The sequence below is a fragment of the Aeromicrobium sp. genome (assembly GCF_047606445.1).
Lineage (GTDB): Bacteria > Actinomycetota > Actinomycetes > Propionibacteriales > Nocardioidaceae > Aeromicrobium.
Genome location: NZ_JASGEK010000064.1, coordinates 1 through 57,671, shown reverse-complemented (window position 1 = coordinate 57,671; position 57,671 = coordinate 1). Strand labels below are relative to the sequence as shown.

The 57,671-nt window shown below is 69.9% G+C and carries 48 protein-coding genes and 2 pseudogenes (1 of these 50 running past the window's edge); 32 read left to right on the top strand and 18 right to left on the bottom strand.

Going from position 1 to position 57,671, the window contains the following annotated elements; translation table 11 throughout:
• From QM621_RS12555 to QM621_RS12540, 4 genes are all read left to right on the top strand, one after another.
• On the top strand, positions 1-924 hold the 3' portion of the coding sequence (locus tag QM621_RS12555; protein WP_414990727.1) for a type I restriction-modification system subunit M. Its footprint begins 564 nt before the window's first position; the window shows 924 of its 1,488 coding nt (coding positions 565-1,488); the start codon falls outside the window, past its left edge; it ends in the stop codon at positions 922-924.
• Positions 925-984: 60 nt separating this feature from the next.
• A complete protein-coding gene (locus QM621_RS12550) occupies positions 985-2,157 on the top strand; it encodes a hypothetical protein (protein ID WP_414990726.1) in 1,173 nt (390 codons plus the stop codon).
• Entirely contained in the window at positions 2,154-5,414 is a 3,261-nt protein-coding gene (locus QM621_RS12545) for a type I restriction endonuclease subunit R (protein ID WP_414990725.1), read from the top strand. The genes QM621_RS12550 and QM621_RS12545 overlap by 4 nt, the downstream gene beginning before the upstream one ends.
• A gap of 69 nt (positions 5,415-5,483) precedes the next feature.
• Complete coding sequence (locus QM621_RS12540; RefSeq protein WP_414990724.1) at positions 5,484-7,667, top strand: 2OG-Fe(II) oxygenase; 2,184 nt, start codon at positions 5,484-5,486, stop codon at positions 7,665-7,667.
• Here the strand turns inward: QM621_RS12540 and QM621_RS12535 are convergent.
• On the bottom strand, positions 7,585-8,124 hold the full coding sequence (locus tag QM621_RS12535; RefSeq protein WP_414990723.1) for a hypothetical protein: 540 nt from the start codon (positions 8,122-8,124) through the stop codon (positions 7,585-7,587). The genes QM621_RS12540 and QM621_RS12535 overlap by 83 nt on opposite strands.
• A complete protein-coding gene (locus QM621_RS12530) occupies positions 8,124-8,624 on the bottom strand; it encodes a DUF4352 domain-containing protein (RefSeq protein ID WP_414990722.1) in 501 nt (166 codons plus the stop codon). The genes QM621_RS12535 and QM621_RS12530 overlap by 1 nt, the downstream gene beginning before the upstream one ends.
• Before the next feature lie 156 nt (positions 8,625-8,780).
• On the opposite strand from QM621_RS12530, the gene QM621_RS12525 reads away from it, so the two are divergent.
• Positions 8,781-8,957: a DUF255 domain-containing protein gene (locus QM621_RS12525; RefSeq protein WP_414990721.1), complete on the top strand. Its 177-nt coding sequence runs from the start codon at positions 8,781-8,783 to the stop codon at positions 8,955-8,957.
• A gap of 146 nt (positions 8,958-9,103) precedes the next feature.
• Here QM621_RS12525 and QM621_RS12520 read toward each other — a convergent pair whose 3' ends face one another.
• The 4 genes and pseudogenes from QM621_RS12520 to QM621_RS12505 all read right to left on the bottom strand — a co-directional run bounded on the left by QM621_RS12520 (position 9,104) and on the right by QM621_RS12505 (position 12,937).
• Positions 9,104-9,493, bottom strand: a complete 390-nt coding sequence (locus tag QM621_RS12520; protein WP_414990756.1) for a DEAD/DEAH box helicase — start codon at positions 9,491-9,493, stop codon at positions 9,104-9,106.
• A 313-nt stretch (positions 9,494-9,806) separates the two neighbouring features.
• Positions 9,807-11,309 (bottom strand): annotated as a pseudogene (locus tag QM621_RS12515) (TOTE conflict system archaeo-eukaryotic primase domain-containing protein); the annotation flags it as partial.
• Positions 11,306-11,446: a hypothetical protein gene (locus tag QM621_RS12510; protein WP_414990720.1), complete on the bottom strand. Its 141-nt coding sequence runs from the start codon at positions 11,444-11,446 to the stop codon at positions 11,306-11,308. The gene QM621_RS12510 and the pseudogene QM621_RS12515, both read right to left, overlap by 4 nt.
• 24 nt (positions 11,447-11,470) lie before the next feature.
• Positions 11,471-12,937, bottom strand: coding sequence for an AAA family ATPase (locus tag QM621_RS12505; RefSeq protein WP_414990719.1), 1,467 nt, complete (start codon positions 12,935-12,937; stop codon positions 11,471-11,473).
• Between the two features lie 487 nt (positions 12,938-13,424).
• Between QM621_RS12505 and QM621_RS12500 the strand changes: the two genes are divergently transcribed.
• Complete coding sequence (locus tag QM621_RS12500) at positions 13,425-15,404, top strand: thioredoxin domain-containing protein (protein ID WP_414990718.1); 1,980 nt, start codon at positions 13,425-13,427, stop codon at positions 15,402-15,404.
• Positions 15,405-15,496: 92 nt separating this feature from the next.
• On the opposite strand, the gene trhA is transcribed toward QM621_RS12500, so the two are convergent.
• Entirely contained in the window at positions 15,497-16,195 is a 699-nt protein-coding gene (trhA, locus tag QM621_RS12495; RefSeq protein ID WP_414990717.1) for a PAQR family membrane homeostasis protein TrhA, read from the bottom strand.
• 18 nt (positions 16,196-16,213) lie between these two features.
• Here trhA and uppS point away from each other — a divergent pair, with 18 nt between their 5' ends.
• From uppS to QM621_RS12455, 8 genes are all read left to right on the top strand, one after another.
• A complete protein-coding gene (uppS, locus tag QM621_RS12490; RefSeq protein WP_414990716.1) occupies positions 16,214-16,972 on the top strand; it encodes a polyprenyl diphosphate synthase in 759 nt (252 codons plus the stop codon).
• 204 nt (positions 16,973-17,176) lie between these two features.
• Positions 17,177-18,484 (top strand): PhoH family protein, encoded by a 1,308-nt coding sequence (locus tag QM621_RS12485; protein WP_414990715.1) that lies wholly within the window; start codon positions 17,177-17,179, stop codon positions 18,482-18,484.
• A 62-nt stretch (positions 18,485-18,546) separates the two neighbouring features.
• On the top strand, positions 18,547-19,776 hold the full coding sequence (locus QM621_RS12480) for an extracellular solute-binding protein (RefSeq protein WP_414990714.1): 1,230 nt from the start codon (positions 18,547-18,549) through the stop codon (positions 19,774-19,776).
• Entirely contained in the window at positions 19,773-20,657 is an 885-nt protein-coding gene (locus tag QM621_RS12475; protein WP_414990713.1) for a carbohydrate ABC transporter permease, read from the top strand. Before QM621_RS12480 ends, QM621_RS12475 begins: the two co-directional genes overlap by 4 nt.
• A complete protein-coding gene (locus QM621_RS12470) occupies positions 20,654-21,640 on the top strand; it encodes an ABC transporter permease (RefSeq protein WP_414990712.1) in 987 nt (328 codons plus the stop codon). The genes QM621_RS12475 and QM621_RS12470 overlap by 4 nt, the downstream gene beginning before the upstream one ends.
• Positions 21,637-22,788, top strand: coding sequence for an ABC transporter ATP-binding protein (locus tag QM621_RS12465; RefSeq protein WP_414990711.1), 1,152 nt, complete (start codon positions 21,637-21,639; stop codon positions 22,786-22,788). The genes QM621_RS12470 and QM621_RS12465 overlap by 4 nt, the downstream gene beginning before the upstream one ends.
• Positions 22,785-24,140 (top strand): DUF2079 domain-containing protein, encoded by a 1,356-nt coding sequence (locus QM621_RS12460; protein WP_414990710.1) that lies wholly within the window; start codon positions 22,785-22,787, stop codon positions 24,138-24,140. The genes QM621_RS12465 and QM621_RS12460 overlap by 4 nt, the downstream gene beginning before the upstream one ends.
• Positions 24,141-24,272: 132 nt before the next feature.
• Positions 24,273-25,193, top strand: coding sequence for a siderophore-interacting protein (locus QM621_RS12455; protein WP_414990709.1), 921 nt, complete (start codon positions 24,273-24,275; stop codon positions 25,191-25,193).
• Between the two features lies 1 nt (position 25,194).
• On the opposite strand, the gene QM621_RS12450 is transcribed toward QM621_RS12455, so the two are convergent.
• Positions 25,195-26,673 (bottom strand): helix-turn-helix domain-containing protein, encoded by a 1,479-nt coding sequence (locus QM621_RS12450; protein WP_414990708.1) that lies wholly within the window; start codon positions 26,671-26,673, stop codon positions 25,195-25,197.
• A gap of 124 nt (positions 26,674-26,797) precedes the next feature.
• On the opposite strand from QM621_RS12450, the gene QM621_RS12445 reads away from it, so the two are divergent.
• The 4 genes from QM621_RS12445 to QM621_RS12430 are packed head-to-tail and all read left to right on the top strand — an operon-like array spanning position 26,798 to position 30,677.
• Positions 26,798-27,805 carry an ABC transporter substrate-binding protein gene (locus tag QM621_RS12445; protein WP_414990707.1) on the top strand — a complete coding sequence of 336 codons (1,008 nt, stop codon included), beginning with the start codon at positions 26,798-26,800 and terminating at the stop codon, positions 27,803-27,805.
• Positions 27,795-28,811: an iron chelate uptake ABC transporter family permease subunit gene (locus QM621_RS12440; protein WP_414990706.1), complete on the top strand. Its 1,017-nt coding sequence runs from the start codon at positions 27,795-27,797 to the stop codon at positions 28,809-28,811. Before QM621_RS12445 ends, QM621_RS12440 begins: the two co-directional genes overlap by 11 nt.
• Positions 28,808-29,857 (top strand): FecCD family ABC transporter permease, encoded by a 1,050-nt coding sequence (locus QM621_RS12435; RefSeq protein WP_414990705.1) that lies wholly within the window; start codon positions 28,808-28,810, stop codon positions 29,855-29,857. Before QM621_RS12440 ends, QM621_RS12435 begins: the two co-directional genes overlap by 4 nt.
• Complete coding sequence (locus tag QM621_RS12430; RefSeq protein ID WP_414990704.1) at positions 29,850-30,677, top strand: ABC transporter ATP-binding protein; 828 nt, start codon at positions 29,850-29,852, stop codon at positions 30,675-30,677. The genes QM621_RS12435 and QM621_RS12430 overlap by 8 nt, the downstream gene beginning before the upstream one ends.
• 48 nt (positions 30,678-30,725) lie before the next feature.
• On the opposite strand, the gene QM621_RS12425 is transcribed toward QM621_RS12430, so the two are convergent.
• The gene (locus QM621_RS12425; RefSeq protein ID WP_414990703.1) at positions 30,726-32,123 is read right to left on the bottom strand and encodes a class II fumarate hydratase; all 1,398 of its coding nucleotides are present in this window, start codon (positions 32,121-32,123) and stop codon (positions 30,726-30,728) included.
• 120 nt (positions 32,124-32,243) lie between these two features.
• Between QM621_RS12425 and QM621_RS12420 the strand changes: the two genes are divergently transcribed.
• Positions 32,244-32,831 (top strand): hypothetical protein, encoded by a 588-nt coding sequence (locus tag QM621_RS12420; protein ID WP_414990702.1) that lies wholly within the window; start codon positions 32,244-32,246, stop codon positions 32,829-32,831.
• Here the strand turns inward: QM621_RS12420 and QM621_RS12415 are convergent.
• From QM621_RS12415 to glpX, 3 genes are all read right to left on the bottom strand, one after another.
• Entirely contained in the window at positions 32,806-33,426 is a 621-nt protein-coding gene (locus QM621_RS12415) for a hypothetical protein (RefSeq protein WP_414990701.1), read from the bottom strand. The two genes, QM621_RS12420 and QM621_RS12415, sit on opposite strands and share 26 nt — an antisense overlap.
• A gap of 94 nt (positions 33,427-33,520) precedes the next feature.
• Positions 33,521-34,462: an alpha/beta fold hydrolase gene (locus QM621_RS12410; protein WP_414990700.1), complete on the bottom strand. Its 942-nt coding sequence runs from the start codon at positions 34,460-34,462 to the stop codon at positions 33,521-33,523.
• A gap of 64 nt (positions 34,463-34,526) precedes the next feature.
• Positions 34,527-35,504, bottom strand: a complete 978-nt coding sequence (glpX, locus tag QM621_RS12405) for a class II fructose-bisphosphatase (RefSeq protein ID WP_414990755.1) — start codon at positions 35,502-35,504, stop codon at positions 34,527-34,529.
• 126 nt (positions 35,505-35,630) lie between these two features.
• Between glpX and ftsE the strand changes: the two genes are divergently transcribed.
• From ftsE to smpB, 4 genes are read left to right on the top strand one after another with little or no spacing between them, the layout of a single operon-like run.
• Entirely contained in the window at positions 35,631-36,320 is a 690-nt protein-coding gene (ftsE, locus tag QM621_RS12400; RefSeq protein ID WP_414990699.1) for a cell division ATP-binding protein FtsE, read from the top strand.
• A gap of 7 nt (positions 36,321-36,327) precedes the next feature.
• The gene (gene ftsX / locus QM621_RS12395; protein ID WP_414990698.1) at positions 36,328-37,242 is read left to right on the top strand and encodes a permease-like cell division protein FtsX; all 915 of its coding nucleotides are present in this window, start codon (positions 36,328-36,330) and stop codon (positions 37,240-37,242) included.
• Positions 37,243-37,260: 18 nt separating this feature from the next.
• On the top strand, positions 37,261-38,643 hold the full coding sequence (locus QM621_RS12390) for a peptidoglycan DD-metalloendopeptidase family protein (protein WP_414990697.1): 1,383 nt from the start codon (positions 37,261-37,263) through the stop codon (positions 38,641-38,643).
• Positions 38,644-38,678: 35 nt separating this feature from the next.
• Positions 38,679-39,152 (top strand): SsrA-binding protein SmpB, encoded by a 474-nt coding sequence (smpB, locus tag QM621_RS12385; RefSeq protein WP_414990696.1) that lies wholly within the window; start codon positions 38,679-38,681, stop codon positions 39,150-39,152.
• A 71-nt stretch (positions 39,153-39,223) separates the two neighbouring features.
• Here the strand turns inward: smpB and QM621_RS12380 are convergent, their stop codons facing one another.
• On the bottom strand, positions 39,224-39,748 hold the full coding sequence (locus QM621_RS12380; protein ID WP_414990695.1) for a hypothetical protein: 525 nt from the start codon (positions 39,746-39,748) through the stop codon (positions 39,224-39,226).
• Positions 39,749-39,832: 84 nt separating this feature from the next.
• Here QM621_RS12380 and QM621_RS12375 point away from each other — a divergent pair, with 84 nt between their 5' ends.
• Genes QM621_RS12375 through QM621_RS12365 form a run of 3 tightly spaced genes read left to right on the top strand, consistent with a single transcriptional unit; the run spans position 39,833 to position 42,292 of the window.
• Positions 39,833-40,867: a MaoC family dehydratase gene (locus QM621_RS12375; RefSeq protein ID WP_414990694.1), complete on the top strand. Its 1,035-nt coding sequence runs from the start codon at positions 39,833-39,835 to the stop codon at positions 40,865-40,867.
• 12 nt (positions 40,868-40,879) lie between these two features.
• A complete protein-coding gene (locus QM621_RS12370) occupies positions 40,880-41,452 on the top strand; it encodes a histidine phosphatase family protein (RefSeq protein ID WP_414990693.1) in 573 nt (190 codons plus the stop codon).
• A 9-nt stretch (positions 41,453-41,461) separates the two neighbouring features.
• The gene (locus tag QM621_RS12365) at positions 41,462-42,292 is read left to right on the top strand and encodes a PHP domain-containing protein (RefSeq protein WP_414990692.1); all 831 of its coding nucleotides are present in this window, start codon (positions 41,462-41,464) and stop codon (positions 42,290-42,292) included.
• Here QM621_RS12365 and QM621_RS12360 read toward each other — a convergent pair.
• Positions 42,282-43,109, bottom strand: coding sequence for an alpha/beta fold hydrolase (locus QM621_RS12360; protein WP_414990691.1), 828 nt, complete (start codon positions 43,107-43,109; stop codon positions 42,282-42,284). The genes QM621_RS12365 and QM621_RS12360 overlap by 11 nt on opposite strands.
• Complete coding sequence (locus tag QM621_RS12355) at positions 43,109-43,867, bottom strand: SDR family NAD(P)-dependent oxidoreductase (protein WP_414990690.1); 759 nt, start codon at positions 43,865-43,867, stop codon at positions 43,109-43,111. Before QM621_RS12355 ends, QM621_RS12360 begins: the two co-directional genes overlap by 1 nt.
• A gap of 59 nt (positions 43,868-43,926) precedes the next feature.
• On the opposite strand from QM621_RS12355, the gene QM621_RS12350 reads away from it, so the two are divergent.
• Positions 43,927-44,688: a ParA family protein gene (locus tag QM621_RS12350; RefSeq protein ID WP_414990689.1), complete on the top strand. Its 762-nt coding sequence runs from the start codon at positions 43,927-43,929 to the stop codon at positions 44,686-44,688.
• A 79-nt stretch (positions 44,689-44,767) separates the two neighbouring features.
• Here QM621_RS12350 and QM621_RS12345 read toward each other — a convergent pair whose 3' ends face one another.
• A complete protein-coding gene (locus tag QM621_RS12345; protein ID WP_414990754.1) occupies positions 44,768-46,204 on the bottom strand; it encodes a DEAD/DEAH box helicase in 1,437 nt (478 codons plus the stop codon).
• Between the two features lie 90 nt (positions 46,205-46,294).
• Between QM621_RS12345 and QM621_RS12340 the strand changes: the two genes are divergently transcribed.
• From QM621_RS12340 to QM621_RS12325, 4 genes are all read left to right on the top strand, one after another.
• Positions 46,295-46,987, top strand: a complete 693-nt coding sequence (locus QM621_RS12340) for a ferritin-like fold-containing protein (RefSeq protein WP_414990688.1) — start codon at positions 46,295-46,297, stop codon at positions 46,985-46,987.
• A 98-nt stretch (positions 46,988-47,085) separates the two neighbouring features.
• Positions 47,086-48,813 (top strand): Ig-like domain-containing protein, encoded by a 1,728-nt coding sequence (locus tag QM621_RS12335; protein ID WP_414990687.1) that lies wholly within the window; start codon positions 47,086-47,088, stop codon positions 48,811-48,813.
• A 76-nt stretch (positions 48,814-48,889) separates the two neighbouring features.
• Complete coding sequence (locus QM621_RS12330) at positions 48,890-50,647, top strand: Ig-like domain-containing protein (protein WP_414990686.1); 1,758 nt, start codon at positions 48,890-48,892, stop codon at positions 50,645-50,647.
• A 178-nt stretch (positions 50,648-50,825) separates the two neighbouring features.
• The gene (locus QM621_RS12325) at positions 50,826-54,467 is read left to right on the top strand and encodes a hypothetical protein (RefSeq protein WP_414990685.1); all 3,642 of its coding nucleotides are present in this window, start codon (positions 50,826-50,828) and stop codon (positions 54,465-54,467) included.
• 109 nt (positions 54,468-54,576) lie between these two features.
• Here QM621_RS12325 and QM621_RS12320 read toward each other — a convergent pair whose 3' ends face one another.
• Together QM621_RS12320 and QM621_RS12315 are read right to left on the bottom strand one after the other, a co-directional pair.
• Positions 54,577-55,161, bottom strand: coding sequence for a PIN domain-containing protein (locus tag QM621_RS12320; protein ID WP_414990684.1), 585 nt, complete (start codon positions 55,159-55,161; stop codon positions 54,577-54,579).
• The gene (locus tag QM621_RS12315) at positions 55,158-55,541 is read right to left on the bottom strand and encodes a helix-turn-helix domain-containing protein (protein ID WP_414990683.1); all 384 of its coding nucleotides are present in this window, start codon (positions 55,539-55,541) and stop codon (positions 55,158-55,160) included. Before QM621_RS12315 ends, QM621_RS12320 begins: the two co-directional genes overlap by 4 nt.
• Positions 55,542-55,654: 113 nt before the next feature.
• Between QM621_RS12315 and QM621_RS12310 the strand changes: the two are divergent.
• Positions 55,655-57,671 (top strand): annotated as a pseudogene (locus tag QM621_RS12310) (hypothetical protein); the annotation flags it as partial.

Sequence of the window (57,671 nt, the reverse complement as noted above, 5' to 3'; positions counted from 1 at the left end):
CAGGGGCGCGTGCTCGACCCGGCCTGTGGTTCGGGCGGCATGTTCGTGCAGTGCGCGAAATTCGTGGAACGGCACGCCGGATCGGCCACTCGGCAGTTGTCGGTGTTCGGCGCGGAGAAGACCGACGACACGGTGCCGCTGGCGAAGATGAACCTCGCTCTGCACGGGCTGAACGGCGACATCCGACAGGCCAACAGCTACTACGAGAACCCGCATGACGCGGTGGGCGCCTTCGACTATGTGATGGCGAACCCGCCGTTCAACGTCAACAACGTCAAGAAGGAGCAGTTGGCGGGCGACTTCCGTTTCCCGTTCGGTATGCCGAAGGCCGACAACGCGAACTACCTGTGGATTCAGCAGTTCTACGCCGCGTTGAGCCGCAAGGGCCGGGCGGGTTTCGTCATGGCCAACTCCGCCGGCGACGCGGGGCATTCGGAGAAGGAAATCCGGCAGCAGTTGGTGGAGTCGGGCGCGGTCGACGTGATGGTCGCCATCAGCTCCAACTTCTTCTACACCGTGACGCTGCCGGTGACGCTGTGGTTCTTCGACAAGGCGAAGATCGGCACGCCGCGTGAGGACACGGTGCTGTTCATCGACGCCCGTGAGATCTACCGCCAGATCGACCGCGCCCACCGTGATTTCACGCCGGAGCAGATCGAGTTCCTGGCCAATATCGTCCGGCTCTACCGAGGTGAGGACGTCGAGACGGCGGCTGGGAGCCAGGCGCTGCTGGAGGAGTATTTCCAGGCGGGGGGGGGTACGTCGATGTGCCGGGTCTGTGCAAGGTCGCCACGCGCGCCGAGATCGAGCAGCAGGGGTGGAGTCTCAACCCGGGGCGGTATGTCGGCGCGGCCGTGGTCGAGGAAGACGAGGGCGACTTCACCGAGCACCTGCGCTCACTCCATGAGGAGTTCACCCGCCTGAGCGACGACGCCGATGTCCTGCGCGCCAAGGTCGATGCGGCGGTCCGAGGAGTGCTCGGCGATGGGTGAGTGGCGGACAGTGCCGCTGAGGCAGGTGGCTGAGGTCTTTGATGGCCCGCACGCTACGCCAAAGAAGACGTCTGAGGGGCCGTGGTACCTCAGTATCTCGTCTCTGAAGAACGGTCGGTTCGATCTCGAGGAGTCGGCCCATCTCAGTGAAGAAGATTTGCCTCGATGGACCAGACGTGTGATGCCCCGACGAGGGGACACTCTATTCTCCTACGAGACGAGGTTGGGAGCCGCTGCGTATTGGCGGTACTCATTCGATGCGGCGTTGGGCCGGAGGATGGGACTTCTCCGCCCAGATTCTTCCGAGGTTGTTCCACGGTATCTCTCGTACGCCTACCTTGGGCCAGATTTCCAAGCGATGATCCGTGAGAACACCTTGTCTGGGGCGACGGTTGATCGAATCCCGATCGGAGAGATGCCTGACTGGCCGATCAGGCTGCCGGACTTGTACGCCCAACATGTCCTGGCAGGTGTTCTCGGTTCTATCGACGATCTCATCGAGAACAACCGGCGGCGAGTGGTGGTGTTGGAGGAGATGGCGCGGGCCGTCTACCGCGAGTGGTTCGTGAAGTTCCGCTACCCAGGCCACGAGAACGTCCCCCTCATCGACTCCGCGCTCGGTCCCATCCCGCAGGGGTGGGAGGCATCAACAGCCGGGGATGTTCTTGAACTTAAGTACGGCAAGGCGTTGAAGGCCGCAGCCCGACGTGGCGGAGATGTGGCCGTCGTCAGTTCCGCCGGTGTCGTCGGCTGGCACGACGAGGCCGTCGTGGATGGTCCGGCGATTGTCGTGGGCCGCAAGGGGAACGTGGGGAGTGTCCACTGGGTTGATGGCGCTTGCTGGCCCATCGACACTGCGTACTACGTCAAAACAGATATGCCACTGCGTTTCGTCGCGGAGCAGCTTCGGCAGCTTGAGTTCATCAATACGCATGCCGCTGTGCCCGGCTTGAGTCGAGAGAGCGCGTACGCCAAGCCGTTCTTGGCGCCACCCTCGAAGTTGGTCCGTCAGTTCCAGGAACTCTCTGGGATATTGGGCGAGCAGGCTTCCCATTTGAAGAACGAGAGCCAGACGCTGGCCTCCCTCCGCGACCTCCTCCTCCCCAGGCTCGTGACCGGGCAGATCGACGTCTCCGACCTCGACCTCGACGCGGTGGTGGCATGAACGGGCGGGGGCCGGAGGAGCGGTACGTCGAGGAGCCCAGCATGAAACTGCTCGAAGAACTCGGCTGGACGCCTGTCGACGCCTTCGGTGAGACCTTGGGTGCGAACGGCACTCTCGGGCGTGACTCCCAGCGCGACGTCATCTTGACCCACCGCCTCCGCGCCGCGCTGCGGCGACTCAACGCCCACGACGTCCCTGACGCGGTGATCGACGAGGCTATGCGTGAGGTCGCCAAAGACCGCTCGATCATGGACCCGGTACGCGCCAACCGGGAGGTCTACGACCTGCTGCGCGACGGCCACCAAGCGTCGTGGAAAGACGACGGCGAAGAACGCGTCGAGACACTGCGTTACATCGACTTCACCGATCCTGCGAGCAACGACCTGCTGGCCGTGCGGCAGATGTGGGTCAACGGCACGCTCCACCGACGACGGCTCGACGTCGCACTGTTCGTCAACGGCGTGCCGCTGGTGCTCATGGAGTTCAAAGCCCCCAACGAGTCGGTGCTGGCCGCCTACGAGAACAACCTCACCGACTACCGCGACACGATCGGCCAGCTGTTCACGCCCAACTGCTTCGTCCTGCTGTCCAACGGCGCCGAGGCGAAGATCGGCTCGACCTTCGCGCCGTACAAGTTCTTCGGCGATTGGAACGTCACCGACGCCGTCGGCGGGCGTGGCGACATCGCGTTGGAGACGGCGCTGCGCGGCGCCTGCGAGCCGGCGGTCCTGCTCGACCTGTTCGAGCATTTCGTCGCCTACCAAGAAGGCAAGCACGGTCTGGTCAAGAAACTGGCGCGCTCCCATCAGTACCACGGAGTGAACGCGGCCATCGAGAATCTGCGTCGCGCCCGCGCCGAGCACGACCGGCGACTCGGCGTCTTCTGGCACACCCAGGGATCCGGAAAATCACTGTCGATGCTGTGGTTCACCCAGAAAGTACTCCGCCAGGTTCGCGGCAACTGGACCTTCGTCATGGTCACCGACCGCACCGAACTCGACGTGCAACTCCACGGCGAGTTCGCCGCCGCCGGAGCGATTCCGGCCGAGGCCCGCGTGCACGCGGCGTCCATCGCGCACCTGCGTGAACTGCTCGCCGCCGACCACCGGTACGTGTTCACGCTCATCCAGAAGTTCCAGCCCTCCACGGCTCAGGGCGAACGTGAGATGCCGACGCTGTCGGACCGCTCCGACGTCATCGTCATCACCGACGAGGCCCACCGCAGCCAGTACGACACCCTCGCGCTCAATATGCGCCGGGCGCTGCCGAACGCCTCGATGATGGGATTCACCGGAACACCGCTCATCGCCGGAGCCGAACAGGCCACCCGCGAACAGTTCGGCGACTACGTCAGCGTCTACAACTTCCGCGACGCCATCGCCGACGGCGCCACCGTCCCGCTCTACTACGAGAACCGCATCCCGGAGCTGCAACTCGTCAACGAGAACTTCTCCGATGAGCTGACCGCCCTGCTGGAAGAGGCTGAACTCGACGAGGACGCCGAAGGACAGTTGGCACGCGAGTTCGGCACCCAGTACACGCTGCTCACCCGGCCCGAACGGTTGAAAGCCATCGCCGCCGACCTGGTGCGCCACTTCGTCGGACGCGGATTCAGCGGCAAGGCCATGTACGTCGGCCTCGACAAGGCGGCCGCCGTCCGCATGCACGACCTCGTGCGGCAGGCGTGGGCCGACCACCTGGCGGCGCTGCGCGCAGAACACGACGCGCTCCCGCCGCTGGAACGCCCTTGGCTCGCCTCACGGATCGAACTCATGGAGAGCACCGACATGGCGGTGGTCGTCTCGCAGAGTCAGAACGAGTTGAAGGCGCTCGACGACCTCGGCCTCGACATCCGGCCCCACCGTGAGCGGATGAACCGAGACGACCTCGCTGAGAAGTTCAAAGACCCCGCCGACCCGCTGCGGATCGTCTTCGTCTGCGCCATGTGGATGACCGGATTCGACGCTCCGAGCGTCTCGACGGTCTATCTCGACCGGCCGATGCGGGGGCACACGCTCATGCAGACCATCGCTCGCACCAACCGGGTGTTCGCGGACAAAGAGAACGGGCTGATCGTCGACTACATCGGCGTCTTCCGTAACTTGGAGAAGGCGCTCGCGATCTACGGCGCGGCGAACACTGGAGACGAGCCGATTGAGATCATCGACGAGCTCGCCGCCGAACTCGACCAGGCCGTCGCTGATCTGATCGACTTCTGCTCCCACGTCGGCGTCGACGTGCTGGCGTTCCGCGAAGCCGACGGCTTCGGCCACATCGTCGCCCGTGACGCGGCTGTCGAAGCATTACTGGCGGACGAGGAGACGCGCGACGACTTCCAGACGCGCGCCCGTCAGGTGCGCACCCTGTTCAAGGCGCTGCTGCCGAACCCGAAGGCGGCCGCGCAGCAGCGGACCGTCGCCGCGATTCGTGTGCTCGCTGAACGCGTCGCCGAGGTCACCCGTCCACCAGCGGCCGACGTGGCGGCGGTGGCTGACGCCGTGGACGCGCTGCTCGACCGTTCGGTGGGAGCTGAGGAGTATGTCATCCGGGCCGCAGCCGACAGCGCCCACGGCGACCCGCTGATCGACCTGTCCCAGATCGATTTCGACGGACTGTCCGCACGGCTCGCTGGACGCAGACGGGCCGAGAGCGACCGGCTGGCGCAGCTGTTGAAGCAGCGGGCGGTCGGCGCGGCCGGACGCAACCCGACACGGTATGAACTGGTCGAACGCATCGAGCAGTTGATCGCCGACTACAACGCCGGCAGCGTCAACGCCGATGAGTACCTGCGGCAGCTGGTCGAGCTATCGAAGACGCTGAGCGCCGAAGAAGAGCGGGCGGCCCGTGAGGGCATGACGGAGGAAGAACTGGCCATCTTCGACCTGCTCACGCAGCCCGACCCGACCCTCACGCCCGACGAGCGCGAGACGGTCAAGGCGAGTGCGAAGGCGTTGCTCGATCACCTGCGCGACACGATCGTGCAGGACTGGCGGCGCAAGGCTGATGTGATGAGCGATGTGAACAGCACCATCCGCCGTGTCCTCGACGCGAGCCTGCCGGACGCCTACACGAAGCCGGTTTTCGACGCGAAGGTTCAACGCCTCTACGAGCATGTGCTCACGGTCTATGACGACTCAGGCAAGAGCGCCTATCGACCCCCGTCGGACATCCGGCACCAGGGTCCGTTGACGGTCGAGTATGAGGGTTCTACCGATAGTGTGCCGACGCGCGGAGACGTCGGTCTGACGTCCAAGTGACACTTTCCTGGCCGCGTGCCGTCATGGGCTCTGACGATGAGCTTCCGGATCGCCGATAGGTTGACGGGCATGGCCACGCCAGCGCGGGAGAAGATCGCAGGGTTGTTGACCGACGAGGAACCGACGGGATCGTTCAGCGTCGAGACTCGGCTCCCGGCTGAGGGCGTGACATTGACGGTCGACGGCGTCGGTGCGGTGCGGCTGCCGGTCGGCGCCCCGCAAAAACGTGCGCTCACCTCGGTGGCGCGGCCGGCGATGTTCGGGCTCGGCGAGCAGACGCTCACCGACACCTCGGTGCGCGACACCTGGGAGCTCACCGCCGACCAGGTGAGCCTCGGCGGGACATGGGACCAGGTGCTCGACGCGGCGCTGGCGGACGTTCATGAAGGGCTCGGACTGCCACGGAACGCGCGTCTTCGAGCTGAACTCCACGCGCTGCTCGTCTACGGGCCGGATCAGTTCTTCGCGCCACACCGAGACTCTGAGAAAGACGACGAGATGGTGGCGACGCTCGTCGTGACGCTGCCGTCGATCCACACCGGCGGCGCGCTGGTGGTGAACCACGGTGATCAGACGCGCGTCTATCGGCATAGCGCCCGTGACCAGATCGGCTTCGCGGCCTTCTACGCCGACTGTCTCCACGAGGTCAAGCCCGTCCGCTCCGGACGGCGCGTGACGCTGACGTTCAACCTGCTGGTTACTCATGACTCGGAGGAGGCGGAGGTCGATCCCGACGACGAGCTCGCCGCTCTGATTGACGAGCATTTCTCGACGCCGGCGACCCGTCGATGGTCAGGCAGGGAACTGCCACCGCCGAACCGGCTGGTGGTGCTGCTCGACCATCAGTACAGCGAACGGGGCCTGGCCGCCGGTCGTCTCAAAGGGCGTGACGTCGAGATCGTCGGTCGGTTGCGGGCCGCGGCAAAGCGTGCCGACTGCCAGTCGGCGTTCGCGCTCGCCGAGATCAGGCAGACCTGGAGCGCCTACCTGGACAACCCCTGGGGCGGCGCCGACGAGGTGAACGAGCTCATCGACGACGAGACCGCGCTCGGCTGGTGGTATCGAGACGGCGCTGACGTCGGTGAGCCGATCAACCTCATCGTCGACGAGAGCCAGACCTGCGAGGTGACGTCGACGGCGTCGCTGACCCCCTATGACTCCGAGTACGAGGGGTACATGGGCAACTACGGCAACACGCTCGACCGTTGGTACCGCCGAGCGGCGTTGGTGCTCTGGCCGACCTCCCGCGACTTCATCGCCCGCGCTGAGGCCGATCTTCCGGGTGCGGTCGCCGAGCTTCAAGCGCGCCTGGCCAGCGGAGACGATCTCGACCGAGCCAGAGCCGACGCGCGTGAGCTGGTCGGTTTGATCGGCCGCGGCGACCTCTCCCTGTTGCCCGGGCTGCTGTCCGTCTCGGATGCGGTCGATGATGCGGACATCGCCACCTCGCTGTTGACCCGGTTAGGAGGCGAGGGGCTGACCAGCGAGAGCGCCGTCCTTCTCGCAGAGACCGCCGCGCGATATGGCGACGTATGGACGCGGCGACTGATCGAAGCGTGGTTCCCCGTCGGCCGTTACCGGAGCGGTCGATGGGCCTGGCCGAGCGATGTCCTCCCCGGTGTGGCTCTGAGGTTGAGGCAGGCTGGCGCGGGCGGTGTGGCCGACGATCTGTGCCGCCGTGTCTGGACCGACGCGTCGGTGTCCATCGTGCGGGCGTTGGCGTTGGGGCCGCGCGCTCGGGCTGCGAGCCTGACCGACCTGCTGCCGACGGTCGAGGCGATCCTCACGGCCGCTGATGATCCTGTGGCCGATGAGATCATCGACGCGCTCTCGACCTACGACGACGGCGTGCTCGATCTGGAACTCCCTCTGCTGCGCCGCCTGGGTGGTGACGCGCTGCGGCCCTTGGCAGAGGACGCCGCCCGCCGGCTGGAGGCATGGCTCGCCACACCGCCTCGTCGCGCTGACGATTGGTCGATCCGCTGGTCTGGCTGTGGGTGCGAGTTATGCGACACCCTGCAGGGCTTCCTCGGTGATGACGAAGCCACCGAACTCGACTGGCCTCTACGGGCCGACCGGCGTCAGCACATCCACCAGAGCATCGACAGCGCCGAGTTGCCGGTGGACCATCACACGATCCGCAAGGGCAGTCCCTACACGTTGCGTCTCGTCAAGCGTCGTGATCTTCATGACCGTGAGGCCGAGCGGCGGCGTGATGCGGAGGCGGGCCTGGCCTGGTTGCGGGAGATGTGACCGCCGCCGTCCACAAGTCGCCCCGATAGCGCCGGACCAGCCAGTAGGCGCCGATCAGGACGGGCAGGACCAGCACATCGGTCCCGTCGCGGACGACGACGATCGGCACGACCGGGCCGTCGGAGAAGGTCACGACCTTCCGCAGCAGACCCGCCATGTGCTCGTAGGCGTCGCCGACGACAGGGATCAGTTTGACCGCGGCGAAACCCGCTCCGACGACGGCGATCGCCGTCAGTGTGACAGTCCGTGACGCCGGCCAGCCGGTGCGGCGCAGGGCCACACCGGCGAGCTCGGCGGCGAGAAGGAACAGCAGCGGCAGGAAGAAAACACCGGCGACGTCTGACAGTTTCCCTGTGACCACATTGCCGAAGGTCTGCTTGAGCACGTGGTCGTTCAGCACCAGCAGGATGATGGACGCGAGTACGAGCGGGTGCAGCAGGTAGTCGCCAGGGCGCATCAGGAGAGGCTGATCACGGCGCTGCCGGAGCCGAACACGTCGCACTTGAAGTGCAGTTGCAGGCCGGTGGCCGCCTCGGGCACCTCGAACTCGAGATTGCCTCGCAGGCCTGAACCCGGAGCGACCTCGCCGTCGAGTGTCGAGCTGCTATCGCCGGTGATGGTGATGTCGTAGTTCTTGTTCTCCGCGTCACGCAGGTCGAAACAGGCGATCGACGACACAATCTCCGGCGCGTCGCCGTTGTTGGTCACCTCGGTGTCGACCACGACGAAACGGTTGCCAGGCTGCGGCGTCATGAACTCATTGGTCGCGACATACGGATCGGTGACGCCGTGCACCTGGACCGCCCAGTCGCCGAGGTTCACCAGCTCGCCCACGGCGGCTTCCTGAACTTCTTTGCCGTCCTCGTCGGTGGCGGTGTTGCTCTCACCTGAGGCGATGCTGGCTCCCAGCGCCATGAGGGCGACGACGGTGATACTGATTTTGCGGAGTTTGTTCATGGGTTCAGGCACTTTCTCGGAGTTGAGTTCTTGGGTTCGCGATAAGAGTAACCTCAGTCACAGGGCCGGGGGGGGGGTCTGTTTTCAAGGCCTAGGACACACAGCTGGCGTTTCTCGCGCGGTGCGCGGCGGTGCTGAGCGTGACACAGTGGAGACATGCCGAACCGTCTCGCCGCCGCGCAGTCGCCGTACCTTCAGCAGCACGCTGACAACCCCGTGGACTGGTGGGAGTGGGGGGCGGAGGCGTTCGCGGAGGCGAAGCGGTTGGACCGGCCGATCTTGCTGTCGGTCGGCTACGCGGCCTGCCACTGGTGCCACGAGGTCGCCGCGTAGGCGGTCGTCGACGGGTTTCGGTGAAACCGCAGTTCAGGGCGGGCATAGCGGTTCATCTCGGTTCACGCGGTATCGTCGCTAGACACCGTTTCCGGGGAAGTTTGTATCACTTCTTTGCATCACGCGGCGGCCGTGGTTCCCGCGCGTCACCCCTGTTTTCGAGGATCGGGGAATCCGAGGCTGGTGTATCCGGGTGCTCGTTTGGTGAGTGCTGCGGCGAGCACGGGGACCTCGACGTCGTGGTAGTCGTGGACCTCGGCGGTCTCCTTGCCGGGGTGGGCGCGCAGAACCCGGCCGGCGTACTGGACGAGTCGGCCCTTGAAAGAGACCGGCCCGGCGAGGAACAGGGTGTCGAGTGCTGGGCAGTCGAAGCCTTCGCCGACGAAGTGCCCGGTGGCAACGACCAGAAGCGGCGGTCCGTCGTCGGAGGGTACGAGCCGTTCGTTGGCAGCGGCGCGCTGCTTGGCTCCCATGCCGCCCTTGAGGACGACCGGATCGTGTCCTCGGTCCACGAGTGCTGCCGCGAGATGGTCCACGTGACCCGTGCGTTGCGCGAGGACGAGGCAGTGTCGGCCTCTCCCGAGCGCTTCGATGATGCCGGTGAGGATCTGCTCGTTGCGCGCTTCGTTTTCGGCCAAGGCGCGGTGAACGCCTGCGATCGCGCCCGGGGACGGAGAAGTCGACCGGATCGTCGAGTTGGAACGCGGTGGGATGGACGATGAGCACCGGGCGCGGCCGTTCGGCGGATGCCCCTTCGAGGGTGTCAGGGTCGGCGTGGGTCAAGGTGTGGCGGACCGGACCGAGTTGGAAGCCGATCAGGTCATCCAGCCCGTCACGTCGGTAGGGCGTCGCCGTGAGCCCGACCCAATAGCGGGCCGGGATGGCGCGGACGGCGATCTCGAACGCAGCAGCAGGGACGTGGTGGCACTCGTCGACGATCACCTGGCCGTAGGCGCTCAGCTTGTCGGCGAGATCGGTCCGGCGGGCAAGGGTCTGCAACGTGGCGATGTCGACCACGCCGGTGAGCTTGGAACGTCCGCCGCCGAGCTGGCCGGGTTTGTGGCCGAGGAGGTCGGCGATCTGGCGCCGCCACTGGTCGGCGAGCGTCTTGCGGTCCACCAGCACGAGCGTCGGCACTGATCGTTGTGCGACGACGGCGCACGCCATCACGGTCTTGCCTGAGCCCGGCGGCGCCACCAGTAGACCGAGGTCGTGGGGAAGCACAGTGTCGACCGCTGCCTGCTGTTGCGGCCTGAGCTCGAAGGAAGGCGATAGTTCCAGTCGGTCTCCGGTGACTCGCCGATCATCGACTTCGATCTTGCTGCCCGCCTTCTCGATGAGCCGAGTGACGGTGTCGTGAAGTCCGCGTGGGAGGACGAGGTGATCATCGAGCGTCTCGTCGTAGGAGGTGATGATGCGCGGGACGTTCCACGTCGACTGACGGCGTCGCTGGCGATCGTAGAACTCGGGGTTGTACGTCGACGCCGCGTGCTTCAACGTCGCGTACAGCGAGGGAGTCAGTTCGGAGCCCGGGATCGCCACGGTTCCATCGAGCCTGAGATGCACGATGGGCGCCGGGTTCGGCTGGGTCTTGGTCGACCGGGCGGGCTGGGCTCGGTCGACCCGGGCGCCGACGGTGGGTTCCCGAAGCGCCGAGGCGAGTTTCGCGACCTGTTTCGGAGTGAGGCGCTCCAGAGTGGAGAGATAGTCCCACTGGTCCTCGAACGGTTCCAGTGTCGACAGGTCGAGGAACACGGTGGTGCCGAGCTTGCGGGACTTGCCGTGCAGCGGCGCTGCGATCAGGTTGCCCAGGCCGCGATCAAGAACCGTGTCCTGGGAGGGAAAGAGGCGGTCGTAGCAGCGCAGGTCCATCCGGCCACGGATCGCGATCGCTTCGCGGACCAGTGCTGTCCCGAGTTGTCGGGCGGTGGCAGCTGGCACGGGGTCGGTGAAGAAGATCCACACATGCGCGCCGATCCCCGAGCGCGACACCTCCAACGCCGCCGGCGCTCCGACCGCTCGTGCGGCCTTGAGGTAGGCGAGTGCGTCGAGCATCGCGGCCTGCCCGTCGAAGTCAGCAGCGAGCCAGCAAGTCTGATCGCCTCGAAGAATCGGATACAGGCCGATATGAACGTCCTCGGTCAGGTGCGCCGCGAGCACTTCGGGCGTCAATGGCAAGTGGCGGACGTCGGAAGCAGGGCGGCCCTTGCGCCACCCGCCCTCGACAGCGGGCATCCACCCCGACTTGCTGGTGCGCGCGTTCTCCCAGCGAACGGCATAGACATCCCGACGAGCGCCGAACAACGCCGCGTAGAACTCAACCTTCGCTTGTGGCGCCGACTGCGCATTCACTGGACCGGGCGCTTTGTCGAATACGCGGTTTGGGTTCCGGCGGCAGGAGTAGCTTCGGCGTCGGTCAGCTTGAGGAGCTTGCGCAAGCGCGCGTTCTCGGCCCGCAGGCTCTCCAACTCGGCGTGCAGATCGCTCACGGCTTTAAACCTTTGCCGGTGGGCTTATTGGAGTAGGAGAGCGACGAAGGGCGCGGGGACGGCCCACACGTTGCCGCTGACGTCGAGGACGGACTTGGTTGCGAGGATGCCGCGACCGTACTTGCCGTCGATCGTCTTGGACTCGCCCTTCCAGCCCTGGTCTACCCACTTGCTTTCTATCGGGACGGTTGGGATAGTCCCGGCTGCGGATGGGACGGTGACTGGCCCGAGGTCGACCTCGCCCTCCCGGGCGGTCCTGGCGTAGCCGATGGTGTCGCCACTGACCCAGCGTCCCTCCTCGAGATCGTCGATTGCGCGAGCTAATGCGACGCCGATGGTCATCTCGGTGAGCCTGGTCATGTCTGGCGTGGGCAGGCCCGCTCTGAGCCGCGACGGCAGCGAGGCGAGGAGGGGGTCGGTGAGGTAGAGCTTCGACTGTGAGCCGGCCACGATCCTGTCTCCCTCTCGACGGGGACACCAGAGGGCCGCGTGGCTGGAGATGAGGCGATGGAGACGGCGCTCTGCGACCTTTCGGGTCTGGCCGAGCTCTTTGGCGATATTGGCGATGTTGAGAGGACTCGTGGAGCGGGAGGTGATCTCGCTGAGCAGGCGCGGCACTGAATCCTGTGGCCCTTCGGGGTCAACGTCGATGCGGAGCCAGGAGCGGATGTCATCCAGGTAGTTGTCCGAGACGGTGCCGTTTCGGGTGTGTTCCGCGACTGCGCGAGGGAAGCCGCCGCAGGTCAAGTAGTCCTGCCATGCGAGGTCGTAGGCGTCGATGTCGAAACCTATGCCGTCGAGCGCCCGTGCGACCGCCGGGCTTTGTAACTCGCTGACGTGAACCGGGTCCAGCGCCGGTGTCATGCGCCGTGAGGTGGTGAGGAAGTCCCGGAATGTCATCGGCAGCAGGAGTCGTGTGCGACGACCGGACGTCGTTCCAGCGCGTCCCGCGAACAGGTTCCCTTCGACGTCCTCGCCAGCAACCCATCGGCTGCCGGTCGCGACCACGGTGTCGTCGCCAAAGGTGGTGATGTCCCTGGCGAGTTTCAGAGTGGTGGTCCAGCCCGTGACGCCGCTGATCTCGTCGAGCAGCCATACGCGGGGCTTCGGCTGGTCGAAGTCGATGGCGCGGGTTACTTCGCGTGCGAGGACGAGGCTTCGGTGGACGTCCTGAGCGTTCATTCCGTCGCACGGCAGGTAGACCACTTGGCGCGGGTCGAGGTCAGCGCGTGCGCACAAGGTGGCGGCGACGTCCAAGAGCGCAACGGACTTGCCGATGCGGCGGGGGCCGGTGAGCACGGTCAGGAGGTTCGTGACCGGCCCGGTTTGGATGTCATCGAGAATGGTCGGCCGGAAGCCGAGGTCATACTCTGATCGGTTCCGGAGAACCCGGTGATGAGTTGTCCATGCCGTAGGGTCTTCGCCCGCACTCGCGGCGCGCCACCACGGGTTCGAGTCGACGAGCCGCTGCCGCCGTTGATCGTCTCTCATGGCCCCATCCTATTAAGAAGGTCACAGGACGGTACGGGTTCATGTGATGCTGAGGTGATAAAGCGGTACGGGTCTGAAAACTGGTCGGGTCACAGGACGGTACGGGTTCGAGCCATGCGGGAGTCATAGGACGGTACGGGTCTGAGATTGTGGCTCCGCTGTAGCCACAACCTGGACCATCCCGCACGCCGCCGTCGCTTGGGCTGCGGGAGAAGGTCGGTGAGCCCGACCCCCTCCCGCGCGGGTGCGACGGGGGCCTCCAGCGCGGCCTCGGCCAGGGCGATGCGCTTCTCCTCCCAGGCGAGCAACTGGTCGAGTCGCCAACGGTCGGGGTGTGTCATCACCGGTGGCGGGATCAGCGTGCGGTCCATGCGGTTCTGGTAGCCCCTTGGTCTTGCCCAGTCGTAGCGGGCGATCATTCTCACCGCTTTGGGTCGGCCGATGACGGGCTGGGCTGTGCCAGGCAGTGAGTGACACAGTGGAAGGCGTGAACCGTCTCGCCGCCGCGCAGTCGCCGTATCTTCAGCAGCATGCTGACAATCCTGTGGATTGGTGGGAGTGGGGGAGCGAAGCCTTCGCCGAGGCCAAGCGGTTGGACCGGCCAGTGCTGCTGTCGGTCGGGTACGCGGCCTGTCACTGGTGTCATGTCATGGCGCACGAGTCGTTCGAGGATGAGACGACGGCGGCGTATATGAACGCGCATTTCGTCAACGTCAAGGTGGACCGGGAGGAGCGGCCGGACGTCGACGCGGTCTACATGCAGGCCCTTCAGGCGATGACGCAGGAGGGCGGGTGGCCGATGACGTGCGTGCTCACCCCCGACGGCGAGCCGTTCTTCGCCGGCACCTACTTCCCACCGGAGCCTGTCCAGGGCCGCCCCGCCTTCACGCAAGTCCTGCAAGCCCTCGTCGACGCCTGGGAGGACCACCGCGACGAGGTCGTCGGGTCGGGACGACAGGTGGTCGAGCACCTGCGCGCCGCGAAGGAGTCGGGCGGCGGTCCGGTCGACGCCGACGCCCTCGACCGGGCCGTCAGCGCCCTCCACCGCCGCTTCGACGCCGACGCCGGAGGCTTCGGGATCGCCCCCAAATTCCCGCCGTCCATGGTCCTGGAGTTCCTGCTGCGCCACCACGACCGCGCCGCCGACTCCCCGGCCCTCGCCATGGCCGAGCAGACCTTCGAGGCGATGGCGCGCGGCGGCCTCTACGACCAGCTCGGCGGCGGCTTCGCCCGCTACGGCGTCGACCGCTTCTGGCGGGTGCCGCACTTCGAGAAGATGCTCTACGACAACGCCCTGCTGCTGCGCGCCTACACCCACTGGCATCGCGCCACCGGCTCGGAACTGGCCGAACGCGTCGCCCGCGAGACCGCCCGCTTCCTGCTCGCCGAGCTCCGCACCCCCGAGGGCGGCTTCGCCTCCGCGCTCGACGCCGACAGCGACGGCCACGAGGGCACGTTCTACGTCTGGACCCCCGCCCAGCTGGCCGACGCGCTCGGCCCGGACGACGGCGCGTGGGCCGCCGACCTGCTGGGCGTGACCGAGCACGGCACCTTCGAGCGGGGTGCCTCCACCCTCCAACTCCACCGCGACCCGGCCGACGCTCCACGGTGGGAGCGAATCAAAGCCGCCCTGCGGGAGGCCCGCGCCCAGCGCACCCGTCCGGCTCGCGACGACAAGGTGATCGCCTCCTGGAACGGCTGGACGATCATCGCGCTGATCGAGACCGGCGTGCTGCTCGACGAGCCGGAGTTCACCGCCGCCGCCGTCACCGCCGCCGAGCTGCTGGCCGAGGTCCACCTCGACGGCGACCGCCTCATCCGCTCCTCGCGCGACGGCGTCGCCAGCGCCCACGCGGGCGTGCTCGACGACCACGCGGCCGTCGCCGAGGCGTTCTTCTCGGTCCTGGCCGTCACCGGCGACCCGGTCTGGGCCGACCGGGCGCTGGCGCTCCTGGAACGCGTGCTCGCCGACTTCGCCGACGAGCGTGGCGCGTTGATCGACTCGCCCGCCGACGATCTGGTGGTGGCCCCCCGCGACACCGCTGACAACGCCCACCCGTCCGGCACGAGCGCCGCCGCCTCGGCGTTCCTGGTCGCCGCTGCGATCACCGGGCAGGCCCGCTGGCGGGAGGCCGCCGAACGAGCGGTGGCCGCCGCCGCGCCGATCGCCACGCGCGACCCGCGTTTCGCCGGCCACATCCTCGGCGTCGCCGAGGCGCTGCTCGCCGGACCGGTCGAGGTCGCCGTCGTCGGCGCTCCGGGGGAACGCGACGTGATGCTGCGCGCCGCCCTCGGTCTCACCTCGCCGGGAGCGGTCGTGGTCGGTGGGGACGAGGGCCTGGACCTCCCGCTGTTCGCCGACCGGAGCGTCCGCGACGGCCAGCCGGCCGCCTACGTCTGCCGGGGCTTCGTGTGCCAGGCTCCGATAACTGATCTGGCCGATTTGCCCCACGCGCTGATTCTGTGAGCCGGTGGCTCATCCACCCTATGAGCGCCCATAGCGTGGATGAGCCACCGACCACCCGGCAAAGGTGGACAACTCACCGCCTCAGGGGGACGTTAGTACTCGCTGTATGCGAGGATGCTGACGCCGATGTAGTGGACGACGAAGGCGGCGATGGTGAGCGTGTGGAAGACCTCGTGGAAGCCGTACCAGCGCGGCCACGGGTCGGGGCGCTTGAAGCCGTAGACGGCCGCGCCGAGGGTGTAGAGGCCGCCGCCGACGACCATCAGCACGATGACGGAGGTCGGAGCGTTGTCGGCGAACTCGCGCCAGTACAACACCGCCGCCCAGCCGAGCGCCACGTACAGCGGCACGTAGATCCAGCGGGGAGCGCCGATCCAGAACACCCGGAACAGCATGCCGAGCACGGCCCCGCCCCAGACGACGCTGAGCATGACGACGGCGTGCGTGGCGCTGAGCAGCAGCAGGCAGAACGGGGTGTAGGAGCCGGCGATCAGCAGGAAGATGTTGGAGTGGTCGATCCGTTTCCAGATCATCCGGACCTCTTCGGTCCAGGTGCGCGTGTGGTAGAGCGCGCTACAGGTGAACAGCGCCAACGCCGCCACCATGAACACCGCCGCGCCCGCGCGCACCTTCACGTCGTCGGCGATCACCATGAGGACGAGGAACGAGACGAACGACAGCGGCGCGATCGCGGCGTGCAGCCAGCCGCGCAGCTTCGGCTTGATGGTGTCCAACTGCGGTGTGAAACGCGCCAGCGCGGACTCGTCGTTCGACGTCTCGAGGTCGGCCATGCGGTTACATTAGCGTCTATGGCTCTGAGTTCTCTCGCGTACGGCGCGTACGAGCGGCGGCTGGCGCGACGGCTCGATCCGACGCGCCTGCCCCATCACATCGGCGCCATCGTTGACGGCAACCGCCGGTGGGCCAAGGACGCCGGGCGAGATCTGGAGAGCGGCTACCAGGCGGGCGCGGCCAAGATCGACGAGTTCCTCGGCTGGTGCCACGAGCTCGGTGTGCGCATCGTCACCTTCTGGGTGCTCTCGACCGACAACCTGCAGCGCGACGAGTCCGAGGTGCGCAGCATCCTCGCCGCCGTCGAGGACCTCGTCGACCGGCTCGCCGCCGACGGACGCTGGAAGCTGCGGCTCATCGGCAGCCTCCACCTGCTCCCGGCCGACTCCGCCGAGCGCCTCCAGGCCGCGGCCGACCGCAGCGCCGGAGCCGAGCTGCAGGTCAACATCTGCGTCGGCTACGGCGGACGCCAGGAGCTGACCGACGCGATGCGCTCGCTGCTGCTCGACGAGGCCGCGAAGGGGCGCTCGCTGGAGGAGGTCGCGCACACCCTCGAGGTCGACGACATCGCCGAGCACCTCTACACCAAGGGCCAGCCCGACCCCGACCTCGTCATCCGCACCTCCGGCGAGCAGCGGCTGTCCGGCTTCCTGCTGTGGCAGAGCGTCCACTCGGAGTTCTACTTCACCGACGTGCTCTGGCCGGCGTTGCGCCGCGTCGACCTGCTGCGCGCCATGCGCAGCTACGCGAACCGGGAGCGCCGCTTCGGCGCGTGAGCGGCGGGCCGGAGCGGCGCGCACGTCGCCGTCTGTTCACCCAGGCGTCACACGGCCGGCCGCGTGTCGTCCCCGGGAGGAGCCGGCCCCGGGTTACGTTGCGGGTGTGTCCACGCTCGCCCCTGAGCCAGGCCGGCCCCACCCGCGTATCGACGACTAGGGCCGGCGCGCGGGGGCGCGTGCCGGCCCGTTGAGGAGACAGCCGTGGCTGTGAATCCGACCCCGCGCCGCACCTACGTCCTCGACACCAGCGTCCTGCTGGCCGACCCGGGCGCCCTGACCCGCTTCCACGAGCACGAGGTGGTCCTGCCGGTGGTGGTCGTCACCGAGCTGGAGGCCAAGCGCCACCACCCCGAGCTCGGCTACTTCGCCCGCGCCGCGCTGCGCTTCCTCGACGACCTGCGCGTCCGTCACGGCGCGCTCGACCGTCCGCTGCCGGTCGGCGAGGAGGGCGGCACGCTGCGCGTCGAGCTGAACCACGTCGACGCCTCCGCGCTGCCGCCCGGCTTCCGGCTCGGCGACAACGACACCCGGATTCTGAGCGTCGCGGCGAACCTCGCCGAGGAGGGGCACGCGGTCACGCTCGTCTCGAAGGACCTGCCGATGCGGGTCAAGGCGTCGGCGGTCGGCCTGGCCGCCGAGGAGTACCGGGCCGAGTGGGCGCCGGAGACGGGTTGGACCGGCATGCGCGAGCTGGAGGTCGCCGCCGCCGACCTCGACGAGCTGTACGAGCGCGGCGAGGTCGACCTGCCGGAGGCCGCCGAGCTGCCGACGCACACCGGCCTGGTGCTGCTGGCCGACCACGGCAGCGGACTCGGCCGGGTCGCCGCCGACAAGCGGGTGCTGCTGGTGCGCGGCGACCGTGAGGCCTTCGGTCTGCACGGGCGCTCGGCCGAGCAGCGGGTCGCCCTCGACCTGCTGCTCGACCCCGACGTCGGCATCGTCTCGCTCGGCGGACGGGCCGGCACCGGCAAGTCGGCGCTGGCGGTCTGTGCCGGACTGGAGGCGGTCATGGAGCGCGGGCAGCAGCAGAAGGTGGTCGTCTTCCGGCCGCTCTACGCCGTCGGCGGGCAGGAGCTCGGCTATCTGCCGGGCGGCGAGAACGAGAAGATGGGGCCGTGGGCGCAGGCCGTCTTCGACACCCTCGGCGCGGTCGCCTCCCCGGCCGTCGTCGAGGAGATCCTCGACCGGGGCATGTTGGAGGTGCTCCCGCTGACCCACATCCGCGGCCGGTCCCTGCACGACGCCTTCGTGATCGTCGACGAGGCGCAGTCGCTGGAGCGCAACGTCCTGCTGACCGTGCTGTCGCGGATCGGCGCGAACTCCAAGGTCGTGCTCACCCACGACGTCGCCCAGCGCGACAACCTGCGGGTCGGTCGTCACGACGGCGTGGTCGCGGTCGTGGAGAAGCTGAAGGGGCATCCGTTGTTCGCCCACGTCACGCTGACCCGTTCGGAGCGCTCGCCGGTCGCCGCGCTGGTGACCGAGATGCTGGAGGACCTGGCGCTCTGACCTGCCGAGACACCCGGTGAGGCGTTCGTCACTGTGGCCGGTGGGTATGCCAGAGTTGACCCGTGCCCAGCCATGACTCGGGGCGCGTCGCCTCCGTCGTGGTCGCCGCGCTCATGACCGGACTGGCGGCTTGCGCAGGAGCCGCCGAGACCGGCGTGCCCACGCTGCGGTGGTATGTCGCCGACTCCTCCGACTACGCCGCGCTGGCGCGGAGCTGCTCCGACGCGTCGGAGGGCGCCTATCGGATCGAACTGGTGGAGGCTCCCGACGGCGTCGCGGAGCGACGAGCCGACCTGCTGCGCCGGTCGCGCGCCGACGACGACCTCGACCTGATCGCCGTCGACACCGCGCTGACCGGCGACCTGGCCGCCGCCGGACTGCTCGCCGACGTGCCGAAGAAGCTGCGCGAGGACTTCGAGAACGGCCGGACCGAGGCCGCGCTCGCCGCCTCCACCGTCGACGGACGGCTGGCGACCGTGCCCTGGTGGTACGAGCCGCAGGTGCTCTTCTCCCGGGGGTCGGCCGCCGAGCGGGCCGGGCTCGACCTGTCCGGCGGCGTCGGGTGGGACGCCCTCGTCACCGGCGCCGCCCGGATCGGCGGGACCGTCCAGATCGACGCGACCATGGCGCAGTGGGTGAGCGCGCTGATCGTCGGCGCGGGGTCGGAACGGGCCCCCGGCGACCCCGGCGACCCGGCCGGACCGCTCAGCGGAGCCGCTGCGGGCGTGGCCGCCGCCCTCGTCGCCGCCTACGCCGCCGCCGCGGTCGGCCCCGGTCCGTCCGAGGACGCCGTCTCCTCTTTCGCCGCCCCGGGCGGCTCCTTCCTCGTCGCCCCGATCTCCGCGCTGTCGTCGGCGGAGTTGCGGCCGGTGCGCGCCGAGGTGGAGGTGACTGCTTATCCACGGGCGTCCGGTGAGGTCGAGGTCGCACGGACGCCGCTCACCGGCGCCTCGTTGGCGGTCGCCGACGCGAGCGACCGACGGGAGAAGGCCTTCGCCGCGATCGCCTGCCTCACCGGAGCGGAGGCGCAGGAGATGCTCGCCCTGTCCACCGGACACCTGCCGACGCTCCAGGACACGTTGAAGTCCGAGGCGGTCGGCGAGGCCGTCGGCGAGACGGAGCTCGTCTCGGCCGCGATGGCCCAGGGCGCGCCGGAGCCGAACTCGACCGAGGCCTTCCTCGTCGGACAGGCCGTCGAGTCGACCTGGCTGCCGCTCGCGCGGGTCGGCGGCGCCACCCCGGCGATCTCCGCCGCCGAGGCCCGACGCCTTCTCGACGGAGGACTGCTGTGAAGCGCGGCGAGCTGACCTGGACGGGCGGCGAGGACGTCGGGATGTCCGGCCCGCGCCGACCGGTGCGCCGCGCCGAGCTCGGATGGTCGGCCCCCGCGCTGGCGCTGCTCGCGCTGGTTGTCGCGGTCCCGCTCGTCTGGCTCGTCTGGCTCTCGCTGCACGGCGGGGTCGGCGCGCGCGGCGGGTTCGTCGGCCTGGAGAACTACCTGGGCGTGCTGGGATCGGCGCCGTGGTGGACGTCGATCGGCACGACGACCGTGGTCATGGTGACGCTCACGGCCGCGCAGCTGGCGTTGGGGCTGGCCTTCGCCATCGCGCTGTGGCACCTCTCGATCCTGTGGTGGCCCGCCCGATGGCTCGCGCTCGTCCCGGCCGGAGTCGGCCTGGTCGTCGGCGCGACGGCGGGCCGGACGGCCGTCGAGGGCGGTTTCATCGCCTCGTGGTTCGGCCTCGACGACGGGGGCGCCACTACGGCGTTGATCGGCGTCGTCGTCGGCGAGATGTGGCGCACCACGGGCCTGGTGGTCGTCCTGCTGCACGCGGGGCTGTCCCGCGTCCCCACCTCCTTGCTCGACGCGGCCCTCGTCGACGGCGCGACGTCGTGGCAGCGGTGGCGGCGGGTGATCTGGCCCGCGCTCACGCCGACGCTGCTCGCCGTGCTGGCCTACCGGGCGCTCGACTCCTGGCGGCTGCTCGACGGCCCGCTGCTCGTGCGCGAGCCGGGCTCCTTCCGCACCACCGGCTCCGCGCTCGTCGCCGACAACGCCTTCGGCTCCTTCCAGACCGGCCCGGCCGCCGCGGCGGGCGTCGTGCTGATCGTGTGCTCGGCGCTGATCGGCGTCGCCGCGCTGCTGCTGTCGCGGACGGTGAGGACCCGATGACCCCCACCATCCCCACCGTGCGGTCCCGGCTCTCGGCGGCGATCGTCGCCTTCGTCAGCGGGTTCGGGCTGGCCAACTACGCCATCTTCATGGTGCCCGCGCCCGACCGCGTGCTGTGGATGGTCGTGGCGGGGATGCTCATGGCGACCAGCGCCTGGGGCGTCATGGTCGCCGACTCGCCCGGGCGCCTGTCGATGTGGGCGGTGCTCGGCGTCGAGGCGTTCTTCGTGCTCACGCTCATCCCGCTGCTCTGGATCGTCTCGCTGGCGATGAGCGACGAGGCCGTGCCGACGTCGCTGTGGCCCGAGGCCTGGACGACCGGCGCGTTCGGCGCGCTCGTCGACGACGCGGCCCTGGTCGACGCCGCGCAACGGTCGCTGGCCTCGGCGGGTCTGGCCACGGCGGTCGGCGCGGTGGTCGCCCTGCCGTTGTCGGTCGTGCTGGCCCGCACGCGCTGGCGGTTCGGCCCCGTCGCGCGCGCGGCCGTCGTGATGGTCGTGCTGGCGCCGACCACGGCTCTCGCGGTCGGCGCGGGCGACCTCGTCGTGCGCCTCGGCGGGCCGTTCGCGGCCACGACGCCGAGGGTCGCCCTCGCCCAGCTCGTCGTGACGGTCCCGTTCGCGGTCTGGGTGCTCACCTCCGCGATGCGGGGCGTCCCGTGGACGCTCGCCGAGGCGGTCGCCGTCGACGGCGGCGGCGCCCGCACGGTGTTCTTCCGGGTCCTGCTGCCGACGGCGGGCCCGGCGATCGGAGTCGGCCTGCTGCTGACCTTCCTCGTCGCGGCCCAAGACCTCGCGCTGGCGACGTCGGTCACCGGCCCATCGTCGACGACGCTGCCGGTGCTGCTGCTGGACCGCGCGGGCGAGCCCGGCCAGCACGCCGCCGTCGCGGCGGTCGGCCTGTGCTGGACCGCCCCGGTCGCCCTGCTCGCGCTCGTCGCGCCCCGTGTCATCACCCGACTCCTGGGAGGGTCCCCCCGATGAGTTCTCTGCGCCTGAACGGCGTCACGGTCGTGGCGCCCACCGGACATCTGCTGCTCGACGAGGTCGACCTCGACGTGGCCGACTCCGAGACCGTCGCGGTGGTCGGCCCGTCGGCCGCCTCCCGCACCGCGCTGCTGCGCACCGTCGTCGGCCTGCAGCGACCGGACGAGGGGGAGGTGCTGATCGACGACGCCGACGTCACCGGGCTGCCGCCGCGTCGTCGCGACGTCGCGATGGTCTTCGACGACTACGCCCTGCATCCGCGCCGCGACGTGCTCGACAACCTCACCTTCGCCGCGACGCTGCGCCGCAAGCACAACCGCGTCGAGCTGGCCGACCGGGTCGAGGAGGTCGTCGTCGACCTGGCCTTGCGCGACGTGCTCGACCTGCGGCCCGGCAAGCTCGGCGACGACCAGAAGCAGCGCGTCGCCGTCGGCCGCTCCCTGGTGCGCGACGCGAGTCTCTGGCTCTTCGACGACCCCTTCTCGGCCCAGTCCGAGCGAGTCCGTCCACACGTGCGCTCGGTGGTGCAGCGGTGGCAGGCCGACCGTGACCGCACCTCGCTGGTGGCGACGTCCTCGGTCGACGAGGCGTTGAGCTTCGGCGGACGGGTCGCGGTGCTGCACCAGGGGCGGATCCGCCAGGTCGGCTCGCCGCAGGACCTGTACGAGCGGCCCGCCGACATGTTCGTGGCCGGCTATCTCGGCTCGCCGCCGATGAACCTGCTGCCGGCCTTCCGCGACGAGGATCAGCTGGTCACCCCGCTCGTCCCGATCCCCGTCGACGACCGTTTCGAGGAGGCTGTCGGCGACCGTCCGGTGGTCATCGCCGGCGTCAGGCCCGAGCACTGCCACGTGGGCGGCGCGGACGGTGACGACCTGGTCGAGTTCACCGCCCGTGTCGACGAGGTCGAGTGGCATGCCCGCGCGCAGTACGCCTACCTGGGCTTCGACCTCGACCCGGCGCTCGGCGAGGTGCTCGACGAGGTCGAGGAGATGTTCGAGTTCGACCTGTTCCAGGACTTCCTGGTGGCGCAGGCCCCGGTCGGCACGTCGGTCGCCGTCGACGAGGAGATCGCCGTCGCGATCCCGCGGTCGGCGGTGACGCTCTTCGACCCCGACACTGGCGAGAACCTGACGGCAGGGTGACCGCCCCGCCGAGCGAGCGCGCGCGGAGGGCGGCCGACCGGGTGCTCCCCGCCCTGGTCGCCGCGGGCTCGTCGCTGCCCTACGGGCTGCTGGCGCTGCGGAACTTCGCGCGTTTCGAGATGCGCTCATGGGACCTGGCGATCTTCGAGCAGGCGGTCGCCGGATACGCCGGCCTCGGGGCGCCGATCGTCGACGTCAAAGGTCCGGGGTTCAACATCCTGGGGGACCACTTCTCGCCGGCGACGGCGCTGCTGGCCCCGGCGTACCGGCTGTTCCCGGCGGCGCAGACCCTGCTGATCGCGCAGGTGCTGCTGATCGGCTGGGCGTCCTACGTCGTGACGGCGCTCGCGGTCCGGCGGCTCGGGCTCGCCGTGGGCGTGACGCTCGGACTGTGCTGCGCGCTGTCGTTCGGCGTGCAGTCGGCGGTCGACGCGGAGTTCCACGAGGTGGCCTTCGCCGCGCCGCTGCTGGCGCTGGCCGGGGCGGCGTGGGTGGAACGACGGTGGACGGCGGTCGCGGCGTGGTCGGTCCCGCTGGTCTTCGTCAAAGAGGACCTGGGACTGACGGTGATGGTCGTGGGCGGGCTGCTGTGGTGGGCCGGCCAGCGCAAGCTCGGCCTGATCACGGCGGGATGCGGGCTGGCGGGCTTCGTCCTCGCGGTGCTGGTCGTGCTGCCGAACGTCAACGACGCGGGCCGGTACGCCTACGTCGGCACGCTCGGCGGCGAGGCGGGGGTGGTCGAGACGCTGCTCGCCGAGCCGTGGACCAAGCTGACGACCGTGCTGCTGACGTTCGCGATCACCGGCTTCGCGGCGTGGTTCTCGCCGTGGGCGCTCGTCGTGGTCCCGACCTTCGCCTGGCGGTTCGTCGGCGACGTCCCGTACTACTGGGGCACCGACTGGCACTACTCGCTGGTGCTGATGCCGGTGGTGTTCTGCGCGGCGGTCGAGGCGATGGAGCGGCGGCCGCGGCTGCGCTGGGCGGCCCCGTTGGCGGCGGGCGTGACCGTCGTGACGCTGTTCGGCTCGCCGCTATCGACCCTGCTCGACGCCGACACGTACCGCGACACCCCGCGCGCCGAGGCCGGGCGCGCGGCCGTCGCGCTGATCCCCGAGGGCGCCTCGGTGGAGACCGACATCGCCCTGCTCGGCCACGTCGTCACCGGCCACCAGGCCTACTGGACCGGCACGATCGGCGACGTCGTGCCCGAGTACGTCCTGTTCGACACCTCCGCCGGCCTCGGCTCGCCCGCCGACCCTGCGGCCTGGGCGCAGAGCGAGCACGGCGGCGCGTGGCGCGAGGTGTTCTCGAAGAACGGCGTCGTGCTGGCCGAGCGGCTGACGGCGCGATGACAACAATCTGACGGACGGGTGGCCGTCGCCGCCGACGTCGGGCATTAGCGTGACGCGGGTGCTGTCGGAGTCGGCTGGTGGCCTCGCCCGGGGCGGTACGAGGGGACGGCTGAATCGATGCCAGGAGGAAAGATGACCGAACCGGAGACCGTGGTGGCCAGGGCGCGCGTCGTCAGCGCGACACGGGTGTCGCCGCACTTTGCCCGGATCGAGCTCGGCGGCGAGGAGCTGGCCGATTTCGGGGTGGACGGCCCTTTCTACGACCAGCGCTTCAAGGTGGTCTTCCCGTCGGCGGGACGTCCGGCGCCCGATCTGCGCGCCTATGGCGACGGGTGGTACTCGGTCTGGGAGTCGCTGCCGGAGGCCGAGCGGGGGGCCATGCGCACCTACTCGGTGAGGGACGTGCGCGGCGTGGGCGCCGACCGTCGGCTGGTGGTCGACTTCGTGCTGCACCTGGAGCCGGGGGCCACCGGTCCGGCGTCGTCATGGGCGGCGGCGGCTCGGCCGGGCGACGAGGTGGTCGTGGTGGGGCCGCGCCTCGGCGCCGACTGGGGCGGCATCGAGTACGACCCCGGCGACGCCGCGCGCGTGGTGCTCGCCGGCGACGAGACGGCCGTGCCCGCGATCTCCCGCATCCTCGGCGACCTGGCCGACGACGTGCGCGGCCACGCTTTCTGCGAGGTGCCGACCGGCGCCGACGTGCTGGAGGTCGTCGCGCCGGCGGGCGTCGAGGTGACCTGGCTGCCGCGCGACGGAGCCGGGCTCGGCGAGCGGCTGACCGCGGCGGTGCTCGGCTGCCTGGGCGGCCTGGGCGGTGAGCCGGTCCCGGACGAGGAGGTGGACGACGACCTCTGGGAGACGCCGACCTTCTCCTCCTCCGACGCCGACCTGGACGAGCCGGCCGACGGCATTCCCGGCCTGTACGTCTGGATCGCCGGGGAGAGCAAGGTGGTGACCACGCTGCGGCGGCATCTCGTCGACGACCTCGGCGTGCATCGCCGTCAGGTCGCGTTCATGGGGTACTGGCGGCGCGGCGTCGCCATGCGCGGCTGACTCAGCCGAGGAGCAGATGGTCCTCGGGGCCTTCGAGATGCTGGAACTCGCGGGGGCCGACGCCGTGGAAGCGGGTGAAGGCGCGCGAGAAGTTCGACGTCATCGTGTAGCCGACGCGCGGCGCGACGCTGCCGCTGGGGACGCCGTCGTGGAGGAGCTTGCGGGCCGCTCGCATGCGGGCGGCGAGACGCCAGTCGGCGAAGCTCAGGCCGGTGTCGCGGCGGAAGGCCTGCCGCACCTCGGCGGGCGTCTCGCGGGACCGCCGGCGGTCGTCGGCGTCCGGCGACCGCAGGAAGGCCTCGGCGACGGCCCGGGCCGCCGGGTCGGAGGGCAGCGGCACGGCGCGGGCGCGCTCCACCGCGCTCTGGGCCTCGAAGGCGTCGATGACGTGGGAGTGGAGCGGGCGGGCCAGCCGGGGGTGCCGTCCGCGGTGTTCCTCGGGCCGCAGGAGCGTGTTGGTGCTGACCGACGCCCACACGAGCCAGTCGTGCCAGCCGCGGGCGAAGCGCACGCGGCGAGGGCGTTCGAGACGGACGCATTCGGTGCACAAGACGCTCAACGGCAGGGCGGCGTCGGGCGCGCGCTCGACCACGGCGCCGGCCGGCAGCCAGACGACGTCGTCGGCGCGTCCGACCCAGGCCGTGTCGGCGAACCGGGCGCGCAGCTCCCCGCCGCGCACCCACAGCATGACGTTCTCGTCCAGCGGCTCGCAGGTCGGCTGCACCGGAGGGGCCGGGTCGACGCCCTCGGACCGCGTGGCGGCCTGAGCGGCGAAGTCGCGCGGTGTCAGGCCGTAGTGGCTGCGGAAGGCGCCGGCGAAGCCCCACCGCGAGGCGAAGCCGACGGCGGCGCCGGCCTCGCCGACTGTCGCGCCGGAGGCGAGCAGACCGGCCGCGTGCGCCAGCCGGGACGCGAGGCGCCACTCGGCGAAGGTCAGTCCGGTCTGGGCGACGAAGGCGCGCCGCAGCGTGTTCGGGCTGCACGCGGCCCACACGGCCCAGTCGTGCAGGGTGTGGTCGAGGGCGGGGTAGTCGCGCACCTCCTGGGCCACGCGTCGGGCCGGGCCGCCGCGCGGCATCGGGGGCGCCGCCACGACGGCCGACAGCGGCCGCGGTTCCGTCGGAGCCGGGGAGGTGCTTCTCCACGGGTGGCCCTGGAAGCCCTGCGAGGCGTAGTGCTCGATCAACGCGGACGAGGAGCCGACGGGCATGTCGAAGGCGTGGACGCGCTCCGGGTCGGTCCCGGGCGGTGCGTCGAACCCCCAGAGCGGCATCGCCAGCGATCCGGGCTCGGTCCACACGTCGTGCTCGGTCCCGGGCGGCAGCCAGATCGCCGACCCCGCTTCGATCCGGCGATGGTCGCTCCCGCCGAGGCGCACCTGGGCGACGCCGGCGCCGACCCACAGCACCAGCGGCTCGTCGAGGTCGTCGGGCTCGTGCTTGTGGGCGCCGGGGAGCGACGGAGGAGCGTTGACCAGCATCACGCCGTGCCTCCGCTCCGTCGGTGACAACCAGGTGGGAGTTCGCTGGCCATCTTTTAGGTAAGACTAACTTACAGTGGCTCGGGTGACTCACAGCGATGTGACCGAGCGAAAGGCGACGACGATGACCACGACGACACGAACGAGGTCGCTGACCGCGTTCCTCCTGACGGCGGCCCTCGCGCTGGCCGGCTGCTCCGGATCCTCCGAGAAGGCCGGTCCCGGCTTCGCCACGGTCGACGCGGCCTACGGCGAGATCACGGTCGACGAGAAGCCGGAGCGGATCCTCGTCCTCGACGCCGCCATGGTGGAACTGCTCGACGTCCTGGGCGAGGAGCCGCTGGTGGTGGTCGGCGGGAAAGCCGACCTCGACGACTACCCGTGGCTCGACTACGACGGCGAGTTCGACCCCGACCTGTGGGACGCGGACTGGAACATCTCCGCCGAGGCCGTGGCCGAGTGGGAGCCGGATCTGATCGTCGGCGGCAACCCGTGGCAGATCGACGAGAAGCTCTACGAGGACCTGTCCGAGATCGCGCCGACCTACGCGGGCCGGTACACCCAGGCCGAGGGCGGCGCCACGACGTGGCAGGAGAGCCTGGCCGACCTCGCGACCCTCACCGGACACGACGACGCGGTGGTGGACGAGGCGGTCGCGGCCTATGACGCCACGCTCGCGACGGCCGCCGAGAAGCTGCCCGGCTTGCAGGGCAAGAGCTTCCAGCTCGCGGTGCTCAGCGACGAGGACCAGCAGCTGTGGCTCACCGAGTACGCCAACGGCCCCCTCCTGGGCCTGGGGTTGACCCTCGGCGAGGGCCAGCCGAGCGACGAGGACGGCGAGACCGCCGAGAGCGCTCCGAAGTACTCCCTGGAGAACGTCGATCAGCTGACCGCCGACGTCGTCTTCCTGGTCACGCACGAGTACGTCGATCCCGAGGGCGAGTTCAGGGCCTCGCTGGAGGCCGACCCCCGGGTCGCGGAGCTGCCCGCCGCGCAGAACGGGACGCTCGTGTACCTGCGGGACACCACCTGGTACGCGGTGAACCCGCCGACTCCGGCGAGCGTCGCCTGGTGGCTCGACCAGGTGATGCCGCAGCTCGAAGAGTCCGCGCTCAACCAGAGTGGACAGTAGCGGGCGGGCTCTGGCGGCACGGCGCGTCGCGGGCCTCGCGCTCGCGTGCGTCGTGCTGCTCGTCGTCTCCTTGGCCAGCGTGGCGGTGGGGTCGAAGAACATCCCCGTGACGACCGTGGTGGACGCGCTGCTCCACGACACGGGCCGAGGCGACGCCTATGTCGTGTGGGACATGCGGATCACCCGGACGGCCGTGGCCGTGTGCGTGGGCGTGGCGTTGGGCGTGTCGGGAGCGCTGATCCAGGCGTTGACGCGCAATCCGCTCGCCGATCCCGGCCTTCTGGGCGTCAACGCGGGCGCGGAGTTCTTCGTGGTGGTCGGCGTGGTCGTCTTCGGCGCGACGGCGGTCGGCGACTACGTCTGGTTCGCCTTCGCCGGGGCCTTGGCGGTGACGGTCGCGGTGTACCTCGTCGGCGCGGCCGGTCGCGGCGGCGTCGACCCGTTGCAGCTGACGCTCGCCGGGGTGGCGTTGTCGGCGGTGCTCTCGGGCGTGGTGAGCGGGATCGTGCTGCTCGACCGGGACGCCTTCGACCGCATGCGGGGCTGGTACGCCGGCAGCCTCGTGAACCGCGGTTGGGAGGAGTTGCTGCCCGTCCTGCCGTTCCTCGCCGTCGGCCTGGTCCTGGCGGCGGTCGCGGCGAACTCGCTCAACGCCATCGCCCTCGGCGACGACCTGGCGACGTCGTTGGGCGCCCAGGTGACGCGGACCCGCGTCCTCGTGATCGCGGCGGCGACGCTGTTGGCCGGAGGCGCCACGGCGGTCGCCGGCCCCATCGGCTTCGTCGGGCTCATGACCCCGCACGTGGCGCGCTGGATCACCGGTCCCGATCAGCGGTGGATCCTCCTGCACACGGTGGTCCTGGCTCCGGCGCTGGTGCTGACGGCCGACGTCGTCGGGCGGGTGGTCCTGCGCCCCGGCGAGCTGCCGGTCGGCGTCGTGGTCGCCTTCGTCGGCGGGCCGGTGCTGATCGCGCTGGTGCGGCGGGCGAAGGCGAGCGGACTGTGAGCGCGCCGGAGTTCGGCTATCGGTCGATCGTCCTGCGCCGCGCGGGGGCCGCGCTGCGCTGGCCGACGCGCAGCGTCGCGGTGTGCGCGGTGTTGGCGCTGGCGACCGTCGGCGTGACCGTGTGGGCGCTGACGCGCGGCGACTACACGTTGAGCCTCCCCGAGGTGTGGGGGGCGTTGACCGGCGACCCGGAGGCCGGGTTCGCGCGCACCGTGGTCGTCGAGTGGCGGTTGCCGCGAGCCCTCGCCGCCGTCGTGTTCGGCGCGGCGCTGGGCGTGTCGGGAGCGGTGTTCCAGTCGCTGGTCGGCAACCCGCTGGCGTCTCCCGACGTCATGGGGTTCTCGGCCGGCGCCTACACGGGCGCCCTGACGGTCATCGTCGTCCTCGGCGGCTCCTACCTCCAACTCGTCGGAGGAGCTTTCGCGGGCGGCATGGCGACGGCCGTCGTCGTCTACCTCGTGGCCTGGAAGCACGGAGTGCAGGGATTTCGGCTCATCATCGTCGGCATCGCCATCTCGGCGATGCTGGGCTCGGTCAACACCTGGCTCATGCTGAACGCCGATCTGAAGGTCGCGATCCGGGCGGCGGTCTGGGGGACCGGCTCGCTGGCGGGCGTCGGCTGGGAGGAGTTCGGCGGGGGCGCCGCGGTCGTGGCGCTGTTGCTGGCGGCCGTGTTCGCCTACGGGCCGATCCTGCGGCAGCTGGAACTCGGCGACGACGCCGCCGCGGCGACCGGCGTGCGGGTCGAGTCGGCGCGCCGCGCCGCCATGCTGCTGGGCGTCGGGCTGACCGCCGTCGTGACGGCGGGCGCGGGACCGATCGCCTTCGTCGCGCTCGCGGCGCCGCAGGTGGCCAGACGGGTGGCGCGCACACCGGGCGTCACGCTCGCTCCCGCCGCGTTCCTGGGGGCGTTCCTCTTGGCGTCGGCCGATCTGACCGCCCAACACCTTCTGTTCGTGAGCATGCCGACGGGCGTCGTCACGGTGGTCGCCGGCGGATTGTTCCTCATCTGGCTCGTCGTCGGCGAGGCGCGGCGCCGTGTCTGACGTCGACGGCCTCGGGAAGGAGATCACCGTGTCCGATCACTCACGTCTACGGGTGGAGTCGGCCACCTTCGGCTATGACAAGAAGGTCGTCGGCGAGAGTCTGTCGGTGGCGATCCCCGACGCGTCGTTCACCGCCGTCGTCGGCCCGAACGCGTGCGGCAAGTCGACGCTGTTGCGGGTGTTGTCGCGCTTGCTGACGCCGGAGGCAGGGTCGGTCCTGCTCGACGGGCGCGCGATCGGCTCCTATCCGGCCAAAGAGGCGGCCCGGCGGGTGGGACTGCTCCCGCAGAGCGCTCTCGCCCCCGACGGCATCCGGGTCGCCGACCTCGTCGCGCGGGGCCGCTTCCCCTATCAGAAGCTGATCCGTCAGTGGACCGAGCAGGACGAGAAGGCGGTCGTCGAGGCGATGGAGGCCACCTCGGTCACGGAGCTGTCGGGCCGACTGGTCGACGAGTTGTCGGGCGGTCAGCGGCAGCGGGTGTGGGTGGCGATGGCGCTGGCCCAGCAGACGCCGATCCTCCTGCTCGACGAGCCGACCACTTTCTTGGACATCGCCCATCAGATCGAACTCCTCGAACTGCTGCGCGACCTCAACCGGCAGGGGCGCACCATCGTGGCGGTGCTCCACGACCTCAACCACGCGGCCCGGTACGCCTCCCATCTCATCGCTATGCGCGACGGTGAGATCGTCGCCCAGGGACCGCCGGGCGAGGTCGTGACCGCCGCGTTGGTCGAAGAGGTCTTCTCGCTGCCGTGCCGGGTGATCGACGACCCGGTGACGGGGACGCCGCTCGTGGTGCCGGAGGGTCGTCCGAGATGAGCGGAGCCCCTCGCCGACGCGTCGGCGAGGGGCTCCGCGCTGTACCGCTCAGGGGCGGGTCATGCTCATCACGTCGAGGGCGCTGTCGAGGTCGGCCTCGGTGAGGTCGCCGCGCTCGACGTAACCCTCCTCGACGACCACCTGACGGATCGTCTTGCGCTCCTTGACGGCCTTCTTGGCCACGGCGGCGGCGTTCTCGTAGCCGATGTGGCGGTTGAGCGGCGTGACGACCGACGGGCTCGACTCGGCCAGCTCCAGGCAGCGCTCGACGTTGGCGGTGACGCCGTCGACGCAACGGTCGGCCAGCACCCGCGAGACGTTGGAGAGCAGACGGATCGACTCCAGCAGGTTGCGGGCCATGACCGGCAGCATCACGTTCAGCTCGAAGTTGCCCGACGCGCCGCAGAAGGCGATGGCGGCGTCGTTGCCGACGACCTGAGCGACGACCTGGTGGGTCGCCTCCGGCAGCACCGGGTTGACCTTGCCGGGCATGATGCTGGAGCCGGGCTGCAGGTCGGGCAGGTTGATCTCGGCCAGGCCGGTGCGCGGGCCCGAGCCCATCCAGCGCAGGTCGTTGGCGATCTTGTTCAGGCTGACCGCCACGGTGCGCAGCTGGCCCGACATCTCGACCAGGCCGTCGCGCGCGCCCTGCGCCTCGAAGTGGTCGACGGCCTCGGTGATCGGCAGGCCGGTGCGCTCGGCGAGCAGCGCGATGACCCGCTGCGGGAAGCCCTTCGGCGTGTTGATGCCGGTGCCGACGGCGGTGCCGCCCAGCGGGACCTCGGCGGCCGCGGGCAGCGCCGACCCGACGCGCGCGATGCCCTTGCGGACCTGCGCGGCGTAGCCGGCGAACTCCTGGCCGAGGGTGACCGGCGTGGCGTCCATCAGGTGCGTGCGGCCGGACTTGACGACCTCGGCGAACTCGCCGGCCTTGCGCTCCAGGCTCTGCGCGAGGTGGTCGAGCGCGGGCAGCAGCTCGTGGGTGGCCGACGCGGTCGCGGCGACGTGGATCGACGTCGGGAAGACGTCGTTGCTCGACTGCGAGGCGTTGACGTGGTCGTTCGGGTGCACCTCGCGGCCCAGGGCGCGGGTGGCGAGGGTCGCGATGACCTCGTTGGTGTTCATATTGCTCGACGTGCCCGAGCCGGTCTGGAAAACGTCGATGGGGAAGTGCGCGTCGTGGACGCCCGAGGCGACCTCCTCGGCGGCGGCCACGATGGCCTGCGCGAGGTCCTCGTCGAGGATGCCGAGCTCGGCGTTCGCGGTCGCGCAGGCGGCCTTGATCTGCGCCAGCGCCTTGATCTGGGCCGACTCGATGGGCGTGCCGGAGATGGGGAAGTTCTCGACGGCGCGCTGCGTCTGGGCCCGGTAGAGAGCCTGGGCGGGGACCTTGACCTCGCCCATGGTGTCGTGCTCGATGCGCCATTCGGTGGTGTTGTCGGTCATGAGGCGAACCTTACTGTGTCGGCATGCTCGGCAGGAACAGTCCTTCGCGGCGGGCCGACGCCGCGGTGCGGGGTGTGTGGCGCGGTCGGCGGAGTGGGAACGGGATGGGATGATGGACCGGTGAGCACACTGCGCGATCTCGACGACGATCCGGCTGAGTCACGACGCCGTGTCCGGTGGTCGGCGATCGCCGTCGGTCTCGGGGGCCTGGCGGTCGTCCCGGTGCTGGACTACGTGGACCCGTGGCTGGCCGACGGCTTCGAGGACGACGGCGCCAGCCTGCTCGCGCTGCTCGGCGGACTGCTCCTGGCGGCCCTCGCGGTGCTGGCCGCCGAACTGGGTCTGGCGGCGGCCGTGCAGGCGCTGGTGTTGAAGATGATCGGCGCCGACCGGATCGCCGCCACGCTCGGCTGGACGGTCCTGGCGACGCTCGGGCTGATGGTGCTCTCGGGCATCGCGACCTCGCTGGGCTTCTTCGGCGAGCTGTTGGAGGACGACACCACCGACATCCTGTTCACCGGGACGCTGCACCTGCTCGCCGGAGGCCTGGGCCGCTGGGTGGTCGAGCGGTGGAGCCCGCTGGTCGAGGAGTTCGAGCCGGACGAGGTCGACGAGGAGTCCGAGCTGTCGGAGGAGGACGCGGACGAGCCCGAGCCGACTGAGGACGAGTCGGAGCCGGCCGTCAGCGGCGCGGACGACGACCGCTGAGCACCCAGTAACGCTCGTCGCGGCCTTGCAGCCGGACGGGGACGGCGGCGGCCTCGACGTGCTCGAATCGTCCGGCGAGCGCCGTGCGCAGCGGCGCCGAGTCGGCCATCGACCAGATGGCGAGGACGCCGTCGTCGCGCAGCGCCCGCGCGCAGCGCTCGATCATCGGCGTCTCGTAGAGCGCGGCGTTGGCGGGGTGGACGAGGAAGTCGGGGCCGTTGTCGACGTCGAGGCAGATCGCGTCGAGGCCGGCCGGAGGCTGCGCGGTCACGACGTCGGCGACGTCGCCGACCACGACGCTCAGCCGGTCGTCGTCGAAGGGGCCGGCCCCCGCCCCGTCGGCCACCGCACGGACGACCTCGGGGTGCAGTTCGGCCACGACCACCCGCGTCGCGCCGCCGTCGAGCAGCGCCCGGGCGGTGTAGCCGAGTCCCAGTCCGCCGACCAGCACCTCGCGGGCGCCGTCGTCGAGCACATGCTCGGCCAACAGCCGCTCCGAGGAGGTCTCGACGTCGTCCATCACGAACACGCCGTTCACCCGCAGCTCGGTCGCCCCGTCCTCCCGCCGCCGCACCACCACCGCTTCGTCACCCATGGGTCACCTCTCCCGCCAGATTTGCTGACTTATCCACCATTCGCGCGAGGGGAAACGGTGGATAAGTCAGCAAATCTGGGGAGGACGTGACCACTCAGGAGGCGCGGGCGGCGGAGGAGCAGATGGCGTCGACGAGCTGGTCCCAGACGCCGGGGGGCAGGTCGTGGCCCATGCCCTCGATGAGGCGCAGCTCCGCGCCGGGGACGGCCTCGGCGGTGGCCTTGCCGCCGGAGACGTTCACCAGCGGGTCGGCGGTGCCGTGGACGACGGTGGTCGGCACGTCGAGCGAGCCGAGCGCCTCGGTGCGGTCCGGCTGGGTGAGCACCGCCATCATGTGCCGCAGCACGCCGCTGGCGCTCCACCCGCGGTCGTAGGTGGTCTCGGCGCGCAGCCGGGAGGCCTCCTCGTCGCGCGGGAAGGCCGGCGAGCCGATCACCTCGGCCGAGCGCATCGCCCGCTCGACGTAGTCCTCGCGGGTCGGGCCGGTGCGCTTGAGCATCGTCGGGATGACCCGCGGATGCTGCCAGCCGACCGTGCGGCGACCGGTCGTCGACATGATCGACGTCAGGCTCAGCACCCGCTCGGGCGCCTCGATGGCCATCGTCTGCGCGATCATGCCGCCCATCGACACCCCGACCACGTGCGCCGCGTCGAGGTCGAGCGCCGTCAGCAGGCCGAGCGCGTCCTCGGCCAGGTCGCCGATGCCGTACGGGGCGCGTGCGGCCAGGTCGACCGGGCCGATCCGCAATGGCGGCAGGCCGAGGAAGGCCCGGATGACGTCGCCCCGGCCCGGCGTGTGCTGCCGGAGCTTCGTCGAGCGGCCCGTGTCGCGGTTGTCGTACCGGATCACGAAGAAGCCGCGCTCGGCCAGTCGGGCGCAGAACTCGGTGTCCCACCAGCCCATCGGGCCGCCGAGGCCCATCACCAGCAGCACCGCCGGGTCGGAGGGGTCGCCGAAGGTCTGGTGGCACAGCATGATGTCGGACGGGAGCGTCGCGAACTGCTCCTCGGACATCTGGACGGACGTCGCGGTCATGGGGGACTCCTCGGTGCGTTCCCGCGGGCGGCGGGCGTCACGCTGAGCCCGACCGCGCGGCGGCTCAGTGTTCGGTGGTGGCGTACGCCTGGATCTTGGTCAGGCTGTGCTCGGTGTAGATCTTGCGGATCGTGCCGCTGCGCGAGCGCATCACGATCGACTCGGTGATCGCCGCGCCCCGGCTGTACCGCACGCCCTCCATCAGCTCGCCGTCGGTGATGCCGGTCGCGACGAAGAAGCAGTCGTCGGAGGTGACGAGGTCGTCGGTGTGCAGCACCTTGCCCAGATCGTGGCCGGCGTCGACGGCGCGCTGGCGCTCGTCGTCGTCGGTGGGCCACAGGCGGCCCTGGATCACGCCGCCGAGCGCCTTCATCGCGCAGGCGGTGATGATGCCCTCCGGCGTGCCGCCGATGCCGACCAGCAGGTCGACGCCGGTGCCCGGACGGGCCGCGCTGATCGCCCCGGCGACGTCGCCGTCGGTGATGAACTTGATGCGCGCGCCGGTGTCACGGATCTCCTGGACCAGGTCGGCATGGCGCGGACGGTCGAGCACGCAGACCGTGACGTCGCTGCGCGAGGCGCGCTTGGCCTTGGCGATGAGGTCGATGTTCTTGGCGACCGGGAGCCGGATGTCGACGACGTCGGCCACGTCGGGGCCCGCGGCGAGCTTCTCCATGTAAAAAACCGCTGAGGGGTCGTACATCGACCCGCGCGGCGACACCGCCATGACGCTGATCGCGTTCGGCATGCCCTTCGCGGTCAGCGTGGTGCCGTCGATGGGGTCGACCGCGACGTCGCACTCGGGGCCGGAGCCGTCGCCGACCTGCTCGCCGTTGAACAGCATGGGCGCCTCGTCCTTCTCGCCCTCGCCGATCACCACGACGCCGTTCATTTCAACGGTGTTGATGAGCGTGCGCATGGCGTTGACGGCCACGCCGTCGGCGCCGTTCTTGTCGCCGCGGCCGACCCAGCGGCCGGCGGCGAGGGCCCCCGCCTCGGTCACGCGGACCAGGTCGAGGGCGAGATTGCGGTCGGGGGCCATGTCGGCCGGCTGCAAGCTGTCCACCCGCGCCATCCTACCGGCGACCTGAGATCGCACTGAAACCTGCGGCACGCTGAGGCCCGTCGGGTGTGCGAGTTCTGACCTTCCCCGCCTACACTCGGCAGGGTGATTCGCTTCGACCACGTCACCAAGACGTACCCCAGCCAGAAGCGCCCGGCACTCGACGGCGTCGATCTGGAGATCGCCAAGGGCGAGTTCGTCTTCCTCGTCGGCGCCTCCGGCTCGGGCAAGACGACCTTCCTGAGCCTCATCCTGCGCGAGGTGCGTCCGACCGAGGGCCGCGTGTTCGTCGCGGGCAAGGAGATCAACAAGCTGTCGAGCTGGAAGGTGCCGAAGCTGCGCCGCCAGCTGGGCATGGTCTTCCAGGACTTCCAGCTGTTGGAGAACCGCACGGTGGAGGAGAACGTCGCCTACGCGCTGCAGGTCATCGGCAAGTCGCGCGCGGAGATCGCCAAGGTGATCCCCGAGACGCTCGAGCTGGTCGGCCTGGAGGGCAAGGGGCACCGTTTCCCCGGCGAGCTGTCCGGCGGCGAGCAGCAGCGCGTGGCCATCGCCCGCGCCTTCGTCAACCGGCCGAAGGTGCTCATCGCCGACGAGCCCACCGGCAACCTCGACCCGTCCACGAGCGTCGGCATCATGAAGCTGCTCGACCGGATCAACCGCACCGACACCACCGTCGTGATGGCCACCCACGACTCGTCGATCGTCGACCAGATGCGCAAGCGCGTCATCGAGCTCAACGAGGGCCGGGTCGTGCGCGACGAGGCGCGCGGCATCTACGGATACCAGAGCTGAGGCGGCCATGAACAACACGCTGAGAGAGCTGGGCACCAACCTCGCCCGCTACAAGTCGATGACCGTCTCGCTGATCGTCACGATGAGCGTCTCGTTGCTGCTGGCCGCCCTCGGCCTGCTGATCCAGGCGCAGGCCGACCGGACCGAGCAGTACTTCGGCGACCGTCTGCAGTTGCAGGTCAACATGTGCCGGGACACCTCCAAGGTGCCCACGTGCGTCGGCGGCGCCGCCTCCGACGAGCAGAAGCAGGCCGTCCAGGAGGCGCTCGCCGACAACCCGCAGGTCAAGGACTTCGAGATCCGCACCTCCGAGGACAACTACGAGCGCGCCCAGGAGTTGCTCGGCCAGTCCGACACAGGTCGCAAGCAGTTGTCGGCGCTCGTGCCGGAGGACTTCCCGGAGTCGTACTTCGTCACGCTGCACGACCCGGAGAAGTACGACAGCGTGCTGAGCCAGGTGCAGGGCATGGACGGCGTCAACAACGTCGACTCGCTCAAGGAGCTGCTCGGACCGCTGTTCGAGATGCTGAGCAAGCTGCGTTGGGCGGCCATCGGCACCTCCGCGCTGCTCGTCGTCGCGGCGATCTTGCAGGTCACCAACACGATCCGTATGACGGCGCAGGCGCGGCGCAAGGAGATCACGATCATGCGCTACGTCGGCGCGTCGAGCTGGCACATCCAGATGCCGTTCATGCTGGAGTCGGTCATCGCGGCGCTGCTGTCGGCGCTGCTGGCCGGCGTCGGGCTGGCGCTGTTCATGGGCTTCGTCGTCTACGGCTATCTGCGCGAGACCCTGGGCGGCATCACCGCGTGGGTCCGATGGCAGGAGGCCGTCGGCGTCATGGGGTGGACGACGCTGCTGGCCGTCGTGCTGGCGCTGGTTCCCACGCTGGTCGTGACACGCAGGTATTTGAACGTCTGATGGGATTGGAGGTCCGACATGAGCAAGAGCACGCGCAAGGCGATGGTCGCTTTCACCGCGACGTTCGTGGTGCTGGCCATGCTGGCCGGACCGTCGCTGGCCGACTCCAAGAACGATTTGGAGAACCAGAAGAACGGTGTCAACAACGAGCTCGGCCAGGCCCAGCAGGCCTATGACGAGTCCAGCAAGGAGGCGGCTGCGGCTGCGGCGACGCTGCAGGCCTCGCAGGCGCAGCTGTCGTCGGCGCAGGCGGAGCTCAGTTCGATCCGGGGCGAGCTGGTGGTCGCGCAGGCCTACCACAACGAGATGCTGGCCAAGCTCGCTCAGAGCGAGGCCGACCTGGCGAAGGCCGAGGCGGATCTCGAGTCCGGCGAGCAGCAGGTCGAGACGACCGCCGACGACGTGGCCGACTACACGGTCGACTCGGTGATGTCCGGCGATCCTGGTCTGCGGGCCTTCGGCAACCTGCTGCGCGGCCAGGACCCCACGGAGTTCACCGAGCAGATGGGCGTCAACGACACCGTCGCCGACTCCCAGCTCAGCAAGCTCGACTCGCTCGACGCGCGCCGGGTCATGCTCGACATCACCCGCCAGCAGGTCGAGGCCCTGCGCGACCAGGTCCGGGCCGAGGAGGAGCAGGCGGCGGCGAATGTGGCGACCGTCGCCGAGCTGGAGTCGCAGGCCGCCGCGCAGGAGGCCTCGGTGGCCCAACTGGTCTCGGCGAACGCCGCGAACAAGCAGGCCGCCGACGCGGCGGTCGCCGCCGACGCGGGCAAGGTGGACTCGCTGGAGTCCGAGCGGGCGTCCCTGGAGGCGCAGTTGAAGGAGATCGCCGCGCAGGAGTTGGCGGCGGCGCAGGCGGCCGCTGCGGCTGCGGCTGCGGCTGAGGCCGAGAGGCAGCGTCAGCAACAACAGCAACAGCAGAGCAGCGGCGGCGGCGCGTCGAGCGGTGGTGGCACGTCCAGCGGCGGCGGCGCCTCGAGCGGGGGAGGCACGTCGAGCGGCGGCAGCACTCTGTCGTATCCGGTGAGCGGGTCGATCACCTCGCCGTACGGCATGCGCTGGCACCCGGTCACCGGCGTCTACAAGCTGCACGACGGCACCGACTTCGGCGTCGGCTGCGGCACGCCGATCAAGGCGGCCGCCAGCGGCACGGTCATCGACCAGTACTACAACGGCGGCTACGGCAACCGCGTCATCGTCAACCACGGCGTCATGCGCGGCGTCAACGTGGTCACCACGTACAACCACCTGTCGCGCTTCGCGGTGAGTAAGGGCGCGAGCGTCTCGCGCGGCCAGGTCATCGGCTACGTCGGCAGCACCGGCTACTCGACCGGCTGCCACCTGCACTTCATGGTGCTGACGAACGGCTCCACCACGAATCCGGTGAACTGGCTCTGAGCCAGTTCACCGGGGGCGGGTGAGAGGATGTCCCAATGCCCAAGGAGACCGGTCGCAAGCTGATCGCGCAGAACAAGAAGGCGCGGCACGACTACCACATCGACGACACCTTCGAGGCGGGCATGGTGTTGACCGGCACGGAGGTCAAGAGCCTGCGCGAGGGGCGGGCCTCGCTGGTCGACGGCTTCGCCGAGATCGACCGGGGCGAGGCCTGGCTGTTGCAGGTGCATATCCCGCAGTACGCGCAGGGCACCTGGACCAACCACGAGGCGCGACGTCGGCGCAAGCTGCTGCTGCATCGCGCCGAGATCGACAGGATCGAGCGCAAACTCGCCGACAAGGGCACGACGCTGGTCCCGCTGAGCCTGTACTTCAAGGACGGCCGGGCGAAGGTCGAGATCGCGGTGGCGCGCGGCAAGAAGGCCTACGACAAGCGGCAGACGATCCGCGAGCGCGACGCCCGCAACGAGGCGCGCGACGCGGTGGGCCGCAAGCTCAAGGGCCTCTGACCTACTGGCCGGAGGATGATGTTTTCGGGTCGTGATGGCTACCCAAAGCCATCATCGTGCGTCTCCGGCGGTCAGATGGCGGCGAAGGACTTCTTGGTGTCGTTGCCGGAGCGGTCGAGGGCGTCGCCGAGCTTGCCGAGCGCCAGCCCGACCTGGCCGAGCACGTCGGAGATCGCCGCCAGGTCGTCGGCGAGCGAGCCGAGGCCGCCCGTGGTGTCCTCGACGAGGGTGACCGCCTTGCCGAGCTGCTTGGCCGGGGCGCCCATGAGCGGCACCTTCTCGATCTGGTCGACCGCCGAGGAGATCAGGCCCACGACCTTGACCATGTCCTCGGAGATGCCCGAGACGGTGCGGGCGCTGCCGCTGAGCCGCGTGGTGGCGCCGGACGCGCCGTCCTTGCCGACGAGGGCGGCCGAGGCGAGCTGCGCCTGCTTGCCGGCCTCCTCCAGCCCGCCGGCGAGCGAACGGATCAGGTCGGGAAGGTCGGCGGCCATCGCGGCGCTCTTGGCGAGGTTGTCCTTCTGGTCCCACACGAGCTCGACGACCTGGCTGAGCTTCTTGGGGTCGACGGTGCTGAAGAGTGATCCGAGATCCATGGCGGCACCGTACCGCCCCGTGGCGTCACGCCGACCGCTGTCAGCCATGATGGGGTCGCACGTCGACGCCAGATGAGGAGCCTCATGAGCAAGACCAACCCGGGTCATTTCTTCGAAGATTTCCAGATCGGCCAGGTCTTCGACCACGCCACGCCGCGCACCGTCACCGACGGCGACCGCGCGGTCTACGGCGCGATCTACCCGACGCGCTTCTCGATCCCGTCCTCGGAGCAGTTCGCCGCGTCGGTGGGCCTGGCGGGCGCGCCGGTCGAGGAGCTGATCGCCTTCCACATCGCCTTCGGCAAGACCGTGCCCGACATCTCGCTCAACGCCGTGGCCAACCTCGGCTACGCCGAGTGCCGCTTCCACCAGCCGGTGCGCGCCGGCGACACGCTGCGCACCCGTTCGGAGGTCATCGGCCTCAAGCAGAACTCCAACGGCAAGAGCGGCGTCGTCTATGTGCGCTCGACCGCGACCAACCAGCGCGGCGAGGTCGCGTTGGACTGGGCGCGCTGGGTCATGGTCCACAAGCGCGACCACAGCCTCCCGGCCCCCGAGACGGTGCTGCCGGAGCTGTCGAAGGTCGTCGCGCCGGAGGATCTGATCATCCCCGCGGGCCTCGACTTCACGGGCTACGACTTCGCCGCCGCGGGCGAGGCGCACCGCTTCGACGACTACGAGGTCGGCGAGAAGATCGACCACGTCGACGGCGTCACGCTGAGCGAGGCCGAGCACATGATGGCCACGCGCCTGTGGCAGAACACCGCCAAGGTGCACTTCAACGTCGAGGCGCGTCCCGACGGCAACCGGCTCGTCTACGGCGGCCACGTCATCTCGATGGCGCGCGCGCTGTCGTTCAACGGCCTGGCCAACGCCCAGCTGATCGCCGCGATCAACGGCGGCTCGCACACGGCCCCGGCCTTCGCCGGCGACACCGTCTACGCCTGGTCGGAGGTGCTCGACAAGGCCGAGACGTCGGCGCCGGGCGTCGGCGCGCTGCGGCTGCGCCTCGTCGCCACGAAGGGCCGCGACGAGTCCATGACGCTGCGCGGCGAGGACGGCAAGTACGCCCCCGGCGTCCTGCTCGACCTCGACCTGTGGGCGCTCGTCCCGCGCTGATTCGGAGAGACGATGCCGGCCCGCCTGTTCCTCGTCCGTCACGGTGAGACGGAGTGGAGCCGTGCGGGCCGGCACACCTCGACCACCGACCTGCCGCTGACCGAGGTCGGGGAGGCGCAGGCGCGCGCGTTGGCGCCGGTGGTCGCGGACCTCGGCGCCCGCCGCGTGCTGTGCAGCCCCCGCAGGCGCGCCCGCCGCACCGCCGAGCTGCTGGGCTTCCCCGACCCGGAGGTCACGCCCGACCTCGTCGAGTGGGACTACGGCGACTACGAGGGGCTGACGAAGGTCCAGATCCGCGAGAATGCTCCCGGCTGGACCGTCTGGACGCACCCGTCGCCGGGCGGCGAGGGCGCCGAGGCGGTGACTGAGCGGATCGACCGCGTCGTCGCCGGCGTCCGGGCGGGCGAGCAGACGGTGCTCGCCGTCGCCCATGGCCACAGCCTGCGGGCGCTGGCCGCCCGGTGGCTCGGCCTGCCGGTGGCGACCGGCCAACATCTGCTGCTCGACACCGCCACCTGGAGCGAACTCGGCGACGACCGGGGCACGCCCGCCATCCGACACTGGAATGTCCGAGCGCACAGCTAGCCTGACCACATGCGCATCGACCTCCACACCCACTCGAACCGGTCCGACGGCACCGACACGCCCGCGCAGCTGGTGCGCAACGCCGCGGAGGTCGCGCGGCTCGACATCGTCGCGCTCACCGACCACGACGCCACGACCGGTTGGGACGAGGCGCAGGCCGCCGCCGATCAGGCGGGTATCCGCCTGGTCAAGGGCATCGAGATCTCCACGCGCTACGACGGCGAGAGCGTCCACCTGCTCGGCTACGAGTTCGACCCGTCCGACGCGGCGCTGCTGGCCGAGCTCGACCGGGTGCTCGGCGGGCGCGACAGCCGTCTTCCGGCGATGCTCGCCAAGCTGGCCGAGCACGGGGTCCACATCACCGAGGAGGACGTGGCCGAGTTCCGTGGCACGGCCGTCGCCTCGGGCCGTCCGCACATCGCCGACGCCATGGTGGCGAAGGGGTACGTCGCGAGCCGTGACGAGGCCTTCGCGGGCTGGCTCGACCAGGACGGCAAGGCCTACGTCGACCGCTACGCCGCGCCGCTCGTCGAGGCGGTCCGGCTGCTCAAGGCCGCCGGAGGCAAGGCGGTGGTGGCGCACCCGTGGTCGCGTGGCAGCGCGCGGGTGCTGACCCCGGAGGTCTTCGCGACGCTCGCCGAGGCGGGGCTCGACGGGATCGAGGTCGACCACAACGACCACGACGAGCGCGCCCGCCGCGGGCTGCGCGCCGTCGCCGCCGACCTCGACCTGGTCGTCACCGGCTCCAGCGACTACCACGGCACGGGCAAGAGTGCGGCCTTCCGCCTCGGCGCCAACCTCACCGACCCCGAGCAGTTGGCGCGGCTCCTCACCGACTGAGCAAGAACTCCAGCCAGGCGGCGGCGAGCGCCTCAGGCCCTTCGACGGCGGGGGAGTGGGCGAGGCCGGGGAGCATGACCGGGGCGGCGCCGAGGCGGGCGGCCATCGCGTCCTGCGTCGGGATGGGCCAGGCATTGTCGTGCTCGCCGTAGCCGACCCACACGGGCAGGCCGGTCGCCGCGACCTCGTCGACGCGGTCGGGGGCGTGCATCAGGTGCAGGGTCATGGCGCGCAGCGACGCGGCTGACGTGCCCACGTACTTGCGCTCGACGAAGTCTTGGATCTCCGGCGGGTTCTTCGCGTTCTTCGTGCGTCTGCGGCAGACCTCGATCATCGGCGTCGTGTCGAGCGCCTCGACCATCGTGTTCAGCCGGGCGAAGTCGGCCTCGCCGTGGCCGCCGGGACCGGTGCAGAGCAGGCTGAGGCTCGCCCACTGGTCGGTGTGCTCGACGGTGGCGGTCTGCGCGACGAGGCCGCCGAAGGAGTGGCCGAGCAGGTGGACGCGCTCACTCAGCGCGTCGGCGATCGACGCGGCGTCGGCGGCCAGACCTGACAGCGAGAAGTCGTCGTCATCGGCGGCGGGCGTCTCGAACTGGCCGCGCTGGTCGTAGGCGGTCGCGTCGAAGCCGGCGGCGGCCAGGTGGGGGAGGAGCTGCGTGAAGTCCTCTTTGCTGCCGGTCCAGCCGGGGATCAGCAGCAGGCGGCCGCGCTGCGCGGCCTCGGGGCGGGCGCGGTGGACGGCGAAGGAGCCGCGCGGCGTCTCGATCCGCGTCGCCTCGACGCCCTCGGGGACGACGAGCGTGCGGGGCGTGCTCATCAGCGGCCCCGCTTCGCCGCCCGGGCGACGAGGGCCGTCGGCGCGTGCCGGGCGAGGGTCGCGAGCACCTTGTAGCGCTTGCTCGGGATCGACAGCGACTTGCCGCGCTCGAGGTCGCGCAGCGCCTCGGCGACGAGGCGGTCGGCGTCGAGCCACATCCAGCCGGGCACCCCGGAGACGTCCATCTCGCCGCGCTGGTGGAACTCGGTGCGGGTGAAGCCCGGCGCCAGCGCCATGACCCGGACGCCCTGGGAGGCGTACTGCCAGTCGGCCCACTGCGACAGATTCGTCAGCCACGCCTTGTGCGCCGAGTAGGCGCCGCGCGGAGTGAAGGCGGCCACGCTCGTCACGTTGACCACGGCGCCGCGTCCGCGCTCGCCCATCGCCTTCAGCGCGGCGTCCATCAGATGCATCGGCGCGCGCACCAGCAGGTCGAGCTGACGGTCCTCGTCGGCGATCTCGGTCGTGCCGAACCAGCCCGCCAGCGACGCGCCCGCGTTGTTGACCAGTAGGTCGACGGGGCGGTCCTGGCTCGCCACCGCCTCGGCCACGCGGGCGACGTCGGCCTCGACGGTCAGATCGGCCGGCAGCACGTCGGCCTCGACCCCGTGCCGCTCGCGCAGCTCGGCGGCGACGGACTCCAGACGGGCGGTGTCGCGGGCGACGAGCACGAGGTCGGCGCCGCGGGCGGCGAGGGCGTGGACGAAGGACGTGCCGATGCCAGCGGTGGCTCCGGTCACGAGGGCGCGTGAGGACATGGCCCCACTATGGCGCATCAACCCTGGCGTCCCGGGCGGGCAGTGGCACAATGTGCGGCGTGACGACGATCAGCGTGGTGAACCAGAAGGGTGGCGTCGGCAAGACGACCACGACGGCCTCGATCGGCGCGGCGCTGGTGGAGAAGGGGCAGCGGGTGCTGCTCGTCGACCTCGACCCGCAGGGCGGCCTGACCTTCTCGCTCGGCATCGACCCCGAGGACCTGGAGATCACCGTCGGCGAGGTGCTGCTCGGCACCCGCAAGGCCGAGGAGGCCATCGTGGTCACCGACGACGGCATCCACCTGCTTCCGTCGAACATCACGGTCACGCAGGCCGAGGAGGGGCTGGTCAGCCGCACCGGCCGCGAGCAGCGGCTGCGGGTCGCGCTCGACAAGGTCGCCGGCGACTACGACTTCATCCTGCTCGACTGCCCGCCGACGCTCGGCGTGCTGACCGTCGGCGCGCTGTCGGCGTCGGACAAGGTGCTGATCCCGCTGCAGGCCGAGACGCTCGCGCACCGCGGCGTCGGCCAGCTGTTGGAGACGGTCGGCGACGTGCAGCAGTTCATCAACTCCGACCTCACGGTGTGGGGCGTCCTGCCGACGATGTTCGACGGCCGCACGAACCACGCCCGCGCGGTGGTCGACGCGATCAGCTCGACCTATGAGCTGCCGATCATCGAGCCGGCCATCCCGAAGTCGATCCGCTTCGCAGAGGCTCCCGCCATCGGCCGTTCGATCCTCGGCACCCAGGCCAAGCACAAGGGCGCCGAGGCCTACCGCGCTGTCGCCGCCCAACTCCTCGACGGGTCACCTTCCTAACGAGATTTGCGCCAAGTTCAACCGAATCCGATGAGGGAAACGGTTGAACTTGGCGCAAATCTGGGAAGAACGGTACCCGTCAGGAGGCGGTGGACTCGCTCTGGACGGGGGAGCCGCCGCGGGTGCGGGTACGGCGGCGACGCTTGCGCGGGGCGCCGGTCGAGGTCGAGCCCTCGCCGGAGGCCTGCGACTTCTGCTGCGGACCGCGCTGACCGCCCTGGCCGCCACGGTTCTGACCGCCGCGACCGCCGCCGGAACGACCGCCCGACTTCGCCTCGGCCGGCTTCTTCTCACGCGGGGCGGCGGGCTTCAAGCGACCCTTCGCCTCGCGCGGGATGTTCAGCTCGGCGAACAGGTGCTCCGAGGACGAGTACGTCTCCTCGGGCTCGTCGAAGTCCAGCTCCAACGCCTTGTTGATGAGCTTCCAGCGCTGGACGTCGGCCCAGTCGACGAAGGTGATCGCCGTGCCCGTGCGGCCGGCGCGGCCGGTGCGGCCGATGCGGTGCACGTAGGTCTTGTCGTCCTCGGGGCAGGTGTAGTTGACGACGTGGCTGACGTTGTCGACGTCGATGCCGCGCGCCGCGACGTCGGTGGCCACCAGCGTGGTCACCTTGCCGTCGCGGAAGCGTTGCAGCGCCTTCTCGCGCGACCCCTGCGCCATGTCGCCGTGCAGCGGCGCGGCCGGGAAGCCGCGGTCGATCAGGTCGTCGGCCAGTCGCTGCGCCTGACGCTTCGTGCGGGTGAACACGATGATCTGCTGGACCTCGTCGGCCTGGAGCACGCGGGCGACGATCTCGGGCTTGTCGAGGTCGTGGGCCTGCCAGACGAACTGCGTCGTGTTCGGCACGGTCTGGTTCGACTCGGCGCTCTCGGCGCGGATGTTCATCGGCTGCGTCATGTGCGATCGCGCCAGCGACACGATCGCGCCGGGCATGGTCGCGCTGAACAGCATGGTCTGGCGCGACGCCGGGGTCTTGGCGAGGATCGCCTCGACGTCGGGCAGGAAGCCGAGGTCGAGCATCTCGTCGGCCTCGTCGAGCACGAGCGCCTGCACGTGCGACAGGTCGAGCGCACGACGGTTGGCGAGGTCGAGGATGCGGCCGGGCGTGCCGACGACGATGTCGACGCCGGACTCCAGCGCGTCCAACTGCGGCTCGTAGGGGACGCCGCCGTAGATCGTGAGGTTGCGGGTGCCGCGGTTCTTCGAGGCCAGCTCGACGTCGCCGGCGACCTGGATCGCGAGCTCGCGCGTCGGCGCGACGATGAGCGCCTGCGGCTTGCCGGGGGCGGCCAACTGGTCGTAGCCCTCGTCGCCAGGCGCGACGACGCGCTGGATGACGGGGATGGAGAACGCGAGGGTCTTGCCGGTGCCGGTGCGGGCCTGACCGATGAGGTCGGTGCCGGCGAGGGCCACCTGGAGCGTCATCTCTTGGATGGGGAACGGTTCGGTGATGCCGACCGCGCTGAGGGCGTCGGCGATCTCGGGCGACACGCCCAAGTCGGTGAAAGTGGTCAGGGGTCTTCTCTAATTCTTCTGACAGATCTGGTATTCCGCAGCGATTCTACCGCGCGAGCTGGACGTCCGGCGCGTTACGCTGCCCTCATCATGAGTGACGCCGCGCAGAACCCCGCTTTCGACGATCCCGACTACCGCAACGGGGTGGTGGAACTGCTCGGTCTGCTGGGCTATGGCGAGATCAGCGCCTGCGAGCGGCTGGCCGAGGACGCCACCATCGCGCCGAGCCTGCGCACCAAGGTCGAGATCACCCGCATGCTGACGTCGGAGTTCAGCCATTTCGAGCTGTTGCACGACCGTCTGGTGGCGCTGGGCGAGGACCCGTACGAGCGCATGAAGCCGTACGCGGCGACCTTCGACGCCTTCCATCTCAAGACGAGGCCGGCCGACTGGCTGGAGGGCCTGGTCAAGGCTTATGTGTTCGACGGTTTGGCGGCCGACTTCTACCGGGAGATCGCGGCCTTCCTCGACGCCGACACCCGGCAGCTGGTGCTCGACGCGCTCAGCGGCACCGGGTCGAGCGAGTTCGTGGTCGACGCGGTGCGCGACGCCATCGCCGAGGACCACACGGTCGGCGGACGGCTGGCGCTGTGGGGCCGGCGGCTGATGGGCGAGGCGCTCAGCCAGGCGCAGATGGTGGTGGCCGAGCGCGACGAGCTGAGCGCGCTGCTGGTCGGCGGCGACCACTCGCCCGGCATGGACCTCGCGGCCATCGGCCGCATGTTCACCCGTCTGACCGAGGCGCACGCCGCCCGCATGGACCGCCTGGGCCTGGCGAGCTGAGGCGCGGCGGGGCGGGCAGTCAAAGAAGATCGTGAGAACGGCGACGGCCGCAGCCGCATGGGTGGACTCGGAGTCTCTTCTCAGGGGAGGATGCCGCTGTGGTCTCAAAGTATGCAGGTGTTCCCGTGCTGGCTCTCGTCGTCGGCGGTGCGGTGGTGGCGGCGCTGAACGTCTCAGCCGAGGCGGCGAGCACCGGTCGGGCGAGCGTCGAGGACGTCACGTCGTCGGCCTCGGACTCCCTTGACGCCGATCATGTCGGGGCGGTCGTCCCCGACTCGAACGGCCGCACGAGTCAAGACTTCTGGGCCGGAGAAGATTTCCAGCTGGCCGCCGACACCAGCGGACCGACGTACCGGACGCTGACCGGCGAGGTCGATCTGCCGACGCCTCCCCCGTGTACGACGGGCGTGGTGACCCTCACGGCCCGCACCACGGTCGTCAAGCGCGGCGGCGACGGCCACGGATACGTGGGGCGTCTGGCCATCGGCCACAAGGACGACCTCGAGCGCGGCGCCGAGCATCGCATGCGCGAGGACACGAGCGCCGTGGACGAGCCGTTCGGCCTCGAGGCGTCGACCACGGTCTCGGCGGAGGAGATCGCCGCGGACGAGATCGTGGTGGTGGTCGTCGGCGAGACGAACGACGCCGACGACGCGATCTCGTGGGATCTGTCGGACTTCTCGCTGGACTATTCCTGGATGTGCCCGCCGGCCACGGTCGACGACAAGCCCACGCTGTCGGGCGACGAGCTGTACACCATCGACCCGTTGGCCAACGACGCCGCCGAGACGGGGGAGGCGTCGGGTGGCGTCGAGCTCGATCCTGAGAGCGTCGGGTTGTACAACCCGTCGGCCAGCCGTTGGACGACCGCGTTGACGACCGCCGACGGCGAGTACGAGGTCGACGGCGGAAAGGTGCTCTTCACGCCGTCTGAAGGCTTCGGGGACACGGTCACGGTGCCGGTCAAGTACCGCGTGACGAACACGGACATGTCCGCACAGGCGCGCAAGGATTTCCCGGAGAGCGCGTACAGCACCGCGATGATCGCTTTCTCGACGGCGCGGGACGCCGAGGCGGACACGGCGATCGCCATGCCCGGACAGGCGTTGACGCTCGACGTCCTCGCCAACGACGGTATCGACGAGGCGAGCCGGCGGACCTTGAGCCTGCTGGACGACGGTGGGAACCGGGTGGACCGTTCGACCGGCGACGACGGGGTGTGGACCGTGGGCGACGGAGTGCTGACGTTCACGCCCGCGGAGGATTTCGCGGGCGCCGCGACGCCGGTCTCCTATGCGGTCGACGACCAGGGCGGCGTCTCCTATACGGCGGTCGTGTCGGTCGTCGTCGCGGCTCCGGTGGCCGACGACGAGGTGAGCGCCCCTCTCGGCGACGAGTCGATGACGGTCGATCCCCTGGCGAACGACCCGGTGAGCGATCTCGACGTGACGAAGCTGCGCCTGTGGGACGCGGAGACCGGTCAGGCGGTCGAGGAGTTGTCGCTGGCGGAGGGGACGGGATCGGTGGATCCGGACACGGGGCAGGTCAGCTTCGTCCTGGCGCAGGCGCAGGTCGGATCGGTGACGCCGCTGCGCTATGTGGTGCAGGACGCCGCGGGCGCCTGGTACTCCGCGGAGATCGCGGCGGAGGTCTTGCCGGCGCCGGGCATGCCGGCGCTGATCGCCGGTCAGCCGGCCGCCTTCGGCGGCGATCTGCCGAACGCCGGTGCCAGTGCGGCGATCTCGACGGCCTTGCTGGCGTCGATCGCGCTGTCGCTGGGCGTCGTGGTGCTGCGCCACCGCCGTCGTCTCGGCGGTGGCGTTTAGCGCGTCTCGCCGCTATGCCGTCGTGTCCGGCGACGGGGATTTTGTCGTCGGGGTGCGGTGCCCCTACGCTGGCCCGATGAGGATTCAACGATTCGCACTCGTGCCGGTCTCGGCGCTGGTCGTGGGGCTGCTGTCCGTGGGAGCGGCCACGGCGCCGGCCCAGGCGTACACCGACGGCGGAGCCGGCGCCACCGACACCACGGAGGATCCGGACTCGGCGTCGCCGACCGTCCTCACGTCGAACCACCACTGGGTCGGCAGCAACGGCCAGTCGGCGCCCACCGAGGCCGAACGACAGGCCTTCTGGGACGGCGGCAGCGTGGTGATCCCGGAGACGACCGCCGGCGGGAACTACTACTCGGTGATCTCGGCGGCGATGTCGGGTCCTTCGGAGTGTCTGGACGACGGCGTCGTGCAGCTGCGGGCCGAGGCGAACTTCAAGAACAACGGCCCGGCGGCGGGCGCGGGCTACTCGGGGCAGTTCAGCTTCACGGACGCCACCTACAGCTCGGTGCTCCCCGGCATCAGCGGCGAGACGGAGGTCGGCCTGAGCACGAACTTCCCCGCAGGGGGCGACCAGGATCTGCTCATCCACGCGCAGGTCCCGGCGAGCCAGTTCGCGGACGACGGAGTGCGGGTGCTCGCCACGGTCGAGACGAACCACAACGGCGTGAAGTCGTGGACGCTGTCCGGCTTCGAGGCGACCTACCGCCTCCTCTGCCCGCCGAAGGCGAACGACGACAGCACGACCGTGGTCCGCGGCAGCAGCACGCCGATCACCGTCGACCTGCTCGCCAACGACGACGACGAGGTCGAGACGACGGAGACCGAGCCCGAGATCACGCCGTCGACCGTGCAGTTGTGGGACGGCAGCGCCTGGGTGGCCGGTCCGGTCACGACGGACGCCGGCGTCTACGCGGTCGCCGACGGAGTGCTGACGTTCACGCCCGACCCCGACTACACGGGCACGGCGGCGGACGCGGCGATCCGCTACCGCGTGGCCAACGACGACGCCTCGCTGTGGGGCTCCACCGTTCCCGACGAGGCCTACGGCGAGGCGACCTTCACACCGAACCTCACCACGGCGGTCGTCGACGACGCCGCGACCGCGCCGCCCGGCACGCCGGTCACCGTCGACGTGCTCGACAACGACGGCGTCGCGAACCTCGACCCGGACACGCTGTCGCTGGTGGACCCGGACACCGGCGAGCTGGTCGACGAGCTGGAGCTGCCCGGCGTCGGCGTGTTCACCGTGGTGGACGGCCAGATCGTCTTCACGCCGGAGGACGGCTTCGACGGGGTCGTCCCGCCGGTCGCGTACGTGGTCGAGGACGAGGACGGCGTCCCGTACTCGGCCGAGCTCACGGTGACCGTCGCCGGCCAGGCGACCGACGACACGGCCACCGGCACGCCCGGCGAGCCGGTCACCTTCACCCCGCTCGACAACGACGACATCCCCGGCGGCGCGGTGTCGGGCACGCTGCGCCTGATCGACCCGGCCACGGGCCAGCAGGTCACCGAGCTGAGCGTGCCGGGGGTCGGCGTGTGGACGGTCGTCGGCGACACCGTCGTGTTCACCCCGGCCGACGGCTTCACCGGCGAGACGCCGCCGGTCTGGTACGTGGTCGAGGCGGCCGACGGCGGCCTGTTCTCGGCGCAGCTGGTCGCCGAGATCGTGGCTCCGGCGGACGAGGCGGACGAGGCGGACAGTCCGCTGGCGGCGCTGCTGCCGGCGACCGGCAGCGCGGCGGCCGTCGCGCTGCTCATGTTCGCCGCCGTCGCAGGCGGCCTCGCCGCGGTCGTGCTGCGCCACCGCCGCCGTCTGACGCCGTGACGCGGGTCTGAACCCCGCGCGTGGCCGCTTCCCTCTGGGGAGGCGGCCACGTCGTCGTTCCGGACGGCCGGAAGGGGCGGGATTCCGGGCGGGATCGGGCGATATGGATTTGACCGGGGGGGGGGTGACGCCGTAGCGTGGGGAGGGCTGCCCTGTCCTAGTCGAGGAGTTCCTTCCGATGTCACGACGCCCCCTGTCGCAACGCCCAGCGATCGCCGCGACGCTCCTGTCGCTGCTGGCCGTCCTCCTCTGGCCGGTCTCCCCGGCGACCGCCGTCACCAATCCGGACGGTTCGCGGTCGATCGGCGGCAGCACCTACTACGCCTATGTGGGTCCGGGGGAGACGCTCGACTTCGCCTGGCAGCGCACCGGCAACAGTGCGCCCACCGGCTCCATCGACATCCGGGTCACCGCTCCCGACGGCACGACGGCGCAGACCTGCTCGGTGGTCACTTCCGACGCGCTCAACACGGTGACCTGTTCGGGAACCGACCTGACCGGCGAGGGCGTGTGGACGCTGGAGGAGATCCCGCGCGAGGGGTCAGGCTACGTCCCGGACACCTTCCTCAAGCCGGCCGTGAACGGCTACTTCCGCTGGGACATCGAGGTGCACGACGCCAGCGACGCGGAGATCTCCGGTCGCGTGTGGACCGACGCCTACATCGCCTACGACTCCACGACGGCCGACGGCAGCCGCGACTTCGACTTCTGGGCCGTCACCGAGTTCGGCGCCGTGTGGCAGATGGGGCTGCGCACCTTCGTCGGCAACGGCTGGAATATCGACGCCAGCGCCTTCGGCATCGTCGGGTCCGGCACCTGCAAGCCCAGCTACAGCAGCACCGACACCCTCGGCAGCAACACGGCCCGCTACCAACAGGCCGATCCCGAGCTGTGCGGCGACCCCTACTGGCTGTTCTTTGAGCAGCCCGCCAGCGACTTGCCTGCCTCGGCGACGGCGGGCGTGCCGGGCAGCGACGGCTCGACCACGACCATGTCCGTCCTGCCCGACTACGCGCCGCCTGCGGTGACCGATATCGCCTATGACTCCACCACCGGGGCCAGCCGGGCCGGGGAGTTCAGCTGGACCCTCGAGCGGTTCACCGGCACCTACGAGCTGCGCCTCGACACCGACGGCAACGGCAGTTTCGACGACGACGTCGACGTGGCGGCGGATGTCTCCGGCTCGTCGGGCACGGCGACCTACAACTGGAACGGCATCGACGGCGAGGGCAACGCCGTCGACTTCTGCCAGGACATCGGCGCCGAGGTCCGGATTCAACACACCGACGAGTTCCACGTGGTGCTCGCCGACGTCGAGGGCCTGGCCGGCGGCATGATCGTGAACCAGCTGGTCGGCAGCGAGCCGGGGGAGAACAAGCTCTACTGGGACGACTCCAAGCTGACGGGCACGCGCAATACCACGGTCACTCCCTCGCTGTCCTCGCTCGCCGGCACCGACAGCAGCAACGGCACCTCCCGTTGGAACAACGGCGGCACTAGCAACGGCGGGCCCTGGGGCAACGGGCGTGCGCTCGACCGCTGGTCGTACTCCGACGTCGAGATCGCCGAGCAGGCGAGCTTCGCCCCCGACTGTTCGGTCCGCGTCGAGAAGTCGTCGTCGGCTGACGACAACGACGGCTCGGCGGAGGTGGGCGATGTGGTCGAGTACGAGGTGACTGTCGAGAACACCGGCGACGTCGATTTCACCGAGGACAATCCGGCTCAGGTGGTGGACGATCTGTCGGGCGTGTTGGATGTGGCCGCGTATAACGACGACGCGGTGGCCGATCCGGCTGTCGGGACGGTCAGCTATTCGGAGCCGCGTCTGACGTGGTCGGGTCCGTTGGCGGCTGGCGAGTCGGTGGTGTTGACGTATTCGGTCACGGTGACGGCTAATGGCGGCGACGGTGCGGGCACGAATATCGTGTTCGCCGTCCCCGAGGGCGACGACCCCGACGACTATGAGACGCCGTCGTGTGACGACGGCGAGTTCGACACGGACGTGGGTCTGTTCTGCGGCGTGAGTTCGTTCCGGGTGCCGAGTTTGCGGGTGGAGAAGTCGGCGGATCGTTTGACTCTTCCTGCTGATGGCGAGTCGGTGACGTATACGGTGACGGGGACGAATATGGGTCCGGGTGCGTATACGGCGTCGTCTCCGGCGGTCGTGGTGGATGATCTGTCGGGGGTGTTGGACGACGCGGTGTTGGACGAGGGTTCGTTGTCGGCGTCGACGGGTGATACGCCGACGGTCGACGGGGACCGGATCGTGTGGTCGGGGCCGTTGGCCGCGGGCGAGGTGGTGGTGATCACGTACACGTTGACGTATGACGAGGGCGCGGGTGACGCGTCGTTGGTGAACGTGGCGTTCGGTCCGTCCGATGCCGATGATCCGACGCCTGCGTGCGATCCGCGGACGGACGACGGTTTCGACGAGGCGACGGGCGTGCCGTGCGATGTGAACACGTTGCCGGGTTCGGACTTGTCGGTGCAGAAGACCGCGGACGCGCCGTCGGGCACGGGTGTGGCCGCGGGGGACGTGTTGACGTACACGTTGACGTTCGCGAACAACGGTCAGGCGGACGCTGCGGTGGATTACACGGACACGACGACGGGCCTGTCCGACGACGCGACGGTGTCGTCGGCGGAGGCGTCTGATGAGTCGTTGACGGTGACGGACACGGGTGACGGGTTCCAGATCACGGGCGCGGTCGCGCCGGGGACGGTGGTGACGGTGACGTACACGGCGACGGTGCTGCCGTTCGACGAGCAGGGCGACCATGTTCTGGCGAACTTCCTGCTGCCGACGGGCGAGGAGCCGCCGACGGGTGTGGGTCTGGACGCGTGCGTGCCGGGGTCGGAGGACTGCACGGTCCATTTCATGCCGCGGCTGGTGGTGTCGAAGAGCACCGATCCCGCGTCGGGCGTCTCGGTGCAGTCCGGCGACGTGCTGTCGTACACGCTGTCGTTCGAGAACGCGGGGACGGGCGTCGCGCAGGTGGACCATGTGGACGATCTGTCGGGCGTGTTGGACGACGCGTCGTTGACGGACGGGCCGTCGACGGCTAGTGAGGTGTTGTATCCGGTGCTGGAGGGTTCGGTGCTGGGGGTGACGGGTTCGGTGCCGGCGGGCACGACGGAGACGGTCGCGTATGCGGTGACGGTGAACCCGGACGGCTTCCACGGGGACAACGTGCTGGCGAACTTCCTGGTCGCGGCCGGGGAGGAGCCGCCGGCGGAGTGCGTGGAGGGCGACACGTCCTGCACGGGCCATCTGGTGGGCGAGTTGTCGGTGGTGAAGGCCGCGGATCCGGAGTCGGGGACGGAGGTGCTGCCGGGGGACGTGGTGTCGTACATGTTGGCGTTCGAGAACGTGGGCACGGGCCCGTACGAGGTGGACCGGGTGGACGATCTGTCGGGCGTGTTGGACGACGCGGATCTGACGTCGGGTCCGTCTTCGGCGGAGGGCCTGTTGGCGGCGGGTCCGTTGTCGGGGTCGCGTCTGCCGGTGACGGGCGTGTTGGAGGCCGGCGAGGGGGACGTGGTGTCGTATGCGGCGACGGTGAGGGCGCGTGCGGATCTGGGCGACGGCGTGCTGGGGAACTGGGTGCTGGGTCCGGAGGAGGAGGTCCCGTCGGGTGGTTGTGTGATGGCCCCGTATGTGGCGTGCACGGTGCATACGGTGGCCGAGGAGGCCGAGTCGCCGGTGGCGGCCCTGTTGCCGCGGACGGGCGCTGGCGCGTCGGCGGGCCTGCTGCTCCTCGCGGTGGTGACGGTCGGCGTGGGCGGTCTGCTGGTCCGCCGTCAGCGCCGCCACGGCTGACCCGCGGCTGACGGGCGAGAGGCCCTCCCCCACCCGGGGGAGGGCCTCTCGGTGTTCTCTGTCAGCCCTGCGCGATCTGCCCGAAACCCACCGGACGACCGGAGTCGGTTCAGTCGACCGACTCGCCCTGGGCCTCCGGCTCGACGACGGCGCGGACGACCGCCGCCGCCTCGGCGCCGATGGCCCGCTCCAACGTCGTGAGGATCTCCTCCTCGGACTTGGGAGAGCGGTCCACGGTCAGTCGATGGGCCGTGCGCAACCGGTCGGGCTGCTCGCGGGCGATGCGCGCGAGCAGGGTCGCCGAGTCGACCAGCTCGATGCCGTGTTCGGCCATCCAGCCTCGGGGGAAGTGGCGGATGTTGTCGGTCAGCAGTAGGTCGGCCTGAGCAGACAGCGCGGCGGCGAGGACGTGCCGGTCGTTCGGACTCATCGCGACCTTCTCCGCCGTCGCGAGGTCGCGTTCGGCCGTCTCGACGAGCGCGTGTGGGAGGAACTGGCCCAGAAGGGCGACGAGCACGGCGGCGTCTTGGGTCGAGAAGCCGTACTTGGCGATCAGGTTGCGGGCGGTCTCGTCGAGGATCGAGTCGCTCCAGTGGATCTGGATCGCTCCGACGCTCGCGGCGTACACGAAGTAGTCGCGGAGGGTTCGGGAGATCAGGATGTTCGCGTCGGCGAGGGTGACCGAGATCGTCAATCGACGTTCCCGTGCTGGTTGGCGAGCGCGGCCACCACGGCCATCGGATCGCCTTCCTCGCGCTGCCGCTCGCGGAACTCCTGAATCGCCGCAGCGGGGATGCGGTGGTGTTTGCCTGCCTTGCGGGACCTGATCCGCCCGACGGCCATGAGGCGCATCAGCGTCGGACGCGACATGCCGAGGATCTTCGCCGCCTCGGCGGGGGCGAACTCCTGCGTGGCGGGGATGACCAGCGCGCCGACCGTCTGCTCGGCGTCCAGCAGGTCGAGCACCTTCTTGGCGCTGTCACGGGGGAGCCGAAGGGTCACCTCGATCTCGGGCTGGTCACTGGCCAAGCCCGAGCGCAGGACCTCGACGTCCTCGACAAGTGCAGTGCTCATCTCGCCTCCCGGCACCCCGTCGCATGCAACCGCTGCCAGTGTAGGCGCGCGAGGCGTGAGCAGGCCGGGCCGGGTTACCATTGCCGTGGCGGTGTCTTGGGACATCCGTCTGAGTGTGCGCCCTGATCGAAGGACTTTCCCCATGCCCCATCGTGTGTTCGGCCTCGTGCGACATGTCGTCGTGCTCGCCCTGGCGACGCTTGCCGCCTTCGGCGGTCTCGGTGCCACCGGTGCCAACGCCGCCGGGATCTGGACCAATATCACGCCGCAAACCTACGGGGGGGGGGTACCAGATCGATGGGGGCATCACCTTCTACGCGTATGTGGAGGAGGGGGAGTACATCCAGTTCTGGGGCGGTGGTGGAAGTGCGGTCACGCTGACCAAGCCGAACGGCGAGACCGAGACTGCGGCGTCTAACTCCACGTCGATGTCGGCCGTGCGTCAGGTCGGCGCCGGTGAGGCGGGCGTCTGGACCGTCTCCGAACCGACTGAGATCTACTACTGGGCCTTCACCGTCTGGGACGGCAACCCGGGTTCCTTCACAGGCAATCCGCAGAACGTCGCGCTCCCCACCGGGGTCAGCGAGATCACCGGCCGCGTCTGGGTGGAGACCTACAACATCGACCAGAGTTCTGCCCGCGCCGTCAACTTCTGGATGCTCAACGACACCGGGTACCAGTACTCGCTGCGCTTGCTCAACTACAACGGCATCAACTCCAAGATCGTCGCCAACTCCATGGGCCTGCCTGCAGGCACCTCGGATGGATTGGAATGCACGCCGTCCTATAAATCCAAGGAGCAAACCGACGCCGCCCTCGACATGAGCTGCGCCGATCCGTACCGGCTGTTCTTCGAACAACCGGCGGCCGACTTGCCGGTGACGGCGCCGATCTGGGTCGACGGAGCCGCCGGAACCCAGGTCATCAAGCCCGATCCGGTGGACCCGACGACCCTGACAGCCGATGGTTTCGCGTTCCAGCCCACCAGCGCTACGACGTCTGCGGGCACGTTCGCCTATGACCTCGGCGATGACTTCTTCGGCGGGCATCTGCTGCAGATCGACGTCAACGACGACGGCGACTACGACGACTCGGTCGACCGGTCGATCCGCGTCGGCGCCGCAGGCGAGCCGATCGAGTACGCCTTCGACGGCCTCGACGGCGAGGGCAACGCCATCGGGGCCTGCACCGAGATGAACGCCCGCGTCTACTTCGACCGGATCGGCGAGGTCCACGTCGTCCAAGCCGACGTCGAGGGCCGAGCGGGTATCGAGATCATTCGACAGAATGGCCCGGACAGCCCGGATCCGACAATCTATTGGGACGATACCGATCTCGCTGCGCACACGGCGGCAAAGTCGATCTTGTCACCGGACACCGCCGACGGCACCGCCGGCGTCGACAGCACCGACGGCGCACATGGCTGGACCTACGGCGGTAACTCGTGGGGTCCGTGGGGCAATGAACGGTATATCGACGACTGGACCTACGTTCCCGCCGATCATGCCGCTTCGGAGCTGACGATTCCGGGCAACTGCCTGCGGGTGGAGAAGTCGTCGTCGGCTGACGACAACGACGGCGCCGCAGCGGTGGGTGACACGGTGGAGTACACGGTGACGGCCACGAATGCGGGTGAGGTCGATTTCACCGAGGATGATCCGGCTCAGGTGGTGGACGATCTGTCGGGCGTGTTGGATGTGGCCGCGTATAACGACGACGCGGTGGCCGATCCTGAGTCGGGTTCGTTCTCGTATGCGGAGCCGCGTCTGACGTGGTCGGGTCCGTTGGCGGCTGGCGAGTCGGTCGAGTTGACGTATTCGGTGACGGTGACGAACGTCGGCGGCGACGGGGAGGGCGCGAACATCGCTTTCGGGGTGCCGCCGGGCGAGGATCCGGAGGATGTGGAGACGCCGTCGTGTGATGAGGAGGGTTTCGATCCGGACACGGGTATCTCTTGTGGTTCGACGTCCTTTAAGGTGCCGAGTTTGCGGGTGGAGAAGTCGGCGGATCGTTTGACTCTGCCTGCTGATGGCGAGTCGGTGACGTATACGGTGACGGGGACGAATATGGGTCCGGGTGCGTATACGGCGTCGTCTCCGGCGGTCGTGGTGGATGATCTGTCGGGGGTGT

What these genes read in the sequence shown, in the direction of transcription:
- QM621_RS12550 (WP_414990726.1), top strand. Translation starts at nt 985, where the DNA reads ATGGGTGAGTGGCGGACAGTGCCGCTGAGGCAGGTGGCTGAGGTCTTT.
- QM621_RS12545 (WP_414990725.1), top strand. Translation starts at nt 2,154, where the DNA reads ATGAACGGGCGGGGGCCGGAGGAGCGGTACGTCGAGGAGCCCAGCATG.
- QM621_RS12540 (WP_414990724.1), top strand. Translation starts at nt 5,484, where the DNA reads ATGGCCACGCCAGCGCGGGAGAAGATCGCAGGGTTGTTGACCGACGAG.
- QM621_RS12535 (WP_414990723.1), bottom strand. Translation starts at nt 8,124, where the DNA reads ATGCGCCCTGGCGACTACCTGCTGCACCCGCTCGTACTCGCGTCCATC.
- QM621_RS12530 (WP_414990722.1), bottom strand. Translation starts at nt 8,624, where the DNA reads ATGAACAAACTCCGCAAAATCAGTATCACCGTCGTCGCCCTCATGGCG.
- QM621_RS12525 (WP_414990721.1), top strand. Translation starts at nt 8,781, where the DNA reads ATGCCGAACCGTCTCGCCGCCGCGCAGTCGCCGTACCTTCAGCAGCAC.
- QM621_RS12505 (WP_414990719.1), bottom strand. Translation starts at nt 12,937, where the DNA reads ATGAGAGACGATCAACGGCGGCAGCGGCTCGTCGACTCGAACCCGTGG.
- trhA (WP_414990717.1), bottom strand. Translation starts at nt 16,195, where the DNA reads ATGGCCGACCTCGAGACGTCGAACGACGAGTCCGCGCTGGCGCGTTTC.
- uppS (WP_414990716.1), top strand. Translation starts at nt 16,214, where the DNA reads ATGGCTCTGAGTTCTCTCGCGTACGGCGCGTACGAGCGGCGGCTGGCG.
- QM621_RS12470 (WP_414990712.1), top strand. Translation starts at nt 20,654, where the DNA reads ATGACCCCCACCATCCCCACCGTGCGGTCCCGGCTCTCGGCGGCGATC.
- QM621_RS12465 (WP_414990711.1), top strand. Translation starts at nt 21,637, where the DNA reads ATGAGTTCTCTGCGCCTGAACGGCGTCACGGTCGTGGCGCCCACCGGA.
- QM621_RS12455 (WP_414990709.1), top strand. Translation starts at nt 24,273, where the DNA reads ATGACCGAACCGGAGACCGTGGTGGCCAGGGCGCGCGTCGTCAGCGCG.
- QM621_RS12450 (WP_414990708.1), bottom strand. Translation starts at nt 26,673, where the DNA reads ATGCTGGTCAACGCTCCTCCGTCGCTCCCCGGCGCCCACAAGCACGAG.
- QM621_RS12445 (WP_414990707.1), top strand. Translation starts at nt 26,798, where the DNA reads ATGACCACGACGACACGAACGAGGTCGCTGACCGCGTTCCTCCTGACG.
- QM621_RS12425 (WP_414990703.1), bottom strand. Translation starts at nt 32,123, where the DNA reads ATGACCGACAACACCACCGAATGGCGCATCGAGCACGACACCATGGGC.
- QM621_RS12415 (WP_414990701.1), bottom strand. Translation starts at nt 33,426, where the DNA reads ATGGGTGACGAAGCGGTGGTGGTGCGGCGGCGGGAGGACGGGGCGACC.
- QM621_RS12410 (WP_414990700.1), bottom strand. Translation starts at nt 34,462, where the DNA reads ATGACCGCGACGTCCGTCCAGATGTCCGAGGAGCAGTTCGCGACGCTC.
- glpX (WP_414990755.1), bottom strand. Translation starts at nt 35,504, where the DNA reads ATGGCCCCCGACCGCAATCTCGCCCTCGACCTGGTCCGCGTGACCGAG.
- ftsX (WP_414990698.1), top strand. Translation starts at nt 36,328, where the DNA reads ATGAACAACACGCTGAGAGAGCTGGGCACCAACCTCGCCCGCTACAAG.
- QM621_RS12390 (WP_414990697.1), top strand. Translation starts at nt 37,261, where the DNA reads ATGAGCAAGAGCACGCGCAAGGCGATGGTCGCTTTCACCGCGACGTTC.
- smpB (WP_414990696.1), top strand. Translation starts at nt 38,679, where the DNA reads ATGCCCAAGGAGACCGGTCGCAAGCTGATCGCGCAGAACAAGAAGGCG.
- QM621_RS12380 (WP_414990695.1), bottom strand. Translation starts at nt 39,748, where the DNA reads ATGGATCTCGGATCACTCTTCAGCACCGTCGACCCCAAGAAGCTCAGC.
- QM621_RS12375 (WP_414990694.1), top strand. Translation starts at nt 39,833, where the DNA reads ATGAGCAAGACCAACCCGGGTCATTTCTTCGAAGATTTCCAGATCGGC.
- QM621_RS12370 (WP_414990693.1), top strand. Translation starts at nt 40,880, where the DNA reads ATGCCGGCCCGCCTGTTCCTCGTCCGTCACGGTGAGACGGAGTGGAGC.
- QM621_RS12365 (WP_414990692.1), top strand. Translation starts at nt 41,462, where the DNA reads ATGCGCATCGACCTCCACACCCACTCGAACCGGTCCGACGGCACCGAC.
- QM621_RS12360 (WP_414990691.1), bottom strand. Translation starts at nt 43,109, where the DNA reads ATGAGCACGCCCCGCACGCTCGTCGTCCCCGAGGGCGTCGAGGCGACG.
- QM621_RS12355 (WP_414990690.1), bottom strand. Translation starts at nt 43,867, where the DNA reads ATGTCCTCACGCGCCCTCGTGACCGGAGCCACCGCTGGCATCGGCACG.
- QM621_RS12340 (WP_414990688.1), top strand. Translation starts at nt 46,295, where the DNA reads ATGAGTGACGCCGCGCAGAACCCCGCTTTCGACGATCCCGACTACCGC.
- QM621_RS12330 (WP_414990686.1), top strand. Translation starts at nt 48,890, where the DNA reads ATGAGGATTCAACGATTCGCACTCGTGCCGGTCTCGGCGCTGGTCGTG.
- QM621_RS12325 (WP_414990685.1), top strand. Translation starts at nt 50,826, where the DNA reads ATGTCACGACGCCCCCTGTCGCAACGCCCAGCGATCGCCGCGACGCTC.
- QM621_RS12315 (WP_414990683.1), bottom strand. Translation starts at nt 55,541, where the DNA reads ATGAGCACTGCACTTGTCGAGGACGTCGAGGTCCTGCGCTCGGGCTTG.